We start from the raw sequence: 57,671 nt of genomic DNA, 5'->3' as shown, positions 1-57,671 counted from the left end.
TTTCTTTTCTGAATTAATTCACAAATGGATTATTGAGGAAATATTCAACGGTAAGTCAATAGTGCGCTGTTTAATTTCTTCTCGTTGCAATATACCGAAATAAAGATTCTTTTAATATCATTTTATGAGCGCATTCGCCTTGCAACTCTATGATAATAAACCTATGTTGCGGTCGTTCTGCGAAATAAAACTAAGATAAGAGAAATACTTCTCACAGTCCCCCTCTTTTATTCCTATATTTATTTACAGATTCAAAAATACCGGCAGGGATTTATTCATTGTCTGATGCCGGAGTAAAACTTATTACCATTCAATTTAAAGGAGTATAAAATGAATATCTACGTAGGCAATCTAGCACAAGATGTTAAAGATGAAGAATTAAAAGATCTTTTCGCTCAGCACGGAAGAGTTGATAGTGTAAAAATTATCCGTGATATGTTCACACAGACATCCAAAGGCTTTGGGTTTGTTGAAATGCCCGGAAAAGCAGAGGCTCAAAAAGCTTTGACCGAATTAAACACATTTGAATTTAAAGGGAAGAAAATTATTGTTAACGAAGCAAGGCCGCAGAGAGAAAGAGGCGGCGGCGGTAGAAGAAGATAATTACTAATTTTCTGTGAGGAATTTAAGCTGCGGTTCTACTGCGGCTTTTTATTTATTGTTTCAATACCCGCAATCGTAATTACCCTTAAACAAAACCAGGAGTTGATAATGAAAATATTTGTCGGAAATTTATCTCGCGATGTAAATGAACAGGAACTCACAACACTATTTGCAGAGCATGGAAGTGTTAGTAATGTCCGTATAGCTCGGGATATTTCTAACCAGATGTCCAGGGGATTTGCTTTTGTGGAAATGGTTCGAAAGGTTGAGGGTAAAAAGGCGTTAAAATCCCTGAATGATTTTGAACTCAGGGGAAAGAGAATAATTGTTAACGAAGCAAAACAGGGGCGCGATAGAAATAGTGCGGGCGGCGGAAAAAATTTTGGCAGAAGGTGATAATTTATTAATTCATTCTCAATTGTTTATCAATTTTCCTCGAACATGTATCCCGCACCACGGATACTTTTGAAATAAACCGGATTTGCAGGATCGACTTCAAAATACTTTCTCAGTCTTGCAATAAAAATATCTACTGTTCGGGTTTCAATATCGGCATTGAGATGCCATACATTCTCCAATAGTTCTTTCCTTGTAACAATTTGTCCTTTTCTCTCAATCAGATATTTTAAGAGCATCGCTTCCTGAGGTGTAAGTCGTATTTCCTCTTTTCCGTTATGGCAAATCAAAGATTCAAAATTGATTTTATTTGAACCGAAGTTATAAACAGATTGGTTTTCGTATGAGTGCTTGTACCAGGCTTTACGCTTTAACATTCCCTTCACCCGAAGTAAAAGTTCCTGCAAATGGAAAGGCTTTGTCATATAATCATCTGCGCCTTTCTCAAGTCCCTTCACTTTATCACCGGATTCAGTTTTTGCTGTAAGCATCAGAATTGGTATTTGCGGGTCGGATTTACGAATTGTTGCGGAAACTTCAAAACCATTAAGATACGGAAGCATTATATCGAGAATTATCAAATCGAATTTTTCTTTTTTAAATAGTTCAACCGCTTCTCTTCCGTTCTTTGCCCACTGAACAATGTATCCTTCTTCAGATAAATTATATTCTAATCCGACTGCAAGAGTTTCTTCATCTTCAACCAGTAAAATTCTGCTGCCTTTAAAATCATCTGTCATAGCATTCCATACTCTGCTTTATTTTTCAGTAACTAAAAATCTCTTTAATTGCCTTTTGCTGAGCGCATCGTACGCTGGTAATTCAATTTTAAACGTTGAACCTTTGTTTTCCCCCTCACTCGAAACTGAGATTTTCCCGCCATGTGCTTTAATAATTTCTCTGACTCTGTAAAGCCCGAGTCCGGTGCCTTTTACATTGGGGATCTCTTTGTTGTAAATTCTGTAAAACTTGTTGAATATTTTTTTCTGCTCTTTTGAAGTTATTCCTATGCCGTTATCAGTAAAATCAATTAAAACTTTTTTGCTGTTGCAGTTTATTGACACATCGATTTTTGTTGTCTTTGTCGAATACTTCACAGCATTGTCAACAAGATTATCGAACACAACTTTTAATGCCTCTCCCGATGCAGCTATCTGACAGTTTGTGTCTCCGGTAATGATGCAGGATTCTTTCTCAACACGAAATTTTTCACAGGCTTCTTCTATTAGTTCCTTCACAACTACAAATGCCTTAAACACCTGGAAATCCTGCGCAAGTTTTTTCTTTTCCTGTGCCGATATTTCAAGGATTGAATTAATGAGTCGCTGCAGGCGATCAGTATCCTTTATCATAAGATCAACAAACTGTTTGGCTTTTTCTGGCGAAACATTTCTGTGCTTCAATGTTTCAAGATATAATTGAATGGAAGAAAGAGGTGATTTAAGTTCGTGCGTGACGTTGCCGATAAAGTTGTCATAGAGTTCTGTTATTCTCAGTTGGACATTAAGATGCCGGAATATTAATGATGTTGTAAAAGATAAACCGATGAGAAGTACTAATCCGAGTATGAATGGAAGTGCATTTTGAACGTCGTATATCAGCTGCGGTGAAACCTGGTCGCCGACTTTTTCAAAGACAATATAGTTTGAAACATACCAGTAAATCCATATTCCTAATAAAGACAGCCAGACAAGCTGTGCGATTATAAAAATCAGGATGTGATAAAAAAGAGAGTGTTTCCCTCTCATAATAGCAATACCTTTGGTACTACATAATTAATTATACCTGAAGTAAATATCATTCATTTGTAATAGAAGTTCAAATCAGCGGACTCAACATTTACAATTCTTTTACAGTATCGCTTAAAAATTTTATGCATAATTCGTTTGTGGTTTAATAAAAATAAATCAGAGCGCCTTATGAAAATACTTTTAGTTTACCCTGAAACACCATCGTCATTCTGGAGCTTTAAAGATGCCCTAAAGTTTGTAGCAAAAAAAGTTGCTGAGCCACCTCTTGGTTTAATTACGGTTGCAGCATTGCTGCCGGAGGATTGGGAGAAAAAACTTATCGATATGAATATTTCAAAACTTGAAGATAAGCAAGTTCTCTGGGCAGATTATGTTTTTCTCAGCGGGATGAATATTCAGATAAAATCATTCAGAGAAGTTATACGACGTTGCAATTCTCTCGGAGTAAAAATTGTGGTCGGCGGCCCGCTTGCAACTACCCAGCATCAGGATTTTCAGGGAGTTGATCATTTTATTTTAAATGAAGCCGAAATTACTCTTCCTCTTTTTCTGGAAGATTTAAAGAACGGAAATCCGAAACACGTTTACTCCTCTCAAGAATTTCCTGATATAACTAAATCACCGGCGCCATTGTGGGAATTGCTCAACATAAAAAAATATGCTTCGCTATCATTGCAGTATTCAAGAGGGTGTCCGTACGATTGCGATTTCTGCAGTATAACAATGCTCAATGGCAGAAATCCGAGAACTAAAACAGAAGTGCAATTCATTGGTGAGCTTGAAAGAATTTACGAGCTTGGTTACCGCGGACCAATTTCTGTGGTTGACGATAACTTTATTGGCAACAAAAGAAAATTAAAGGATGATCTTCTTCCGCAACTAATTGAATGGTCAAAGAAGAAAAAGTATCCGTTCAGTTTTATTACAGAAGTAACAGTAAATCTCGCTGATGATGAAGTGTTAATGGATATGATGACTGAAGCAGGATTCAACAGCATCTTTGTTGGGATAGAAACACCAAGCAGTGAGAGCCTGATAGAATGCGGAAAGTCACACAATCTGAAACGAAATCTTGTTGAATCTGTTTTAAAACTTCAGGAAAAAGGATTTATTGTTTCCGGTGGTTTTATTGTCGGTTTCGACAGCGATACCCCGAATGTTTTCCAGGATCAGATTGACTTTATTCAAAAAAGTGGAATCGTTTCAGCGATGGTCGGATTGCTAAACGCTCCAAGCGGAACAAAACTTTTCAAAAAACTTCAGAATGAAAACAGGCTTCTCGATGTCTTCAGTGGAAACAATATGGATGGTCAAATGAATTTTATCCCGAAGATGAATTACCGGGAGCTTATGAATGGTTACTCTAAAATTATAAAGACAATTTATTCACAAAAAGAATATTATCTCCGCGTCAGACACTTTCTGAATAATTACAGGCTCCCGTCATGGAACAAGAATAAAATCAAGCTGAAAGAAGTGCGTGCATTTATGATGCTACTATGGCTTCTGGGAACTCTGGAAAAAGGGAAAAAGTATTTCTGGAAGTTGGTTGCTTTCAGTCTGTTCAGACATCCCAATAAATTCCCAATTGCGATGACGATGGCTGTATATGGATATCATTACAGAAGAATTGCTGCAAAAATTTAGTTTTACTTTGACAGCTTTGATGAATGATTCTAATTTAAATTCTCTGACCGACCAGGGAAATGAGTTCGACAAGACTCTATAAGCACTTCCCCCAAAAGCTAAAATTGTCTGCCCATCATTAAAAAAATCCGAATATAATATAATAATGGTATCGCGCCGTACTGATAATTAGTTTTCTCCCAGCAATTAGAAAGGAATTATAAAATGAAAAAGGCATTGATAATAGTACAGAACAAAGACAATACGACCAGAAAATTCGGACAGGAGATTGCAGATTTTCTGCTTAACAGAGGTCTAGCTGCCGAGCTTATTCCAATCAACAGCTTTGAGCCAAAAAAGCTTGAAGGGGCTGATTATCTGTTATTGAGCGGCTGGAGCAACGGAATTTTATTTTCACGAACAGATAATGAATGGGTGAACTTTGTAAAGCGTCTGCCAACCCTTAATGGGATTAAAACTGCACTTTTTGCAACCTATAAAATCTTCCCTGGCAGTATGCTCAGAATTATGAAAAGATATCTTCGCGAAAAAACAGATAATTTATCCTTCACATTAAAGTCGAGCGACGGAACTCTTTCTGTATCCGATAAGCTGGATCTGAATGATTTTATAAGATAAATTTTTACGCAATAATTACTCAGTCAGAGAATATGTTAGTTAGTAAAAATCCCCGTTAAGGCGGGGATTTTCTCTTTAAATTTTTCGGGCACTAAAATTTTCCTTTCTTTAATTTTTCCTTCCTCTCTTCACTAATAAATAGCAAAATGTATGAACACAAATTAAATTACTGTTGAAAAAAATAACCTCACATTAAAAGGAGCAAACAATGAAAACATTATTGACATTGTTATTTGCGCTTCTTGTTGTGAATATTCCAAAAGCACAAGTAACTGAGTTCCCCGCTGAGAAAAAATCTGTTATTGTTGATAATCTTACCGTCGGGATCAAATCAGAAAACACAGGTCTCCATACCAGTTCAGCATTGGTAATATTTGATCTGATTAACGAGTCATATCTTCAAAGCAGCGATGCAACGGGTGCAATGATTCCTCTTCTAAAATTATTAAAAGAAGGAAAAACAGACGAAGAAAGAATCGCAGCAGCTGTTGCACTTTACCAGCTTGGTAATCCAATCGGTATTTACAAATTGCGCGGCGTTGCTGTTTTTGATGACAACGAAAGAGTTGCGAACATCTGTAAAAATCTATACGTTACTTATCACAAACTACACGGGACTGAATATTTAGTAAGTCTCTGATTTGCAGGAAAAGATTTTTTTAAAGCTGATGCGGCCGGGATGTTTATCCGGCTGCTTTCTATTTGAAGGTGATTCTGACTTGTTGTTTTTAGATTATTAGTAACTTCATTTTGATTTATTCTTCTTCTCGATTTCTACAACTTTATTCCGGCTGTAATCCATTACCCCAATCATTAACCCGGCTGTAGTGATTGCGGCTCCAATAATTTGGTAAACCGTTACTTCTCTTCCGAATAATAGCATGATGAATGGAAGTATCGCCAGGTAGACGTTTGTATATGGAACCCAAAAATGAGCGGCGAATCTAGATAAATTAAAGAAGCCAAAACTGTATACATATCCTGTTAATCCAGCTGCTATTACAAATAAAATCGGCAGCCAGTTGCCGGGTAATATATTTCCTTCAAATAAAGAAAAGAACCTGTGGTACTCCGAAGATTTAATTATTGACTTAATTGTTTCTTCCTCTTCGGGAGAAATATTATTTTTGAGAACGTATTCATCTTTTTCAATTTTATAGAAATCGAGAAGTGTTTCTTTGCTGCCTGCATCTGTTTTTTCCAGAATTCTGCCCTCAAATTCTTTTGCTTCAATTCTTGCCGGCATATTTGCATCCATAACATTTGCAATCAAAGGCATTATAAATAGCGCAGAAGTAATAAAGATCATCTTCCAAATTTCTCTCCAGAAAACAAGTGCATTGGGTCCCACTCCGGGTAAAGCTGTCTGAACAGTTTTATTATTTAAAATGTGTTGAGATAGGAGACATCCATTAATAATCAATATCCAGATTATCGCAGTGTCATCAAAAATATTTTTTGAATTTCCACTCATTCCAAGAATAAATGGAAAGTAAGGAATTGAAAGTCCGGTTATCACAAGAAAAATTCCGAACCAATGTTCTTTTCTGATTGGTGCATTGAATAAAAGTTTTCCCCAAAACGGTAGTAAAGCAAGATAAAGGCTTACATATGGTGCGTAAACATGCGGAGGATAATATCTTGGTAAATAAAAGAATCCGATATTCTCAATTACACCGGTGAATGCACAGATTATAATTGTTACCAGCGACACCGAACCTGGCCACAGGAACTTAACCTTTTTCCCGCGAATTACTTCAATTATAATTGCAACGGTCGCCCAGGCAAGTTTTGAAATCTCCCTCCACCATGTCATTACGCCGGGAGAGATATCAATTTTTTTACCTCCGGTGAAATCCGGCTGGTTCCCCATCCAGTTAAGAAGATATTGCCCTCCAAGACCACCGTTAATAATTAGCAGCCATACAATTAGAACTATCCATTCCAAAGAAGGTAATTCCCCTTTTTATTTTTTACTAAAAATTGTTGGTATATCAGTTAAGTTCTTTCAACCAATTCTGTGCAAATGTTCTTCCGGCATTGGTTGTTTCTTTGCCTGCCCTGTAACATAATTTCCAGAGATTATTTTTTCTCTCGTATTCTTGTTTAACAAAAAGAGTTCTGTTCTTATCTATTGCTGTCTGAGCACTAAAATCTAGATCTTTTGTTTGGTCAAGAAACGATTCGAGCCAGTTTTTGATTAATGGCTTTGGATTGTTCGCTGGATATTTTGCTTCCCAGTCGGCGATATCTTTTTTATGCGCTTCCATCTGCTGATCGTAAGCCATTTTTGAATACTCATCCATTTGAGGACTGAACATCGGGTTATCCGGATTATCAATATCCTTCAGCTGTTGTTCAAGCATTTTGATTGTTTCATCAAACATTGCCTGTTGATCTGCCGGGGCCTGGGATTTGGAGACTTTCATTTCTTCTAAACTTTTTTGCATATCCGCTTTATATTCTTTTTTAAGCTCCGCAGCTGTTTTGGGCTTTTCGGGCGGAGTTGGTTTTCTTTGCTCACGATATTCATTATATCGTTTCTTGAATTCCTCGGTTTTGGTAAAATCCTTTACGTAATTGCCAACGACTTCAACCTTCGAAGCTCTGTCATTCAATGCTACACTTTTTAATTCTTTTATTCCTGGAAGATAGAACGATGCAGAAGATATATCAGAAAAGATGGTGTTCTTTGCATTGTCTTCAGAAAGTTTTATTGTTTGCAAGAGAGTTTTTGCTCTGTCGTCGATTAATTTACCTGCATAAAAGACTGAAGCAAGAATAAGCAATGAAAGGATAAAAAAGTACTTTTTCACACAACCTCCGTTTATTGATAATAAAAATTTTTCTTCCTGATGAAAAATTCATAAAAGTATTTTGATTTGCAAAATCCTGGTTGACAACAAAATGCAGATCAGTTTCTTTTACAAATTTTTAACATTGAAAACGGATACTCAAATCTAATATTATCCTTTTGTCCAAATTCAATTCCACCGAGGCATTTTGGGGATTATCTTTCCTTCGTAACAAAAATAAAAACAAAAGGAGTGCACCATGAAAAGGCATACTATACTTTTCGCGGTTTTCTTGTTCCTGCTTTTCTCTTTCCAGATTCTCCCACAGGAAACAGCAAATCCGAATTCTTCCGAAATGGAAGCTTGTTTTAAAACGCTTCAACAAGGACTGGCTTCTGACAATCTTGGAGTGCAGGCGGGTTGTGCATATATGGTTGGCGAACTATGCTGTCAGAGAAGTGTTGTTTGTTTATTGAAATTATTGCGCAGTTCCCCGTCTGAGGAATTAAGAATCCTCGCTGCATTATCTCTTTACAAGATCGGAGACTCCCGCGGAATATATGCAATCAAGCAGGCAATACGTTTTGATGAGAGCGAAAGAGTCAGTCGATTATGTGAAAAATTCTACCGGGCGTATTTACAAAATAATGTTGCGTCCGAAATGCTGGTGGCAGCAAAATAACATATTTTCTTTCAGATATTCTGGCTAAGTTTTGTTTGATTTTTTTAGCCGGAATTTTCTGAAGAATGATTAAAAAGATTTTATCGATAGTATTCAGTTATACTCTTTTGGGACTGTTGTGTTTTTCTTTTGCGCAGACACAGCCGTGGAAAAAGTTGCAGTCACCTGTAACCGGAACTCTGCGGTTTCTCTCATTTGCAGATAGCCTCAACGGATGGGCTGCCGGCGAAGCCGGAACTATTATTCGAACAGCGGATGGTGGAGATAGCTGGGAAATTCAAAACAGTACCCTCCAAACTTTTATAATGGATATTTTCTTCGCTGATAAAAATTACGGCTGGGCATTAACTATTCGTGATGTGTTCCCCTTTAATTCAGTTTTGCTGAAAACTACGGATGGTGGTAATGAGTGGGTAGCAAACAACCTTCCCGATTCGCTGGGAATAGTTAGAACAATTTTTTTCTTTGATTCGCTCAGTGGTTTCGCCGGCGGTTCTGATATTTTGTACACATCTGATGGTGGAGACACGTGGACAGAAGTAGAAATTGATTCGAATATGGTTTCAGATTTCCCAATTCACAAGTTTAAGTTTTTTAACCGTCAGTTTGGTTATGCCTGCGGTGGGCGAATTGATGTAGCCGGGGTTGTCTGGAAAACAACAAATTACGGATTGAACTGGGTTGCGAGGGGAATTAGTGTTGACGAAATCTTCGACATTTTCATACTTGATTCACTGAACGCAATAACACTTTCAGGAGATCCCGAAGGATTCTTCCCCATCGCAAATATTAAAACCACTGATGCCGGGGAAACCTGGAATTTTCAGGAACTTTCATTTTTCGGACTCTCATTTGCAATTGATTTCAGAACTTACAACGAAGGATGGTCAGCTTCCGGTTATAAATTTTTACGTACAACTGATCATGGCAATTCCTGGAATGAATTTGAAACTCCCGATAGCACCACTATCTATGATTTGCAATTTACTGATGCGAGAAACGGTTTTGCTGCCGGAGAGAACGGGACCATTATAAAATACACTTCTCCACCTGATACCTCAATCTATACTCCCAATGAAATTGTGCTCAATCAGAATTTTCCAAACCCGTTTCATTCCAAAACATTAATAAGTTATGAACTCCCTGAAAATGGAGAAATAATTTTGAAGATCTTTGATATTCTCGGGAAGGAAGTTGCCGTGCTCGTTAATGATTACAAGCCAGCTGGTAAATATGAAATTGAATTCGACGCCCACAGTCATTCCGGCGATGTCCGGAACCTGCCTGCCGGTAGGCAAGGTCTGGCATCCGGAATCTATTTTTATCAAATGAGAGTCGGAGAATTCGTGCAAACAAAAAAGATGGTGTATTTAAAATAAAAATTCCCGCCTCTTCAATTAAAGAAACGGGGATTGGACCTCCTTATAAATTTTCACTTAAGCAAAATCATTTTATTCGCTTTAGAAAATTCATTGGCGGATAATTTATAATAATAAATCCCGCTTGATAGTTTCTCGGCATTCCACTCATACGTATAATTTCCCGCATTCAGTTCCTCCGAAACAAGCGTTGATATTTTTTCTCCCAGTGTATTAAACACTTCAAGCTTTACAAATGATTGTTCAGGAATTGAGAACTGAATTGTTGTACTTGGGTTAAATGGATTGGGATAGTTTTGTTCAAGTCGACATTCTAAAGGAACTTGATTTTCGACTTCCTTAATATCCGTTGTAAAGTCTGTGTAAAGTGCTATCATATTCGAGTACTTATCACCAGCGTGAGTAAACTGTCCTCCCACAAATAATCCTTCAGGAGTGGCTTTGAGTGAATAGACCGTCGCAGTGGCTATAAAATTATTTGCCTGGTGAATTCCTTTTCCCAATGGCTGCCAATCAGAACCATCCCACTTTGCAATTGAAAATGCCGCGTCTCCTCCAGCAATTGTAAATTGTCCACCGGCATAAATATCATCACCATTAACCAGAATTGCTCTTACCTGTCCATTCAGTCCATCACCTAATGCAGACCACTGTGAACCATTCCATATTGCAATATTATTTGCAGGGATTGAGCCTGCCATTGTAAAATTTCCTCCGACAATTAATTCATTGTTTCTAACTGCCAGTGCATACACAGCAGAACTTCCAGAACTTACGCTGACACCACCTCCAACATCGAACCAATTACTTCCATCCCATCTTGCCAGACCATTAACCGAAACGGTTCCTCCGTTAATTAATGTAAATGAACCACCGGCATATAAATCATTTCCTATGTTTGCCATCGCATTGCACAAGACACCTCCATTTGCGAGCGGATGCCAGGATACACCATCCCATCTTGCAATAAAAGTAGCGGGAACTCCGCCGGCATTAAAAAAATTACCGCTGGCATAAATATCCGTTCCTATCGCATGAATTGTCTGCACAGTATTATCTGGACTCGTTCCAAGTGCTGACCATGAATTCCCGTCCCAGGCCGCAATATAATTTGCATTCGATCCGCCCATACTGGTAAAATATCCGCCGGCATAAAGCTTATTATCGTTAACCAACAAATCATTAACAAAAAAGAATGGAGTTTGAGATCCTCCTCCAACATCTGACCAGGTATCCCCATCGAATTGTGCCAATCCCTGTATTCTTTTATCCCCGGCCGTAGAAAAATTCCCTGCAACAAAAAGTTTCGAATCATACCATTCAAGGTTACTTACAAACATAGTTGTTGTCCAGTAGTGATCGCCCATTCCATTTCCTAGTCCCGACCATGATGTTCCATCCCATTCATAAATTCCATTACCGAGGAGGTAATTTGGATTTTGAAATTCAAACCTTGTAGTATAAAGAACATACGGGTCGTGCATGGCAATATCATAAGTATCCCCTGATTGATAAAATGGCTCGTCACCTAAAGCTTCCCAGGCAGAACCATTCCATTTGGCAATAAGGCTGGCGGCTGGTCCGGCGTCGGTTCTAAAATCTCCTATTGCAAAAACTTCAGCATTAGTAGTTGCAATAAGCTTCTGAACTGCCAGATCAGAACCGCTGCCCATAGCTTCCCAGCTACCAGCGCCATCCTTCTGAACAATATAATCTCCGGGCCAACCATTAACTGAGTGAAACCCACCTCCTATAAAAATTTTTTCACCCACCACATCGATTGTGCTTACATTCCCAATTGTCCAGATAATATCAAGATCCTGCCAATCATCTGGAGTTGCAGCGGTATTATAAAGAGCCGCAAAGTAAGCAATCGTTCCGCCGGCAATTGTAAAATCTCCACCGACATAAACTCCCGTATTTCCAATTGCAATTGATCGAACTCTGCCATTAACACCATTTCCTCCTCCTGATCCTAACAGTGCAGACCAGTTGTTTCCATCCCATTTAGCAATATGATACGCTGTAATGCCTCCGGCCATTGTTAAATCACCTCCGGCATATAAATTAAAATTTCCGTCGGTTTCCAAAGCATAGACAGCACCATTAACACCTGTGCCTACTGCACTCCATTGTGAACCGTCCCATCTGGCAAGATATTGAATATTAGCAGTGTTAAGTGTAGTAAAGTTGCCTCCAATATAAATATCAGTCCCGACCACACACATATCTAAAATGAATTCAGAATTAAAATCATTTATATGACCGGGACCTTCGAGACGCCAGCCAACACCGTCCCAAAATGCAAGCAGATAAGATTCAAATTCGCCTTGTTCATTTGGCAGCTCAAAATTTCCAGCAAATACCATGGTTGTGGAATTATAAGGAGCAACAACTCTTGCTCTGTTAAACAGGCCTGGATATCCAAACTGATAGCTCCAGTAAACATCATCAGGATGATACATAAAATTTTGTTGTGCATCCATGGTAATGCAATGTAGCATTGCCAGAATGATAATGATTGGCAGATAGATTTTTCTTTTACCGGCAGGTAGGTTGAAAAAATAATTATAAAAAAACTTTACCAAAGTTTTCATATTGTCTCCTTAATATTTTTATTTCTTTTTACTTTAATAGAATCATTTTCATCATTTCAAAAAATTTATTTGTGCTAAGTCTGTAGAAATATATTCCACTCGGCAGATCTTCTGCGCTCCATTCATAATTATATACCCCTGCGTTCAACTCCTCGGCAACAAGCGTTGAAACTTTTTCTCCAAGTGTGTTAAACACTTCAAGTTTTACAAATGATCGTTCCGGAAGTGAGAACTGAATTGTTGTGGTTGGATTGAATGGATTGGGATAGTTTTGTTCAAGTCTAAAAGTATTGGGGAAAGTTTTTTCTTCTTTTTCTACACCTGTTGAAACATCCCTTTTAAATATTCCCGAGCCTAAAGTACCAACGTAATTAGTTGCCGTAGTATCACCGAGGCCAAATCGCCTGCCCATTTCTAAGAAAAAAGCATCGTCAGGAAGATTCTCTTCTTCTTCAAAAATGCAGTTTGATTCATCATTTATTTTAAACATTTCCCGCTCAGTAATTACTGAGATTGAAATGCCGTCTGTATAATTTAATGCGGCTATGTCTTTTACTAATCCGCCTTGCTGAAATCCAATGTTAAATGGATTCCAGCTCCCATCTTGATTGTTTGAATAAAAGTTGCCATTTGCATCAGCAGCAAGCATCTCTTTAATGCAATCAAAAACACTTGGAAACCCGGTTCTATCTACGGTTTCTACAGAGGTAATGTCATTTGGTAATCCGACATTGTACGGAAAATAGGATATACCTAAGTCTGAAGATTTATATACTCCTTGGCCCTGAAGTCCATTTTCGTTAGCTGTTGCTACATATATATTATCTTCCAGGTCAACTGCAATATCAAGAGAATAAAAAACATTTGCGCCAATTTGTATTGATTGATAAGAAACACCGTCGTCTGTTGATTTGGAAATGAAGGAGCCGCCACCCAGGAAAATATTTCCAAGTGAATTAACTACCATTGTTTTTCCAAAAGCAGATGTCAAGTTCCAATCTGCTCCACCATTTATTGATCTGTAAACGCCATTTTGATGCAAAGCGAAAAATGTGTTAGTTATTGGATGCTGGTATAAGCCGTAAAACCAGCCGTTTGGAATAGATAAACTGAGATTGAACCAATTCAAGCCGCCATCGTTCGAACTGAAAACTCCACTATGCCGTGTAGATACGTTGATGACTCCAGCGGTTGTGCTAATATTAGTAATTGCTGTTGCCGGCATACCGGTAACTTCCAGGTTCCAATTAAAACCATTATCGGTTGAGACGTAATTCCCCGGACCCTGAGTTCCGATCATTAATGAATTTGGATCGATTTCTACAACTGAAGAAATTAATGCGCTGGTTGGTGAGTTATAAGTGTTCCAGCTATTACCTTGGTCAGTGGAGTTTAATATTTTATCGCCCACTACATAAATGTCACCATTATTCTTCAACAGCACATCAACATAAAGCCCGCTTGGCAGTGAAAGCTCAACCCAGCTTGCACCCGAATTTAAGGAGCGATACAATTCATTTTGTGTAAGTGCGTGAATTTCTGCCGCCCCAACATTTTCAGTTTCTTCCGCAGACGCAAAGTCCCAAACGATACCATCATTCAAATTAATTCCACTGTTCGCAGCTTCCCAGTTTGCACCGTCATCACTTGAACGAAATACACCTGCACCATTTGTCCCTGCAAAGATGTAATCTCCCGATAAACCAAGTGAATAAATTGATGTGTTCGTAATTCCGTTGTTTGCCGAGGTAAATGTGTTCCCATTATCCGTTGATCGATATACCCCATTGAAAGTTCCTATAAAAATATCTCCGTTGCTTTTAATTAGAATATCATTAATGGTGCGTGTGGAAACTGAATTTACGAGTCTCTCCCATGATAATCCATCATTTGTGGAAAGATAAAGTCCTCGTAAATCTGTTCCGGCAAAAATGTGATTGTTTGAGTTGACAGCTAATGACCTGACATCTTCATTTCTATAACCAGTAAATAACTGTTCCCAATTTTGCCCAGCATCAGAAGTTCTAAATATCCCCCCATATGCATTACCCGATATAATTCTGCCTTGGTTATCTTTTATTAAGCAGCGAATGTACCCGCCATATGGACCAATAGATTCCCATTGTGATAAAACAGGATTCGTAAATAAAATCATTAGTAAAATGAGGTAAATAATTTTCATAGTGTTTCCGCTTCATTAAGTGTTTATATTAAAACTATCGACTTACTATTAAGCCGGAAAGTTTATCCGGAGGGATTTTTATCAGATGAGAGGGAATTGATTTCTAGGGCGGCACCTGATAACTATATAAAATTTGACTAACCTTCTAGAAAGAAAATTACAAGAAGTATTTATTTAGTTAGGCTGGCTTTAAATTAGCAAGAAAAAGCTTAATTCAAAACATGGTTAATTTATACTGTAAATTTTTAATGGTTAACAAATGCTATTCATATATGTGCTCTTTATTTAAAAATTGGAGGGATCTTTTTCTAAGCAAATACAAAATATTTTATCCGGTTTCATTGTTTATATCAAAATATTATTTGCAGGTACTCATTAAAAATTGTAATTGTTATTGCTTGCCGCTTAAATTTAATAGTCATTTTAATTTTTACGTTGATTCTCACTAAGGAGCTATAATGAAAAAAGGGCCAAAGGATTTTCCTAAAAAAACTACTGCCTTCCTAAACAAACTTTCTAAGAACAATAACCGTGAATGGTTTGAAGCCAACCGTGATCTTTACAATTCTGATTTTCTTGAACCTTGCATTCAGTTTGTTGTTGAAATGGGTGATAAGCTTCAGGATATTGATCCTGATATTGTAGCAATCCCGAAAGTTGATAAATCTATTTTCCGTTTGCACAGAGATGTCCGGTTCAGCAAAGATAAAACACCGTATAAAACAAATGCGGGTTTGTATTTCTGGAACGGCAAAATGAAAAAGATGGATGCCAGTGGATTTTACTTTCATCTTGAGCCGAAACTTTTTGGGGTCGGACTTGGAATTTATATGTTTCCGCCTCACCTTCTTAAAAAATATCGTGATGTTGTTTCAAATTCCGTTTCGGCAAAGGAGCTTCACCAAATTGTAAGAACGCTGGAGAAGAAAGGATATACAATCGGCGGAAAAAAATTTAAGAAAACTCCGAAGGGCTACGGTGCAAATACACTTTATCCCGGCTATTTGTTGTATGAAGGAATTTATGCATGGTTTGAAAGTTCTAATTTGAAAATAATCGGCGGCGGGAAAGCGGTAGACATTATTTACAAAATATTCAAGGACATGCTTCCGTTGCATAAGTGGCTGGTGAAAAATTTATTTTAAAAATTGATTTCCTATTTTCAAAATTGAAAAGCCCCGGATATCCGGGGCTTTCTAATTGATAAGTTTACCTTCTTACTTCAGTAATGTCATCTTCTTTACTGAAGTATAATTATTCCCTGTTACATCTACTGCTTCCAGCTTATAAAGGTATACTCCACTCGTTAGCTGTGATGCGTTGTAATCTATTCTGTGATTTCCTGCTGTAAAATCTTCGTTAACGACTTCTGCTACTTTTTCTCCAACAAGATTATATACGCTTATCTTTACTTGTGCATCAACTGGCAGTGAGAATTCTATTTTTGTTGCCGGGTTGAATGGATTCGGGTAGTTCTGTTCAAGTGAGAATTCTGTTGGCAAGGCTACTTCTGCTTCAACAACTCCTGAATATGTAAAGCTTCCATCAAAGTCTATCTGCTTTAGTCTGTAATAATATGTTCCGCTGGTTACTGATTGATCTGTGTAGCTGTAGCTCTTCGGTTCTGTTGTTGTTCCGAAACCCGGAACATAACCTATTTGACTAAAGTTAAAACCATCTGCACTTCTTTCAATCTCAAATCCTTGATTGTTTGTTTCTGTTGCTGTTGCCCAATTTAACTCAACACCACTTCCATTGACATTGGCAGAAAAAGAGACTAACTCAACTGGAATTGTTGAGTAATCAACCAATGATATGTATTGCAAATTGGCTGAAGCATAGATTGTTCTTATCAGGCTGCCATTGGTTCCATCTATTTCGTGAAGTCCGGCTCCATTTGTTACCACAAAGTTTCCACTTGGAAGTTGATAGACTCCTCTCAATCCTGTTACTGCTGTAAAAAAGTTTAGTTGATTACCATTAGAGTCATATATTCCCAATCCGGATGGAGTTGAAAAAATTGCTAAGGCAAGATTACCATTTGGTAGTTCGATTATTTGCTGCGGGAACTGAACACCTGTTATAAGATTATTAATATAAGTTCCATTTAAATCGTACCTGTGTGCCGCATCGCTACTTGAACCGGTGACCAAAACATCACTCGTTCTGAATAAAACACAGAAAGGACTGTTCAGTCCGCCGGCACCGATTGCTATAAAATTGCCAAGATAATTGCCTGCAAGATCGAATTCAGGTACAGCATTTGTATTGGCCCCGCTGCCCACAGTTACAAGTAAATTTCCATTTGGTCTGTACGCATGACCACGTAAGTTATCCAATATATTATTATTCACTCCGCCAGCAGGAGCATAAATTCCAAGATAATTTCCGGAGGTGTCAAATTTTTGGACAAGATCTGTAATTTGATCTGAAACGCTAATAAAACCATTTACATTTAACAACGCGTGCTTGGGTGAAGCTAGATTTCCCGGATTTGGTGGAATATAGTTTGCATTTACCAGATTTCCGGTTATTGGATCAAAGGACAAAACATTATCATTGGTCCAATCGGGTATAAGTAAAAGTTGTGTTGCTACGTTCTCTGGCTGCTCATTATTAATCATTCCTCCCCAATTAATTTCTGCATCTGTAAGATCATATTTCTGCATGACCTGATTGTACGTTAGAATTTCGCCGTTTGAAAATGGATTTAACAGATTCTTAATAACACTATACAGTATCTCATCGTTTTCAACTTTAATAACGTCTATCAAAATGCCGCCAGGAATTTTTATGCTTACCGGCAATTCCTGATTTATCGCCGCCCTCTTTGCTTCAATATATATTTGAGGATTAGTCTCTTTCGCTATTATCAATTCCTCAAATGAATACTGTTGAGAAAAAGATGAATTTAGAGACGAGGTGATAATTAATAGAAGCGATAGTAAGATGTATTTATTCATAATTACTCCCTTGAAAAGTTGTGAAATGTGAATTAACATAGTTGTGCTTTGAAAAACTTACTCTGACTATGCTAAAATATAAAGTAAAATTAATTAAGTCCAACATTCATTTTAAATTAGTTGTGCTTTTGTTTGTTTAAAAATAGAAAAGCCCCGGATATGCGGGGCTTTTCTAATTGGTAAGTTTACCTTCTTACTTCAGTAATGTCATCTTCTTTACTGAAGTATAATTCTTTCCTGATATATCTACAGCATCCAGCTTATACAAGTATACACCGCTCGTTAGCTGTGATGCGTTGTAATCTATTCTGTGATTTCCTGCTGTAAAATCTTTGTCAATGACCTCTGCTACTTTTTCTCCTACCAGATTATATACACCTATTTTTACCTGTGCATCTACCGGTAGTGAGAACTCTATCGTTGTTGCCGGGTTAAATGGGTTCGGGTAATTCTGTTTCAGCAAGTATTCTGTTGGCACCAATACCTCCGCTTCAATAACTCCTGAATATGTGAAGCTCCCGTCAAAATCAATTTGCTTCAGCCTGTAATAATATTTCCCGCCGGTAACTGACTGATCCGTGTAACTGTAGCTTTTTGGTTCTGTTGTTGTTCCAAATCCCGGAACAAATCCTATCTTCTGCCATTCTTGAACGGGCGAAGTCAAAGACGAAGCCCTTTCAATCTCAAATCCTTGATTGTTTGTTTCTGTTGCTGTTGTCCAGTTTAATACTACCATGCCTTCTTGTGCATTTGCTGTGAAAGAAGTGAGTTCAACTGGAACGCCTCCGTCTGTTGTTTTTAGTATTACTCCGTTTTCTCCTGTTACAAATCCGGTGAAATCATTAATAAAAAAGACATCGTTGAGAGTTTGACTGGTCCCGCTGTTTTGGCTCGTCCAGCTAAGACCGCTGTTTGTTGTTTTGTAAATACCACCGCCCATCCCAACTACATAGCCGACTGTGCTTGTGGGAAAATGCATTCCGAAGAAGGCTTGCCCGAATATTGAAGTACTCCAGTTACTGCCTCCATCAGTAGTTCTTGAAACTGCGCCCGAGCCTTCCCAAACTGCAGCGGCTGTAATTCCATTATTTGCATCAAAGAAGTGGACAGCGTACAATTTCCCTTCGTTGCTGTTAAGATAGAAGGGGAAAAAATCCCATGTGGTTCCGCCGTTAGTTGTTTTACCAAGCATTGGCTGGAAGATGCTGTTCTCTCCTGCTACAAAACCTGTAGTTGCGTTAATCATATGAGTTCCCCAAAATCCGCCCCCGAAAAATCCATTCTGAATTATACTCCACGAAGCACCTGAATTTGTAGATTTAAGAATTGTTTGTGATGAACCGCCGCACAATCCTGTTGCCCCGCTGAATGACAGCGAAAATAAATTGTCCGAAACTCCGGTTGTTACTGTATTCCAGGTTGTTCCTCCATTTGTTGTCCTGAAAATAACCCCGCCGCTTGCTGCAATAACACCTTCGTTAACATTGAAAAAGTGAACAGCATTCAGATTTTCCGCAGGAGATGTCGTTGTTGAATTCCAGCTCATGCCTCCGTTGGTAGTTTTGAGAACAGTTCCGGATTCTCCTACAACGAACCCGTTGTTTTCATCAACAAAGTAAACTGAGTTTAAATTTACGGTTGCACCGGAATTCAAAGATACCCAGCCGGGTTGACTGAATATTATTGTCGAAATGAATAAAACCAGAAAGATTGGAAGAGAGAATTTTACTTTCATACTATCTACTCCTTTTTGATATTTATAAGTTACCTGAGATATTTATTTACTCCCCATCTGTACAGTTGTTCATGTTTCTATTTGATCAATTTTTTAGGGTGAAAATATAAACTTCCGGAAAAACAATAAATATAATTTTGTGTTGAGCGGAAATTATTCTGTATGAATTTCGGCGTGTCTAACGGATGAAAGTAACTAATAAAATTTCATTCCAAATTTTTAACTTCCCTATTTCTGAAACATTCAATAATGTGATCATTCACCATTCCTGTGGCCTGCATATGAGCATATACAATTGTCGAGCCTACGAATTTGAAGCCTCGCTTTCTCAAATCATCACTAATTTTATCTGACAGTTCTGTTCTCGCCGGAAGCTCTTTTAGTGATTTGAATTTGTTCTGAATTGGTTCCCCATCAACAAAGCCCCAGATGTATTTATCAAATGTTCCAAATTCTTTCCTTACCTGCAGGAAGGCTTTGGCGTTTATAATGGCCCCTTCAACCTTTAATCTGTTCCTGACGATTCCAGCATCCTTCAAAAGTGAATTGATTTTTTTTCTGTCGTACTTTGCCACTTTATTGAAATCAAAATTATCAAATGCTTTTCTGAAATTTTTTCTTTTATAAAGAATTGTTCGCCAGCTTAATCCTGCCTGAAATCCTTCAAGTATTAGAAATTCGAAAAGCTTCCTGTCGTTGTGCAGCGGGACGCCCCATTCTTTATCATGATACTTGATCATCAATTGATCATCAGAAGGCCAGGGACAGCGTTTAATGTTCTTCATTCTTTACCTTTAAATTTTTTAGTCTAAGTTGTTTTCCTATTATAAAAGCCGAGTATTATCCCCAATGCAAGCGACCAAAGCGCGGCTAATCCAATTTGAAATTCTTTTGGAAGTATAAATGTAATCGTGTGTGCGGGAATCCAGAACCATAACAGGGAATAAAATCCTTTGTCGAGATTTTTCCAGTTTGGATTTCCTGCAATCAGGTTATCTAAAAGTCTGTGCATTAGTACCAGGAACGGACCAAATTGTAAATTCATCAGCGTTGATACGGCAAATGATCTGCCGATTCCGCTGAGCGGTGGAAGATAATTTTGATCTATCAGTGAATCAACAAAACCCTGAAATCCGACGAATGCATATTTTATCATCACTGCAAGAGTTGACCATTCAATAATTTTCAGAATCAGTGTTTTAACATCATATGGAGAGAATATTTTCCTTTTAACAATCCAGTGAGAAACAGCATCTCCAAGTGTGCCGAGAATTGCAAACTGTAACACTGCTGTTAATATTGGGTGAGCAGTAACTAATTCAATATACCAGTTCATTCGAATGACAAATTTTTATTTGATAAATTTAAGCAAATAATTTTTATATATAATTATTGTACAGCCAATGAGCACAAAAGAAAAATTTATTGAAGAAATGAAAAACGCTTATTCGTTCAAAGATGATTACTTTACTCTCGGCGGGGCAATCTTTGAGGGCGAATGTGTAAACAACTTATTTATAAATATCCCTCTAAAAACACTGAATCGGCACGGATTGATTGCCGGTGCAACCGGCACAGGGAAGACCAAAACTCTGCAGGTAATTGCAGAACAGATGTCGTCCAAAAGTATCCCGGTTCTGGTGATGGATGTCAAAGGAGACTTCAGCGGAATCGCTAAACCCGGAGCCATAAATCCGAAAATTGAAGAGCGACACAATAAAATAGGTTTACAGTATGCTGCCAGCGGTTTCCCGGTAGAACTACTTTCGCTTTCAGAAGAGAACGGAGTTCGTTTACGTGCAACTGTTTCTGAATTTGGACCGGTGCTTCTTTCCAAAATTCTTGAGCTTAATGATACACAGTCGAGTTTCGTGTCTCTCATTTTTAAATTCTGTGATGATTCACATTTGCCTCTGCTGGATTTAAAAGATTTCAAGCGTGTTCTCCAATTCATTTCCAACGAAGGAAAACAGGAAGTTGAAAAACAGTATGGATCAATATCAACCACATCGGTTGGAACAATACTTCGCAAAGTGATTGAGCTTGAGCAGCAGGACGCGGAAAAATTCTTTGGTGAAAAATCTTTTGAAGTTGATGATCTTGTAAGGATCGACGAACAAGGCCGAGGAGTTATCTCAATTATTCGTCTTGTTGATTTGCAAGACAGGCCAAAACTTTTTTCCACGTTTATGCTTTCGCTTCTTGCTGAAATTTATTCTTCTTTCCCGGAAGAAGGAGATCTGCCGCAACCGAAACTGGTAATTTTTATTGATGAGGCTCACTTGATTTTCAAAGAAGCTTCAAAGGCATTGCTCGAACAGATTGAGACCATAATAAAATTAATTCGTTCGAAAGGGGTTGGAATATTCTTCTGCACACAAAATCCAACAGATGTGCCTGCAAGTGTTCTTTCTCAACTTGGATTGAAGGTTCAGCACGCATTGAGAGCATTCACTGCAAAAGACAGACAAATGATAAAACTTACCGCTGAGAATTATCCGTTATCAGAATATTATAAAACAGAAGAAATGTTAACTTCTCTCGGAATTGGTGAGGCAGCGATAACTGCTTTAAACGAAAAAGGTTCTCCAACTCCGCTTGCAGCAACTTTACTCAGAGCTCCCCAATCGAGAATGGATATTATTTCCAATGAGGAAATAGATGAATTAGTTATAAATTCACGACTAGTTCCAAAATATAATGAGGCGATCGACAGAGAAAGTGCTTATGAACTGTTAAATCGAAAGCTGGAAGTTTCGGCAAGGGAAAAAGAGTTTACATTACCGAAGTATGAAATTCCAAAACAACCTCGCGGACGACCAAAAGAAGAAAAAAGTACTTTTGAAAAAGTTCTTACGAGCTCAACAACAAGACAGATTGGCAACACTGTGGTTAGAGAACTTGCGAGAGGAATTTTGGGCGTACTTGGATTGGGCGGCTCAACCAGAAGGCGAAAATAAAAACTAATTTCCACCGGGTTCAGCTGGTGGAGGATTGATTGGTTCGGTATTGTCGGTACTTTTTAATCTAACTGAATTTTTAAGTGCCTGGGTAAGTAAGTATTCAATTTGCGCATTGATACTTCGTAAATCATCTGCCGCCCATTTTTCTAGGGCGGCATGAACATTTTCATCAATTCTTAACAGAAATTTTTTCTTTTCAGCCATCGTTTTCCTTCTTTCTAATCATTAGCTCCCCGCTGCTGAGTTTCTTTTCATCAACTGGGCTAGATAAAATCCAAGCATAATAATCCATGGATTTTCATCAATTATGTCTGATCGTTTTTCGATGATTATCTGACTTCTTTCTTTCAGGGAAAAGCGACTGAACATTGAAACGAGTAATTCGTTTTCACCAAGATATATCTCCGCTTGCTTTTTGAAAAAACCAAATTTCATTGTTAGCCTGGCTCCGCGTGGAAGTTCCAGCACGCCTTTCCTTCCCCAGAAATTATTTTTAAAGTGAGCAAAAGGATTCTGATATCCTTTTTTTCTTATATCAACATCTCGCTTGAAAAATTTGGGTCTGTAGAATTCTAACTCTTCGTCACCCGTTTTTAATTCGGCCAGATCGCTAAAAAATTTTGGATAAGATAATTTTGCAATTAGTTCATCACCGGATAAAAGGTCAAATTCTCTTTTCCAGATACTGGATTGAAATATCTTTAGCTCTTCACCTAGATAATCAGATAATTTTTTCATTGTGCTATTGTTATTGATACAATGTGCCTGTATTGATTACCGGCTGCGCTTCTGTTTCAGAAACAAGTGCAACCATCAGGTTGTTTACCATTGTCGCTTTTTTATCTTCATCAAGCGTAACGATTTTCTGTTCGCTCAAAGCATTCAACGCCATTTGAACCATTCCAACTGCACCTTCAACTATTTTAGTTCTTGCTGCAATGATTGCCTGTGCCTGCTGTCTGCGCAGCATTGCCTGAGCAATTTCCTGTGCGTATGCAAGATGTGATATTCTTGCTTCGATTATATCAACACCCGCAACCTCTAATCTTGATTGCACTGTGTTCTTCAGACTCTCTGCTATCTCCTGCGGACTTCCACGCAGAGATGATTTATCTTCCTCTTCAACATCGTACGGATACTCTGATGCGAGGGTTCGTATTGCTGTTTCGCTTTGTATGTCGACAAACTGTTCATAGTTCTCAACATCAAATACTGCTTTTGCCGAATCAATAACTTTCCACACAATGACCGCGCCGATCTCTATCGGATTTCCGTGAAGATCATTTACTTTAATTTTCTGGCTGTTGAAATTTCTGATTCTCAACGAAACCTTTTTCCTTACTGTGAATGGATTTACCCAGTAGAAACCTGATTGCCGAACTGTTCCTGTATATTTCCCAAATAATATTATAACACGTGAATCGTTTGGTTGAACTACGATAAAACCCGACAGCATTAAAAACGAAATTATCATCAGGGGAATGACAACCCACAGAATTTGAGGTTCTTCGGTGTTAATACCTATTATTAATAAATATATGCTTAACGCCATGATGGCAATTGTTAAGAACAACATTAGAAAACCATTCAGTTTATTTGCTGGTTTTTCTGCTATTTTTTCCATTTTTGTACTCCTTTTTGAAAATGCTATTGTAATGATATCATATTGATAGCAAAAAATCAAGTGCTATTTTAATAATGGTATCCTGATATTAAAAAAATTGAGATTTTCCCTGTTTTTGAATTATTTACAATAGATTGCTGTTATTAAAGGTAATTATTGAGGATTTATGAAGATACTACTAACCGGCGCTACCGGCTACATTGGCAAAAGGTTGCTTTCTTCCCTGTTGAAAGATGGACACGAAGTGGTGTGCTGTGTAAGAGACAAAAAGAGGTTTCATTCGGATTTTGATCCTGAGACGAGCAAGATAACTTTATTTGAAATTGATTTTCTGAAAGATCCTCCCGATAACTTTCCGATTAAAGATATCGATGCTGCTTATTATCTAATTCACTCGATGAGCTCAAACATTTCAGAATTCGCTAAACTTGAAGAAGCATCGGCGAAAAATTTTATTAAACTTGTAACCGGAACGAATATCAAGCAGATAATTTATCTCGGTGGAATTACGAACAAGCAAAAGCTTTCAAAACATCTTTCTTCAAGAAAAAATGTTGAAGAAATCCTTTTCGGTTCTGGGATACCTGTTACTGTGCTAAGAGCAGGAATAATCGTCGGCTCGGGAAGTGCATCCTTCGAAATTATCCGCGACCTTGTTGAAAAGCTTCCTGTAATGATCACACCGAAATGGCTGAATACAAAACACCATCCGATTGCAATAAGAACTGTTATCCAATATCTGACAGGAGTTTTGCTTCGTGAAGAGATTTACAACAAATCATTTGATATCGGCGGACCAGACATTCTTACTTACAAAGAAATGCTTCTGCAGTTTGCAGAAGTACGAAAACTAAAACGTTTTATTTTTACCATTCCAGTTATGACACCACGATTATCATCTTACTGGCTTTACTTTGTGACTGCAACATCATACAAATTAGCAGTTAATCTTGTGGACAGCATGAAAATCGAGATTATTGGCAAACCGAATGATCTTGAAAAAATGCTGAAGATAAAATCAATCTCATACAAGGAAGCAGTTAGTCTTGCTTTTACAAGAATTGAACAGAACGAGGTGGTTTCGAGCTGGAAAGATTCTTTGGTTTCAAGTTCAAATAATGATGATCTGCTTGAACACATCAATGTTCCAACCTTCGGATGCTTTACCGACAAACGTGAAAAGGAAATTACAACGAGTATTGAACAAGTGATAAAAAACATCTGGTCAATAGGGGGTGAGCGCGGATGGTATTATGCTGACTGGCTGTGGCACATTCGTGGTTTTTTGGATAAACTTATTGGCGGCGTTGGCTTAAGACGCGGAAGAACAAACAAACTAGAAATTTATTCGGGAGACACTTTAGATTTCTGGCGTGTGCTCGTTGCAGACAAATCAAATAAAAGACTGCTTCTTTACGCTGAGATGAAATTGCCCGGAGAAGCCTGGCTTGAGTTCAAAATCATAAATAAAGCAGGCAAAAACTTTCTTCAGCAAACCGCAACCTTCCGTCCCAAGGGTTTGTTAGGAAGATTGTACTGGTATTCTGTTTTACCGTTTCATTACTTTGTGTTTGATGGGATGGCGGAGAATATTGTTAAGCACAAATGATTTTAATATTTTGAAACTTCCCACAACTACTTAACTTCATCAGAGCCCATACACTTAAACTCCTTTATGGGTAGCTTCACCTCATTAAAATTACTAATTTTGGTTTGGTTGTTTATTATTGCAGTAAATAACTGGTTGAGATCAATTTTAGATGAAACAATATACGACAGAAAAATATCGCATTGACATTTATGCAGACCAAGCTTTTACAGAAAGTTCGGCTGATAATGTAAACAAATACGATTTTGTTTACTTCGACAAATCTGAATATTATTTTCCAACAATTTGGGGAGTAAAAACCTTTCTGAATGATACGCTAATAAAAAGTGCCGTTATTGGTTCTATTGGTGGTGGAACAGGTATTCACGAAACTTCGACCATAATTGAAAATGACAGACTTTTAGTTTGCTGCTCAAATACTATTTTTTGCTTATCGATTCCCGACTTGACATTATTATGGCGAACACGGGCTGACCAAGCAACTTGCTTTCAAATTTTCAAACTGCAAAGTGACTATTTAGTTCACGGAGAGCTTCAAATAAGCCGACTCGACAAGGACGGAAAAATTATATGGCAATTTAGTGGTGCAGATATTTTTACAACATCAGACGGCAAAGAGAATTTTATAATAACTGACAATTGTATTTTGGCGACCGACTGGGAAAACCGGAAGTATAAAATTGACTTTAATGGGCAATTAATTATATAAACAAAATAAGCTAGCTATTACACGAGTTTTGTGTTCTGGCGGGTTGACGCAAAGATTGGAACTTTGTGCTCTGAAATCCGCCTGAACAAAAAGCTGCAAAACGTCATCTAAATCTTTTAACTACATCCCATCAATTATCTTGTTAAACGTTGTGCTCGGACGCATAACATCAGTTGCTTTTTTCTCATCGGGCAAATAGTAGCCGCCAATATCAACCGGTTTGCCCTGAACAGAAATTAAATCCTTGATAATGTTTTCTTCATTGGAAGAAAGCTCTTTATAAATTTTTTCAAAACGAGATTTGATTTCAGCATTCTTATTTTGCTGTGATAATGCTTCTGCCCAATACAAAGAAAGATAGAATGAACTTCCCCGGTTATCAATCTCTCCTGCTTTTCGTGATGGCATTCTTCCGTTCTCAAGATACTTAAGTATTGCTTTGTCAAGAGTTTCGGCAAACAGTTTTGCTTTTTCATTTCCGGATTTCTCCGCTATCATTTCAAAAGATGGAACAAGTGCACAATATTCACCGAGCGAATCCCATCTGATATGATTTTCTTTCAGTAATTGCTCAACGTGTTTCGGCGCTGAACCGCCGGCACCTGTTTCAAACAATCCGCCGCCTTTAAGTAGCGGGACTATTGAAAGCATTCTCGCACTAGTGCCTAACTCGAGAATTGGGAAGAGGTCTGTTAAGTAATCACGAAGAACATTCCCTGTTACTGAAATTGTATCTAGCCCTTTCCTCGTTCTTTCAAGAGTGTATTTCATAGCTTCAACAGGTTTCAGGATTTTAATTTCAAGTCCTGTTGTGTCGTGTTCTGGTAAATACTTTTTTACCTTCGCGATTATTTCTCTGTCATGTGCTCTGTTTTCATCCAGCCAGAAAATCGCCGGCGAAGAAGAAGCTCTTGCTCTGTTGACAGCAAGTTTTACCCAGTCTTTTATCGCTTCGTCTTTAGCCTGGCACATTCTGAAAATATCGCCGGTTTCAACCTGCTGTTCTAATAAAATTTTGCCTTCACCATTAACTATGCGGATGACACCGTTAGACTTCGCTTCAAATGTTTTGTCGTGTGAGCCGTACTCTTCTGCTTTCTTTGCCATCAATCCAACGTTGGAAACGGCACCCATCGTTGAGGGATCAAATTGACCATTCTCTTTTGCGTCTTCAATAATTGTTTTATACATGGTTGCATAACTGCGGTCGGGAATCATTGCGATACAATCCTGCAGTTCATCTTTTCTGTTCCACATTTTTCCTCCGTCACGCACGACATTAGGCATTGATGCATCAACAATCACATCATTCGGAACGTGAAGATTTGTCTTTCCTATTCTCGAATCAACCATCGCAAGTTCGGGCTGATACTCATATACTTTGTTGATGGCCGCTTCTATTTCTTTTCTTTTTTCATCGGGAAGTTTTTTCAGCTTTTCGAGTATATCCATCATACCATAGTTTACATTCGCACCAATTTCCTTGAGAGTTTGTGTATGTTTCCCTAATGGCTCTTTGAAATAAACAGAAACAGCGTGACCAAACATTATCGGATCGGAAACCTTCATCATAGTTGCTTTAAGATGAAGCGAAAGAAGAATATTATCTTTTTTTGCCTCTTCAATTTGCTCAGCATAAAACTTTCTTAGCTCCTTAACGTTCATAACCGCCGCATCAATTACTTCATCTTTTAGAAGCTTAAGATTTTCTTTTAGCACGGTTAAATTTCCATTTGCATCGACGAATTCAATTTTTACGACATCGTCCTTTTGCAATGTCATAGATTTTTCAGAACCGAAAAAATCCTTTTGACTCATATGAGCAACGCGACATTTTGAACCTGATTCGGGCCATGATTTCATCATTTTGTGCGGATGCTTCTGCGCAAACTTTTTAACAGAAGCCGCTGCACGACGATCAGAATTACCTTCTCTTAGTACTGGATTTACGGCAGAGCCAAGCACTTTTGCAAATCTTTCTTTTAATTTTTTTTCATCTTCTGTCTTTGGTTCCTCGGGATAATCGGGAATCTTATACCCCTTTTCCTGCAACTCCTTTATTGCTGCTTTTAACTGGGGAATTGTTGCGCTGATATTTGGCAGCTTAATAATATTAGCTTCCGATTTTTGGGTAAGTTCACCAAGTTCTGCTAGGTAATCCGGGATTTTTTGTTCTTGGGAAAGATTATCAGGAAAGTTTGCGATTATTCTCCCGGCCAGAGAAATGTCTTTTTCAACAATTTCTATTCCGGAGCCTTTTGTAAAAGATTTAAGTATAGGAAGTAGGGAATAACTTGCTAAAAGAGGTGCTTCATCTATTTTAGTCCAGTTTATTTTAAAACTCATTTTTATGTCCACTTTTTATTTAGAAAAATAAATTAACTCAGTAACTAAAAATACTTAAACACACTTAATAATTGAAGAATTTGCTTGAGAGATTACATAAATCCTGATTGTCTGGATATTATAAATCATATAATTTTGACACCGCTATTAACAATTTAATTTTATGAAGAGAGAAAAAGTTAAACAATTTGTAGAGAAAAGTTCAGTACAGAATTTTATAATAATATTAATAATTTTTAATTCGATTACAATTGGCATGGAAACTTCCGGTGCCATTATGAATGCGTTTGGAAGAACGCTTCTGTTCATTGATAAAATTATACTTGCAATTTTTGTTATTGAAATATTATTAAAGCTTTATGCTTATAGACTAAATTTCTTTAAAAACGGCTGGAATATTTTTGATTTCACAATTGTGGCAATTGCCCTGCTTCCGGCTTCGGGAGCGCTTGCAGTTCTTCGATCGCTGAGAATATTCAGGTCGCTGAGACTAATTAAAAACCTTCCGAGATTACGGTTTATAGTTGAATCTTTACTTCTTTCTCTTCCGAGTATCGGGTGGATTTTTGTTTTGCTTACTCTTGTGTTCTATGTTTTTTCAGTTATCGGCACAAAATTGTTCGGCGCCTCCTATCCAGAGTGGTTTGGAACCATCTGGGCGTCGATGTTTTCGCTGTTTCAGATAATGACGCTTGAAGGCTGGGCAGACATTGCCAGAACAATAAGCGCGAGATATCCTTTTTCAAATGCTTTTTTCATTTCTTTTATACTAATTGCTTCATACACAACACTAAACATTTTTATTGCCATCGTTGTTAATACAATGTCTGAAATCCAGCAGAAGATCAGCATTCAGGAAGCAAGCAAAATAGAAGATATAATTCAGGATGAAAACGAAGAGCTCAGAAACGATATCAGAAATCTGAAAGAACAAATCATAAAAATGGAAGAAAAGCTTTCTAAAAAAATCAGCTCTCTGTAATATTTTAGATCTCTGTTAATCATTCCTAAACGAGTCATTTGATTTTTAAAATTTTAGTGTTAAAATTTAGCTGCGTTTTATGTTTCACTAATCAGAAGGAGGAATAAAATGGACATACTAAACACAATTCAATCAGCGCTTGGCGGTGGGAATAAAAAAGATGATCTGATGTCTACTGTTATGGGTCTGCTTGGCGGGCAAGGTGGTTTAAATAATCTAATAAGTCAATTTACATCAAAGGGTTTGGGAGATGTTGTCGGTTCTTGGGTTAGCACAGGAAAAAATCTTCCCGTCTCCGGAGATCAGCTCCAAAATGTTCTCGGCAAGGATACCATTAGTAACCTTGCATCAAAACTTGGAATGGACAATGGTGCTCTGACTTCTCAGCTTACTAATCTCCTTCCGGATGTAGTTGATAAACTTACTCCTGAAGGCAAAGTTCCCGAGGGTGATATTATGAGCAAAGGAATGGACATACTTGGCGGACTGCTGGGCAAAAAGTAATTGAATCAGAATCTCTGATTGTTGAGCCGCGGTAAAAACACTGCGGCTTTTTTATTGATTTTGCTTTCCAAATTCATCCTTTATAAAGGAACAAAATTACCTCTTTTTTTGTTCTAAATTCTAACAAACACTTAAGAAAACGAGGATAAAATTGAAAGAAAAAGTAGTAATAATAACAGGTGCCAATAAAGGCATCGGTAAAGAAGCAACTAAAGAAATCGCTAAGCTTGGAGCTAAGATTTATATGGCGTGCAGATCACTTGATTCTGCTGAGCATGCGAAGGATGAAATTATAAAAGAATCCGGCAATCCAAATGTTTTTGTAAAGCATCTTGATCTTGCTAGTGTTGATTCAATTAAAAAATTTGCGAAATCATTCAAACAAAATGAAAGCAGGCTTGATGTGTTTATTAACAACGCAGGACTATGGACAAAAACTAAAAAGTTAACTGATATAAATGTTGAGCAGACATTTGCTGTAAATGTTCTCGGTCATCAGCTTTTAACTCAACTTCTTATTAATGAATTGAAGAATGCCGCTCCATCAAGAATCATAAATGTGGCTTCACATTTTGCGGGAGGACTCGATATTGATGACATCAACTTCGATAAAAGAAATTACAACGAGACTCTTGCTTACAAACAAACCAAGCAAGCAAACAGAATGCTCACGCGCGAGTGGGCAAGAAGATTAGAGAAGGATAATATTTCGTTTTATTCAATGACTCCCGGATTTATTCCGGACACAGAATTATTCAGAGAACAAAACTCAGCCGGAAAACTTCTTCTGAAAATGTTCGCTTTAATTGAAGGAAGAACTATCCCGGAAGGTGCCGACACAATTGTTTGGTTAGCTTCATCTGAAAATATAAACGGAAGTAACGGCGGCTTTTATAATCAAAGAAAAGAAGAAAAATGTAAATTCAATAATCCTGCAGATGAAAAGAAACTTTGGGAAAAATGTGAGGAGTTTCTCAATAAAATAAAAGTGAACGATTCTGTTTTTCAATCAGCATAAAGCGGGAAGAAAATATGAGACTTAATTTAGATGAAATTCATTATCGAATAAGAACTGATAATCAGTTTAAAAAGAAACTTAGAAAACTTGTGCTTATTGGCGGGGTTGGGTTAGTTTTAATAGCTGTTCTAGGTGTAGTCGGAATAGTATTTTTCTCTTCCGCTATAATTTCCTTCTTATATACCAACACGCCCGCAGTTTATGAATTAGGTTTTAATTATGTGCGTGATTTTGCAAGTTCATTTATGCTTGAAGATATAACTGCTATTCTGAATCCACTTGCCGGCGGAGCTAATGTAAGTGAGATGAAAAATCTTGTTACACAATATTTTAATCAGCTTGGCAGCAACCCGGCAATAGATTTTCAAAACTTCCAGAATTTTATCACAACCGTAAAAAATTCATTGCTTGATAATCAAATAACAAATACAGAGCTGGATTTAGTAAGACAATTAATATTGAATTAAAAATATTATATTGGCGGAATAATTGGAAGCTTAGACCATTCTATATCAGGCCTCTCCGCTTCTGGGTTTATCGGGTGAAGAATGATCGATAAGAATTCCTGTCCCATTATGCCCCAAAATAATTTACTGCAAACTGTCTATATAATTAAATCAAAACGGCTTCTTATAATTAGCTAACTTTTTATATCTTAATTCAAACATCTTTAAGATTTTATCATTTTACACAAAGCACAGAGCAAAAAAATTCATTATGGATTTTCAAATACTTATCTCAAATATTACTAATCCAACTCTTTTATTTTTTCTTCTTGGAATTGTCGCTGTTACCATAAAAAGTGAATTTACAAATCCCCGAATCCTCAAGCAAGTTTATTTCTCTTTACCTCTTATTCGCAATAGGATTTAAGGGCGGGCAGGAATTGGCAAACAGTCAATACAGCTCTGAAATAACTTACACTCTTATATTTGGTGTTGTAATGGCATCGGTTATTCCTGTCTATACATTTTTTATACTTAAGAGAAAGCTCAGCCCAAGTGATTCGGGAGCGATTGCTGCTGCCTACGGTTCGGTAAGTGCAGTTACTTTTGTTGCCGCTGTTTCATTTCTTGAAATGCAGCAAATTGCTTACGGTGGTCATATGGTCGCTGTAATGGCCTTAATGGAATCTCCTGCCATTATTATTGGGGTAATCATGATGATGCAATTTGGCAGAGGTTCGGAAAAAACTGTTAATTGGAAATCAATCTTTCAACATTCTTTTAGCAACGGAAGTGTTGTAATGATTATGGGAAGCCTGATAATTGGGATTATTGCAGATACAAAACAGGCTGAAGGGATTAAGCCCTTTACCAACGATATTTTCAAAGGATTTCTTGCAATCTTTCTTTTGGAAATGGGAATGGTTGCCGCGAAAAGATTTTCTGCGTTTACAAAATATGGTTTATATGTTTCATTATTTGCCATATTTATTCCACTTGTAAATGGTTGTATAGTTGCATACTTAAGTCAATTCGTAACCGCAGATGTTGGTAATAGATTTATTCTTGCAATTCTTTCTGCAAGTGCATCATATATCGCTGTGCCTGCCGCTATGCGAATTGCGGCACCAGAGGCGGACCCGGGCCTTTATATTCCGATGGCGCTGGGTATAACCTTCCCCGTAAATATTACTGTCGGAATTCCAGTTTATTTTGCCGCAGTAAACTTTTTTGCCTGATGGAAAAACTTGTAACGTCAGAAATTAAGCTTGGCATTATTGCCGGCGGACAACTGGGAAAAATGCTTGTTCTCGCAGCAAGCAACTGGAACGTGAATACGTACATAATGGACAAAGATGAACATTGTCCTGCTTCAGCATCATGCTCATTTTTTTTCAATGGGGATCCGCTAAACTTTGATGATGTTTATGAATTCGGACATCTTGTAGATGTTGTTACTCTTGAGCTGGAAAATGTAAACGTCGAAGCTCTCAAAAAATTAAAATCTGAGGGAAAGAAGATTATACCTGATCCCGATAAACTTGAGATCATACAAGACAAGGGATTGCAAAAGCAGTTTTATGATAAGATAAATGTTTCTTCCTCTTCGTTCACATTGTTCGACAAAAAACAGGATATTATTAATTCTATCAACAGTGAAAAACTTTCTTATCCTTTTATTCAAAAACTACGCAAGGGTGGTTACGATGGACGAGGAGTTTCAATTATTCATTCAAAAGATGATTTGGATATTCTGCTCGATGGTGCTTCTGAAGTTGAAAAGTACATTGAAATAGACAAAGAAATTTCAGCAATAGTTGCACGCAACCAAAGCGGAGAAGTTAAATGTCATCCAACAGTAGAAATGGAATTTAATCCAACGGCAAATCTGGTTGAAAGGCTTATTTGCCCATCCACATTACCCGCAGAAATCGAAAACCAAGCTGAAGATATTGCTATAAAAATTATTACCGAGCTAAATCTGTGCGGTTTGCTCGCTGTTGAAATGTTTGTTGATAAGAATAAAAAAATCTGGGTAAATGAAATCGCCCCGCGACCCCATAACAGCGGTCATCACACAATTGAAAGCGCTATAACTTCGCAATTTGAACAACAGCTTAGAGCAATCTTTAATTTGCCTCTTGGTAGTACAAAACTGAAACTACCGGCCGTTATGATAAACCTTTTAGGAGAACCGGGATACGAAGGTAAGGTTAGATATGAAGGATTAACAGAGTGTATGGCAATTGAAGGAGTTAAAATTCATCTTTATGGAAAAAAGATAACAAAGCCGTTTAGAAAAATGGGACACGTAACTGTTTTGGCTCCAACAATAGAAGAAGCCAAAACAAAAGCAGATTTTGTAAAACAAAAAATGAAGGTTGTGTCATGGTAAAACCACTAGTCAGCATCATAATGGGCTCAGATTCAGATTTAAACGTAATGCAGGAAGCAGGAAAAGTTTTAAAGGAATTTAAAGTTCCATTTGAGATAACAGTTGTCTCAGCGCACCGCACACCCAAAAGATTGTTTGAGTTTTCAGAAAAAGCACATGAGCGCGGCATTCAGGTTATTATCGCTGGTGCCGGAGGTGCAGCACATTTACCGGGGATGGCAGCTGCTATTTCTCCACTGCCTGTAATCGGAGTCCCTGTAAAATCTTCAAACTCTCTTGATGGATGGGATTCGGTACTTTCAATACTGCAGATGCCGGGTGGTGTTCCGGTTGCAACTGTAGCACTTAATAATGCAAAGAATGCGGGATTACTCGCGGTTCAAATTCTTTCTGTGAATGATAAAAAGCTTAGAGATAAAATGATTTTATACAAAGAGAAACTTAAGACTGATGTTCTCAATAAAATTGAAAGAGTAGAAAAGAGCTTTAAGTAAAATTTTTATGTCTCTTTAGGTTCGATTCCCGGTTTTGCGTACGATAATCGTGATAGCTTTTTTGTTTCATGGTAACTATCTAATCCGCTGATTGCAATTGTCCCGGTTTTTTCAATATCAACAAATCCATCCGTCAAAACAATATCATCGGGAATAATTACTTCAAGAATTTCTCCAACTATAAAAATTGTTCCATTAGATTTAATTTCCTGCTCTTCTAAAAACTTTAAGCCGATTTTTATTTTTGATTCTTTAACGAACGGAGCTTTAAAAGTCTCTGTGTATTCCTGAGTAAGTCCGCAAGCATCGAACTCGGAAATATCTTTCTCGTATCGTGCAGATGTTTGGTGAGCTTGTTTGAATATTTCTTTGTTAATATGATTTATAGTAAAGTAATTTGTCTCTTTGATATTGGTGTAGGTATGTCTTTCAACAGAAACCGGACGCATTAAAAATCCCATCAACGGAGGATTTGCTCCAACGTGAATTACGGAATTGAAAATTGCCAGATTTGTTTTTCCTTCTTTGGAAATTGTTCCGATAAGATTGGCACTCTTAAATCCCGAAAGTGAATTAACGAAAGCTGCACGATAGAGTTTTTCAAAAACTAAAATATCTTCTTTAAGTAATTTCATATCGATATCGTTTTAATTAACAGATAATGGTAAGCCTATTAACTTTTTGAATTTAATTGCCGTAATATTAAAAAACCAGCGGCAAACTTTTTGTTTTATTTTCTTGCAGAGTAAAACTTTTTCACACTCGATAAACTAGTCATTACTAAAATAACAATGCCAAGTATTCCATAAATCAATTGCAGCGGAGGATTAGGCTGACACCCTATAATTATAATTTCAACTATTATCCAAATTAAAAGAGCTGCACCCAACAGTAAGCTTCCTAACCAGCCCCAATATTTTCTTTTCCACAATCCCGCTGTAACGATAAGTGGATAAACGCCCAGCACTGTAAATAAAATTATTCCCGGAATAAGATAATCGGAAAAAGGAGAGTTTTTTAAAAAGCTCAAGGGTAATTTTAATGTTTCCCCGGTTGAATCAGTAATAAGAAAAACACCACCTCCCAATCCGCTTAATGCTTGAAAGAAAACAGAAACAATTAGAACTATAACTAATTTTGGTTTTTTAGATTTCATTGCTCTCTTCGTTAAACCAAAAATTCTATTTTATCTGTTTGACAGTTTCGATAATTCCCTCTTCATAACTAATTGGCTTATAATTAAATGCTTTTTCAAATTTTGTACTGTCAAAAAGATAATCGAATTCATTTTGGTAAAGCATTTCGTTGTTTTCTTTTATTACCTTGTTAAACAATCCGAGCATTGAAAGCATCCACTTTTTAACGACCATATATTCAGGCTTAACTTTCATCGCTTTTGCAGCAAGTTCAACAAACTCTTTTCCGTTTAGTACGTTTTTGTTTGTTGGTAAATGCCAGATTTGATTGTAGGCAGAATCTGTATTACCAAGAATTGCTGTTCCCCTTCCCGCATCCGGAGTATAAGTAAATGAATGCTTTTTGTTAACATCAAGCATCCACTGTGCTTTCTTTCCTTTTTTATAATTCTCGAAAACCATAATGTTTACAAAACTTAGCGGTGTATTAGGTCCATAAAAGTCTGCGGCTTTTGCTATTATCGCTTTAAGGTTTCCCTGCTTTACTTCGTTCATTATCATTTCATTTAGCTTTGCTCTTACTTTTCCTTTTTCACTGTCGGGTTTTACCGAAGTTTCTTCCGTCATCCATCCATCAACTTTTCCATAAGAATAAACATTATCAAAGAAAATAAATTTGCTTTTGTTTTTCTTACACGCTTCAATAACGTTCTTCATTATTATGGGCCAGTCTTTCCTCCATACTTTTATATCGTACTGTATTCCGGCAGTTAAATAGACTACTTCAGATCCCTCAACGGCTTTAATGATTTCTTCAGAATTTAGCAGATTTGCACTAACCAGCACGTCGCTATTATTAACTTTTTGGGGGTTGCGGCTCACCAACCTGATTTCATTTGTGTATTCGGGCAATGCTTTAGCAAGCTCTTTGCCAATAACTCCTGTCGAGCCTAAAATTGTCTGCATAATATTCCCTTGAGATTGTTATTTTTTTCAATCATAACCATTATTTGATTAAAATTCAACTTTGAGTATAAAATTGATCGCTTAAATTATCTGTGCAGAATGTTAATTTAGCATTGAAAAATTACTGCTGATTATTAATTTATAATCGGATGAGCTTTATTCCATCTTACAAAAATATTTCTGAAGAAGATTTTGCCCGACGTTTAGCTCGCGCAGATGAAATTATTAAAAGCTGCACCAGTTGTCCGCGAAATTGTCTCGCCGACAGAAGCAAAGGCGAACTTGGAACCTGTCAGAGCAGAGATTTACCGATTGTTTCTTCTTACACTTCTCACTTTGGAGAAGAACCGGTTCTTTCAGGAACTAACGGCGCAGGAAATATTTTCTTCGGCAACTGTAATCTTCACTGTGACTATTGCCAGAATTTTGTAATCAGCCAAAATTCCAAAGCGGAGATTAAAAATGAAGTTTCAATTGAGAGACTCTCTGAAATTATGATTGAGCTACAAAATAGAAATTGCCACAATATTGGATTGGTTTCTCCAACTCATTTTGCGGTACCAATTCTCAAATCAATAAAGATCGCTTCTGACAAAGGTTTAAATCTTCCGATCATTTATAACACAAACGGTTATGATTCGGTTGAAGTTTTAAAACTTTACAAAGATGTGATTGATATCTACCTTCCGGATTTCAAATACGGCAATAATGATTATGGACGACGTTACTCAAAAGTGCCCGACTATTTTGACAAAGTAAAACTTGCAATCACTGAAATGTATGAACAGGTTGGCAGTGAATTAATTTATAATAACGAAGTTGTCGCTAGAGGGCTGATCATTCGCCATCTTGTGCTGCCAAACGGTCTGGCTGATTCAGAAGAAGTCTTCAAGTTTATTTCTGAGCTCGATCCGAAAATTCATATTTCATTAATGGCTCAGTATTATCCAACTAATCGCGCTGAAAGAAATATACTTTTAAACAGATCCGTACGATACTCAGAGTTCGAACGCGTAACACAATTGCTTGATAAATATGGTTTGGAAAACGGCTGGATTCAGGAAATGGAAAGTCATGATTTTTACCGACCTTATTTCCAGGAAGACAGAGAAGATCCGTTTGGCAATAAAAAGCTGATAAACATCTAAAAGAAAATTCCCGATATAATTGTTTGGCCCAAAAGAAAAATTTAGTTAATAGTCAGCCGACACCAAGATAAAGATCGAATTAATATCCAGAACAAGCAACCGAAATACTATTAACCCGATTTTTCCTCTGCTTTAAAGTACCTTCGAGAACTACGCGATTAATATTTCTTTGGCGCAAGAAATTTATTATATAAAATCAGTCCGATAATAGTAACAACGCCGATCATTGAAAAGATAATCCACAATGTGCTTGGTTGGTTTAGATTATCAACAAAGTGCACATAAAGATTTGCGCCAAGAATTCCGCCGATAAAACTTCCGAGCACACCATAAAGAAATGCGTAACCGAGATAAAGAGCTTTTTTATCTTCGGGAGCGATGAGTCCAACGTAGCTGATAAATTTGGGATGTGCTGTCATTTCACCTATCGAGAATATTACTATCCCAAGCATGAAAACCCAGATGTTCGTGTTGATTGCAAGTATTGCCATTCCAATAGTTCCCATTCCAATTCCTGCAATCATTGTTGGAAGCGCCTTGGTATGTTTAACAATGTTTGAAACAACTATTTGCAGCAAAATAATTGTTCCTGCATTAATTACGGTAACATGTTCAATGTCAAACTTCCAGTTTAAATCAATCCCAACACCACTGAAGAGCCCATTCACAAAATTGTTCACCGATGTAGCATCGACATATTTCTGAACATACCATAACACAGAATCAAACATCTGGAAATAAAGAATCCAGAATCCGGAGTAAATAACTATCAGCCCGATAAAGCGGACATCAGTTAAAACCATCACGGCGCCTTTTAAAACCTCGCCTATGGTTTTTGTGTTCTCCGGTTTTTTGGGTTCTTTGTAAACAAGAAGTGTGGGAATCAACATTGATGCTGTTCCTATTGCGGAGGCTAACATTACGTATTGCCAGCCGAATGTACTTATAATATAAGGAACCAGAATAAGCGGAAATAAAAACGCACCCAAATTTATTGACCAATAAAAAATTCCAAATCCCAGCGTGCTGTTGGTTTCGTTGGTTTCTCTTGCAATTGTTCCAGAGATCATAGGTTTAAATGCGCCGGCACCGACTGCCATAACAATTAAGCTTGCAAAAACCATTGCATATTCAGTTGTCTGACTTGTCAGAAAATATCCAAGCCCTAAAAAGATAAAAGCAAAAATCAATGTCTTCCTGTAACCAAACCTCTCACCGATTGCACCGGATAAAATCGGCAGAATATAAAGCAGCGGCTGAATTGTGCTTTTAATAACTCCAACACTTTCTTTAGAAAATTCAAGCTGATCTGTCATATAAACAGAGAGAATACTCATCATTCCATAATAGGATCCTCTTTCAAAAAATTCCATTAATATTACTATCCAGTAATTTTTTGAGAAGGATGATATGCCAGGCTTTTTAGCGGGGATGTTCTCTGTCATTTGGTTTCTCCGGATTTAAAATTGAAGAGTTTTTGGAGCGAAAGTTAGATGCGAAAAGCGATTTTGCCAAAAGAAATCTTCGGTTCCGACATTTAATAATTCAATATTGGACTCAGCCATCTTTCAATTTCTTCAACGCTCATTCCTTTGCGGCGATGATAATCGAGAACCTGGTCTTTTCCAATCTTACCAACTGTAAAATATTTTGCTTCCGGATGAGAGAAGTAAAGACCACACACACTTGCGGCAGGATACATTGCAAGGCTTTCTGTTAGTTTTATTCCCGTGTTCTTTTCAATATCAAGCAAAGAAAAGATAATTGGCTTTTCTGTATGATCGGGTTGAGCCGGATAGCCGGGTGCCGGACGAATACCGGCATACTTTTCTTTTATCAGATCTTCGTTTGAAAAATTTTCATCTTCTGCATATCCCCAGTACTCTTTTCTAACGACTTCGTGAAGATGTTCGGCAAATGCTTCGGCTAGTCTGTCAGCAATTGCCTTAATCATTATGCTATTATAATCGTCGTGTTCTTTTTCAAATTTTTCAACAAGCCTCTCAATTCCGATTCCGGCTGTAACGGCAAACATTCCAATATAATCTTTAACTTGAGTTTCTTTTGGAGCAACAAAATCAGAAAGGGCAATATTTGGTTCGCCGGAAGATTTTTGCATCTGCTGTCTTATTGTATGAAGAACTCTTTTTACTCCGCTTCTTGATTCATCGGTATAAACTTCTATATCATCAACTCCGACAGAGTTTGCGGGAAATAACCCAACAACTCCGTTTGCAGCAAGAAGCTTTTCGTTTATTACTTTGTCTAAAAGATTATTCGCATCTTCAAAAAGTTTTTTTGCTTCTGTTCCAACCGACTTATCTTCAAAAATTGAAGGATACTTTCCTTTCAATTCCCAGGTCATAAAAAAAGGCGTCCAGTCAATATAGTTTCTTAGTGTCGAGAGAGTATAATCTTTCAGGGTTGTTACGCCGAGCTTATTTGGTTTTTTGATCTTTGTTTTTCCCCAATCAACTTTTAGTCTGTTGTTTCTAGCTTCCTCAAGCGAAATGAAATTTTTATCTGACTGTTTTTTAGCATAATCTTCTCTCAGCTTTGAGTATTCTTCTTTGAATGATAGAATAAATTTCTTTCTCTCTTCTTCGTTTTCGCTCAGCAGATTAGAGACAACCGGAACGCTTCGCGAAGCATCCAGCACATGAATAACCGTGCCGCTATAATTCGGTGCGATCTTTACTGCAGTATGAACTCGCGATGTTGTTGCGCCTCCTATCAGCAATGGAAGATTCATTTCCCTTCTATCCATTTCCTTTGCAACATGCACCATTTCATCAAGTGAAGGAGTTATTAATCCGCTGAGTCCGATAATGTCTACTTTTTCATCAAGTGCTGTCTGTAATATTTTATCCGAATGAACCATCACTCCCATATCAATAACTTCATAGTTGTTGCAACCAAGCACAACGCCGACAATGTTTTTGCCTATATCGTGGACGTCGCCTTTAACGGTGGCTAATAAAATCCTACCGGCCTCTCCCCGTCCCTCTCCGAAGGAGAGGGTGGAACTCATTTTTAATTCTAAATCGTTTGAATTAAAAGCATTCTGAATTTTTTCTAATACTTTATCAATCTCATTTATCACTTCTTCATTTTTAAACCTGATTACTTTAAATCCTTGACCATTTAGCCAATTAGTTCTTATCTCATCTGATTCCCGATTCTCTGGTAATTGATGAATTAACCCATCCAATTCAATTATCAGTTTTTTCGAAAGGCAGACAAAATCTGCTATGTATTGTCCAATAATATGCTGTCTTCGGAATTTATAATTATTAAGAGTTTTTGATTTAAGCTGTTCCCATAGAATTAATTCAGAAGTTGTTGGTTTTTCTCGATGAGATTCGGCAAACTTCTTCAGCATAGAATATAAAATTGGATCAGCCGTTTGATACCCATACTCATTATACGTTGCGGGTTTCTTCATTTCTGCCTCTTCCCTTCGGGAAGGGGACGGGGGATGGGCATTGATGTAGGGTTCAAGTATCGCTACCGCTTTTTTCATCACTCTTGCACTCTTAACAACCTGCGGCAAAAACATTTTGCCAGCACCAAACAAATCACCGACGACATTCATTCCCGCCATCAGCGGTCCCTCAATAATTTCAAGAGGCTGAGAATATTTTAGTCTGGCTTCTTCCACGTCTCCATCAATGTGATAAACAATTCCTTTGATCAGCGCATGTTTCAGCCTTTCTTCAACAGGAAGAGTGCGCCATTCGTCTTTTTTCTCTTCTGCCTTATCTTTCTTCTTAATTGTTTCGGCAAACTCTATTAATCTTTCGGTCGCATCTGGTCTTCTATTCAAAATTACATCTTCAACTTTTTCAAGAAGATCTTTTGGAATTTCTTCATAAACTTCGAGCTGACCGGCATTAACAATTCCCATATCCATTCCAGCTTTGATAGCATGGAATAGAAATGCCGAATGCATTGCTTCACGAACGACATCGTTACCGCGGAATGAAAATGAAAGATTGCTTACTCCTCCGCTCACTTTTGCAAGTGGAAGATTTTGCTTTATCCATCTTGTTGCATCTATATAATCAACAGCATAATTATTGTGTTCTTCGATTCCTGTTGCGATTGCAAGAATATTGGGATCGAAAATTACATCCTGTGGAGGAAAACCAATTTCTTTTGTTAGAATATCATAAGCACGTTTGCATATTTGTATTCGTCTTTGAAAAGTATCTGCCTGACCTTTTTCATCGAATGCCATCACAATTACTGCCGCACCGTAGCTTAATACTTTTCTGGCATGTTCTTTAAAAACCTCTTCGCCTTCTTTCAAAGAAATTGAGTTTACAATTCCTTTGCCTTGAAGACATTTTAATCCCGCTTCTATTACTGTCCACTTTGATGAATCAATCATTATAGGAAGCTTCGCAATATCCGGCTCTGCTTCAAGAAGATTCAAAAACTTAGTCATCGCAGCTTCTGAGTCAAGCATTCCCTCGTCCATATTGATATCAAGAACCTGCGCCCCGCCCTCTACCTGATCGCGCGCAACAGAAAGTGCTTCATCATATTTGTTTTCTCTGATGAGACGAGCAAACTTTTTTGAACCAGTAACGTTCGTTCTTTCTCCTATATTCATAAAATTAGAGTCGGGTCGAAGAATAACAGGCTCAAGTCCGCTCAATCTTAAATAAGGCTCCTGCTTTTTCGGAATTCTTGGTTTGTAATTTTTTACCAAGCCGGCTATTTCATTAACGTGATCTGGTGTTGTTCCGCAGCATCCGCCGACAATATTTACAAATCCGCTTTTCAAAAAGTCATCGAGCACGCTTGCCATTATTTGGGGTGTTTCATCATAACCACCCATTTCGTTTGGAAGCCCCGCATTAGGATAAACCGATAAAAATTTATCTGACACATTCGAAAGGTCTTCAACAAAGGGTCGCATTTGTTTTGCACCGAGTGCACAATTCAAACCGACACTAACAAGGTTTTTTACGTGAGAAACAGAAATATAAAAAGCTTCAACTGTTTGTCCTGATAATGTTCTTCCGCTTTGGTCAACTATCGTCCCGGAGATCATTAAAGGAATTTCAAGATTTTTTTCATTCAAATAATTTTGAACTGCTAAAATTGCAGCCTTTGAATTAAGGGTATCGAAAATCGTTTCAATTAGGATTATATCAACACCGCCATCAATAAGACCTCTTGCTTGTTCATAATATGCAAACACTGTCTGGTCAAAAGTTACTGCGCGGTATCCAGGATCGTTAACGTTGGGAGAAAGTGAAAGAGATTTATTTGTTGGTCCTAATGCTCCTGCAACTAAATGATTTTTATTTGGATATTTTCTGTTGAACTCTTTTGTAACTTCTTTTGCTATTTTTGATGCTTCAAAATTTATTTCGTAGACAAATTCTTCTGTGTGATAATCAGCTTGAGAAAATCCGTTTGCGTTAAAAGTATTCGTTTCAATGATATCCGCGCCGGCTTCAAAATATGCACGATGAATTCCTTTTATAATTTCCGGCTGGGTAATTGAAAGCAGATCATTATTGCCCTTAAGATCATGCGGATGATCCTTGAATCGCTCACCACGAAAATCTTCTTCCGTCAAATTGTGGCGCTGGATCATCGTGCCCATTGCGCCATCGATAACAAGAATTCTCTCTTCTAATAATTTTCTAAAATTTTCAACTGTTAGTTTCATAAACTTTCTATTATTTGTCATTGTGAATTCCGCTTTAGCGGGATGAAGCAATCTATAAAGATTACTTCGTCGCTCTCGCTCCTCGTAATGACAGCATTAGTTATTTAAAATGAAAAACCTCTTCAGATGATATGAAGAGGCGTAAAACATATCTTCATCTCATCTTTCCCTCCACAATTGTGAAAGGCAGGATTTAGCACCCGACATCCGGAAAAATCCGAACCGGCTGCTACGGCATCAACGGGCCTGTTCCCTACGCCGTTCTTGATAAGAATTGTATTTATAAAGAACTAATAAAACCCGCTTCAAATATATGAATTATACTTTCTTTGTCAATAAAATAATTGATCAATCTATTAATTTTAAACTGTCAACTACCTTTAAAACACATTCAAATATGGCTAAATTGCCCAAGTTAAAAACAAAGGACTTTCAAACATGATCATAGTAACCGGCGGCGCAGGATTTATCGGAAGCGCAATTGTCTGGCGGCTAAATCAGCTCGGCGAAAATAAAATTATAATAGTTGACGAACTAGGCACAGACGAAAAATGGAAAAATCTTGTCTCATTGAAATTTGATGATTTTGTCCACAAAGATGACTTCATTTCGATGGTGGTTGATAGAGACATTCCATTTGAGATCGAGGCAATCATTCATATGGGCGCAAATTCTTCAACAACAGAAAAAGACGCAGATCATCTATTCTCAAATAATTATCTGTATACAAAAGAACTTGCTAAATACTGTCTCGAAAAGAATCTCCGTTTTATCTATGCATCATCTGCGGCAACCTATGGTAACGGTTCACTTGGTTTTGATGATGATGAAAACAAACTCGAAACGCTTCGCCCCTTGAATATGTACGGTTACTCAAAACAATTATTCGATCTTTGGGCAAAACAAAACCGTGCTTTCGACAAAATTGTTGGACTCAAATATTTCAACGTTTACGGTCCGAACGAATATCACAAAGGAGATATGCGTTCAGTTGTTCACAAAGCCTTTGAACAAATTCGGGATACAGGAAAAGTGAAATTGTTCAAATCGCTAAATCCAAAGTATAAAGATGGTGAGCAGCTTCGTGATTTCATTTATATTAAAGATGCCGTTGAGATGACTTTGTACTTCTTAGATAAGCCGGCTGTGAATGGATTATTTAATCTCGGGACGGGAAAATCAAGAACCTGGAATGATCTTGTAAAATCAATTTTCATAGCAACGAACAAACCAGCAAACATCGAGTACATCGATTTGCCTTCACATCTGCGGGAAAAATATCAATACTTTACCGAAGCGAATATGAACAAAATAAAAAAAGTCGGCTACAACTCATCTATCACTGCTTTGGAAGATGGTGTTGCCGACTATGTTAAAAATTATTTGCTCGGGAAACAGTATCTGGGAGCTTAAATACTATCGGTAAGAATCCTCGTCATCTTCTTCTTCAAACAGATCATCTTCATCATCCGGAAAGTCATCTTCTATTAAATCGTCTTCGGAAGGCTCGGCATCGAAAGGGTTATCCTCTTCCTCCTCTTCTTCATAATAGTCGTCTTCTTCATCAAAGTCATCATCTTCGTCTTCGTCTTTTTTCTTTTTCTTGGCAGCATTAAGCGTGTATTGATCTTCCTCAAAACTAAGCTGTCTGCTGATTTCATTAAAGTCAACAGCGTTCTCGGTTAAATCGCTTTCGTTTATTTCCATCGAACTATTTTCCCACATTTTATGTGTGTTCCTTCAGATTTTTTTCAAAAATACGTTTTAATATTTACAATAATAATTTTATTTACAAATGATTTTTTTGCTACGGCTTAAAATATAATTTCCTAAATAATCTACAAATACTTATTTCGGTCAAAGCATTATTTTGGGACAATCAAAATATTATTTTAGGAAAATATGAAACTTGCAACACTTTGTTATGTAATTGATAAAAAGGACAATTCAACCTTAATGATTTATCGGAATAAAAAACAAAACGATTATCACGAAGGAAAATGGAATGGTCTCGGAGGAAAATTTGAGCCGGGCGAATCTCCCGAAGAATGCGCAATCAGAGAAATTGAAGAAGAGAGCGGATTAAAAGTTAACTCGGTTAAAATGAAAGGATTTATAACCTTTCCTTTGTTTGATGGAAAAGACGATTGGTATGTCTTTCTTTTCACTTCTGAAGAGTTTGCGGGTGATTTGATCGACTCTCCCGAGGGGAGGCTTGAATGGATTCCAAATGAAAAGTTAACTGAAATCGGATTGTGGGATGGAGATAAGATTTTTATTCCCTGGTTATTCGAAGATAAGTTTTTTAGTGCGAAGTTTAATTATGAAAACGGAAAGTTTGTCGATTATTCTGTGATCTTCCATTAAATAAAAATGAGTTTTTCCTCCAAAGCAAAAAAATACTTCGCCAGCTTAAAATCATATGGATTAAACGTGCGCGGTGTCGCCCTTATAAATCCCTACGAAAATCATGAGGTAAGAAAGGTCGTCGAGAATTTCTATACAAAATTTTACACTGACCAATCTGAACGTCTCTTCATTATTGGTATAAACCCCGGAAGATTCGGTGGGGGCTTAACGGGTATTTCTTTCACCGATCCGGTTGCTTTACGTGAACAATGCGGTATTGAAAATAATCTCGGAAATAGAAAAGAACTCTCCAGCAAATTTGTTTACTCGGTAGCAGAAAAATATGGGGGAACAAATAAATTTTTCTCAAATGTTTTCCTTACGGCTTTGTACCCGTTTGCTGTAATCAAGAACGGAAAGAACTATAATTATTATGATGAAAAATCACTGGCTGAAAGGCTGAGATTGGAGATAATTCAGAATATCAAAGCACAAATCGATTTCGGTGCCAGAAGAGATGTTGCTGTCCTTCTTGGAAAGAAGAATGCAGAATATTTTTCGGCACTCAACGACGAGCAAAAATTTTTCAGAAAAATTGTGGTATTGGAACATCCAAGATACATAATGCAGTATCGCTTAAAGCTGGTTGATAAATACATAGACAAATATATTTCAGCAATCACCCGATAAAACAGTATGAACAATTATCTTACAACAAATTATGATTTAAATAGTGTTGACTTGGTTTCTGTAATTGATGAGCTTCCTCTCTGGTCGGCACCATTCGGTCTGCGTCTTCTTGAAAAAATCAATTATAGAAAAAACCTTGTCGCGCTTGATATCGGTTCCGGAACTGGTTTTCCTTTACTTGAAGTTGCAATGCGTCTTGGAAATTCCTGCAAGGTTTACGGATTAGATCCCTGGGAAGCCGCATTGGAACGAGCTAAAAATAAAATTAAAATTTATGGCATTCACAATTGTGAGTTGTTTTGCGGCGTTGCGGAAAAAATTCCTCTGCCTGATATGTCGGTTGATCTGATATTTAGCAACAATGGGTTAAACAATGTCAATGATATCGAAACAGTTATGATGGAATGTAAAAGAATTTGTAGGCCCGGCGCCCAGCTCGTATTCTCTTATAATACGGATAAAACGATGTTTGAGTTTTATTCGGTGTTGGAAGAAGTTCTTCTTAAAAAAAATATGCAAGCTGAATTGGACATGATGAAAAAGCACATCTATCAAAAGAGAAAACCCGTAGACGAATATGTCTGTCTTCTGAAGAAATACGGTTATGGTGTTGACGACACATCTGAACATAAATTTGATTACAGGTTTGTCGACGGAACAACGATGCTGAATCATTTCCTTATAAAGCTGGCTTTTATTGAAAGCTGGAAAAATATAATTCCTGAATCTTTACGCGTGGAAATATTTTCGGAGATCGAAAAACGACATAATGAACATTCAAATAACGCTCGTTTTCTAACGCTTACGATTCCTTTTGTAATTATAAACGCAACAAAAAATTAATTTCCGCCTTTATAATGTTGCCCTAGTGTTATTTCTTGAGACCATCATCAGGAAATTGAATTTTTCGGGATATATTTTAGAGAGGAAGTTTAATATATTTCTTTCGTAAACATTCCTTACATCAATTAACTATAGTATCGGAAAAAACATGACACGGAATAACCTGCTGCATAAAATTTTACATTATCTAAACCTTGAGGGCGAGGTTGATGATTATGAGAAAATTCATGAAACCATCCAGCGCGATGTTGTTTTCAAAGGCACAAATCTCTGGATATTAATGTTTGCAATTATAGTCGCCTCGGTTGGTTTAAATATGAATTCAACCGCGGTAATTATCGGCGCCATGTTAATTTCTCCGTTGATGGGCCCGATAAACGGAATGGGATACAGCATCGCAACATACAATTTGCGTTTGTTCAGATTTTCAGTGAAGAATTTCACGTTCGCGGTATTTGCCAGCCTTGCTGCTTCAACACTTTATTTTGCTGTTACTCCAATATCAACGGAACACTCTGAGCTGCTCGCAAGAACAAGTCCAACTATTTACGATGTGCTTATTGCTTTGTTTGGTGGGCTTGCAGGAATCGTAGCAATAACAAGCAAGCAAAAGGGAAATGTAATTCCTGGTGTTGCTATTGCAACCGCGCTGATGCCTCCATTGTGTACCGCCGGATATGGACTTGCAACCGGCAAAATGAATTTCTTTTTTGGTGCTATTTACTTGTTTACAATAAATACTGTTTTTATAGCTCTTTCATCCGTTTTAATCTCGCAACTATTGAAGTTTCCCATAAGGACTATCGTGGATGAAGATCAAAGAAAAAAAGTTAACGGGTGGATAACGGTTGTTATAATTATTGTGTTAATACCCAGTATATTTTTTGGTTACAAGCTTATCCAGAACGAAAAGTTTAAAGAAATGGCATCTATGTTTATCGAAAGCGTAAGCTTCTTTGGGGGAAACTATCTTTTAAAGTCAGAGGTTTCTCCCGAAAAGAGAGATATAAAATTAATCTATGGTGGATCTGCCCTCACCGAAGACCAGAAAAATCAGATAAAGCAGAGAGCCAACGACTTCTTAATAGATGAATCATCAATTGAAATTCAACAGGGTTTTACCCTAGAAGCATTGAGAACAAAAACGAGTGAGGCTGAAAAACTTCAGCTCGAAATTAATACTTTGAAGATGGCGTTGATAAATAAAGAAAAACAGGTTGACAGTTTGATGAATAAAGGAATGATCGGCAAGCAAGTTTTAGAAGAGATCCGGGCTGTTTTTCCTCAAATCACCGGATGTTCAATCTCTGACTCCTTTGTTTTCCAGGATACGGCCTCGGTTCCCAAAAAAATAAAACTGGTTGTATTCGAAACAAACAGAAAGGGCTTGCTTAATAAAGACAAAGAAAAAGTAAATGAGTGGGTAAAGAAACGGCTTGATTCAGAAGACATGAGAATTTTATACAATAATTGATTTAAGCGAAATAATTTATAAGATATCCCCAGATAATTGAAACTAAAAGAGCAATTATCAGAGCGCGGAACGCGGTTTTCATATTTCCATCTTTAAATAATACGATCGGGCCAAAGCCTGCCCCCGTGCTGAGTCCAGCAATAGTGGCCCCAATCGATAATCCTGTATGCAAAAAAGCTTCTGCAATTGCTATTGATGCAGCACAATTTGGAATTAACCCAAATAGTGCGGCTGCAAAAATCTGAATGTTCGGATGAGCTTGAATTGATTTAACAAGCTGCTCAGAATCAAATAAAGATAAAATTAATAATATTCCTATCGTTATCAGCAGCACCCAGAAATAAATTCTAAGTGTTCTTTTAATTGCATGCAGGGTAATTTCCTTATAAATGGTTTTTTCCAACTCGTGTTTTATTTCTACTGCATGCGATGACTTGACTTCGGGCAAAGGACCATCATAAAGTTTATTACCCAATGCAAAATCAATAGCATAACCCGAAACAACGCCTATTAATAACTTCAATCCGATTATATAAAATATCATTTCTGATTGCTCAAGATGAGCAATCAGAACCGGTAAAGCTTCGTCAGATGTAGCAAGATATGTTGCTATAAGAGTTCCTAGAGTTACGCGACGTGAAAGAAAAAGTGTTGTTACAAATACTGACATCCCGCATTGGGGAATTATTCCAAGTAGTGTTCCAGCAAGCGGGCCAAGTGGTCCTGAAATTTTTAATTTAGAAATTAGATCTAGTTGTTTAGTGTGAGAGAAATATTCAAGAAGAAAATACAAAAGAAATAGAACCGGTATCATCAGATAGGTATCTGCTAACGAACCAAGTATTATCTCAAAAATTCCTGAGTGCTGATGATTGTGCATATTTGTAATCGATGTTAAAGATTGTTCTTTGTTAGAAAATCTTTAATCGCTTTATTAACAGCATTAGGATTTTCGATGGGCGTCATATGTCCGGCCTTTTCAACTAAAACAAATTTCGCGTTGGGAATTTTGTCTGCCATTGACATCATTACGTCCGGTGGTGTAAGATTGTCTTCGCTTCCGCCAATCATGAGAGTAGGAATTTTTATATTTGGAAGAGTTGCGGTAGTGTCCGTTCTGCCAAGCATTGCTAGCAAACAGCCTTTAACTCCAATCTGATTATTCTTTTTAGATCGATCAACAACTTTTTTATATTCTGTATTATTGTCTTTTACAAACATTTCGCCAAAGCAGTTCAGGACGAAAGCTTCGATAAATTCATCAAACCCGCCTGAGTTTATCTGCTTTATAGCCGTAACTCTTTTTAATTTTCCCTCGTTATTATCTGCTTCAGATTTGGTATCGCATAAAATCAACGCGCTAAATTTACTTTGAAATCTCTCCATGGCCCTTAATGAAATATAGCCACCCATTGATAGTCCGCAGAGAATGGGTTTTTCTAAATTTAATTCGTCAACTATTTTTTCCAGGTCATCAACAAACGCCTCCATAGTAAATTGTCCGTCGCCTGCGGGAGAATTGCCTAGTCCACGGATATCATAAGAAACGCAGAGATAGTATTTGCCGAAATACTCAATTTGGTCTTTCCACATTAGGTGGTCATAAGGGAACCCATGAATAAACACTATTGGTTTTAAGTTGTTGCTGCCCGATAGGAAAACCTTTAGATCATTAATGTTTTTTTCCATCATTATCCGTTAAAAATTTTGATAAACCCGAATGAAATTTAATCCATTATGTCTTATTATTCACATTAAAATTAATATTTTTATTGTTTCAAATTTTCGCTGATAATAGAAAGTGCCTTCATGAAAATTGCCTTTGTTTCAACCGAATGTGTTCCTTACGCAAAAACCGGCGGACTAGCCGACGTTGCCGGTTCGCTCCCTGCTGAACTTGCAAAACTTGGATGTGATGTCAAAATATTTGTTCCCAAATACTCCCTGATTGATGAAAACAGACATGGATTAAAGTACAATTGGAATATTGGAGAAATGCCAATAAGAATTAATGGCATAATCCGTTCAGTTCATGTTCACCAGAGTAAATTGCCAGGAACCGAAGTTGATGTTTATTTTGTTGATTGTCCACATTACTTCTATCGTCACATTATTTATACAAACGATCATGATGAAGATGAAAGATTTATCCTCTTCTCCAAGGCAGTAATTGAAACGCTGCAGCGACTTCAGTGGGCGCCGGACGTTATTCATTGCAATGATTGGCAAACAGGCTTACTTCCGTTGTTCATCAAAGATAATTATAGCTGGGATAGATTTTTCGATAAGACCGCAACATTGCTTACAATTCACAATATTGGCTACCAGGGATTGTTTTCAAAATCAGTTTTGTTCGGCGCAGAGATACGCGGCGATTTATTTTATTCAGGAAGCCCAATCGAGCAAACAGGCGGTGTGTCGTTTTTAAAAGCCGGCGTGTCTTTTTCTGATATCATTAATACAGTAAGCAACACTTACTCTCACGAGATACTAACCGCAGAATACGGTGCCGGGCTTGAATCAACACTGCGGCAGCGAAAGGAAGATTTGTATGGAATACTGAACGGTGTTGATTATAATATCTGGAACCCCGAAACAGACAAGCATATTCCATATAAATATTCGATAAACGATATGGGCGGAAAATATCTAAATAAAAAATATTTGCTTAATCATTTTGGTATCAAGCCAGATGTAAATATTCCGCTGATTGGAATCGTATCCAGAATGGTGACGCAAAAAGGATTTGATATCTTTGCTGATTCAATAAATGAACTTATGAATCTTGAAGCTCAATGGATTATTCTTGGAAGCGGAGAAGATAAATTCGAAGATCTGTTCAGATGGCTTTCAACTGAGTTTCCGGGAAAAGTTGGCGCATACATTGGTTATAACAACGAGCTTTCTCATTTGATCGAGGCTGGCGCCGATATGTTTTTAATGCCTTCAAGATATGAGCCTTGCGGACTTAATCAAATTTACAGTCTTAAATATGGAACGGTTCCGATTGTAAGAAAAACCGGAGGTCTCGCAGACACAGTAAAAGACTGGGATGAACAAAGTCATTTTGGATTTAAAGACGGGAACGGTTTTTCGTTTTATGACTATTCCGGTTATGCATTATACAAATCTGTTGAGCGAGCTGTCAATACTTTCAAGCAACCGAAAATCTGGAAAAAAATTCAAGCAAACGGAATGGCGTTAGACTTTAGCTGGACCCGGTCCGCTGAAAAGTACGTCGAACTTTATAAACTCGCTGTCGATAAAAGGACAGGTAAATAGTTTTCCTTTTGCGGTCACATTTTTAAACTTCTATGGCTCACATCAATATAGAAATAAAGGCAAGAACATCCCGTATTGAAGAAATAAGAGAAACATTAAAAAAGTGCGGTGCCGATTTTAGGGGAACAGATAATCAGGTAGATACATATTTCAAAGTTAACCAAGGCAGATTAAAATTAAGAGAAGGAAATATTGAGAACCACCTCATCTATTATGAAAGAGAAGATATTGCCGAGCCCAAAAAATCCGTAGTTATCCTCTACAAAAACCTTCCCGGTTCAAATTTAAAAGAAATATTAACAGGATCTTTGGGAATTAGGGTTGTTGTCGATAAGAATCGGGAAATATATTTTATAGAAAACGTAAAGTTTCACCTTGATGTTGTTCGCGGGCTGGGCAGCTTTGTTGAAATCGAGGCAATTGACCTGGATGGCAGCATAGGAGAAAAGAAACTGTATAAGCAATGTAGTTATTATCTTGATTTGTTTGGATTAACTAAAGAAGATCTGATAACTACTTCGTACAGTGATTTGCTCTTAGCTAAAAATTGATTGCGTGCCCAATGGAAAAATAAAACAATACGTCACCCCACACAAAGGAATCTTCCGTCAATCCCTGACTAATTATAAGGCTTCTGCCAATTGAAAAGTCCGCCGGGCCGACCGGTGTATCAAATGAAATCGCTCCGCCTATGCCATGCCGTAAATCCTTAAATCTTATTTGTTCTTGTTGTTCCCACGTAGAACCAACATCATACCTGAACCATGTATAAGTATCAAAAAATATTTTAAACGGAAGCTTGTATTGATACATAACAGAGGTTAAAAATATCTGCCTTCCTCTGAACTCGTTCTGGTGTGCGCCGAAGAAGGAATATAATCCACCAAGCATAAACTGTTCGCTAAGCGGAAGGGTTTTATCTCCAAAACCAATCTGAATCCTTGGTGAAAGAACCTGGCGTGGAGACAATTTAAAATAATATCTCAGATCCGCGCTGAACAAAAGATAGCTTTCATCGCCGCCGAGAAAACTTTGAGCAGTTTCATAAATACCATTAAACAAAAGACCGTCATCGGGATATGGATATCTGTTTTGATTATCAACAATTGCGTCGATCTTTAAGCTTACGATTTTAGTTTCATAAGGAGCTACTGTGGTGCCTTCTTTATTTTTAATCTCGTCATGCTGGTATTTTCCTGTGAAGATCAACTTCCCAAACTTTTCGAGCTGCGAACCAATCGAAAAAGATCCACCATAAAAAATTTGCCGGTATTTTCCTCTGTAATCACTCGAGAATGTGTTGCCGGATTCCGAGGTGTTTTGAGTGTAAACATCTATATCGCTGAATTTATAATATGCGCTCAATTTATAAGTAAAATATGTGTTAAGAATCCTGTATGAGATGTGCTCAAGAATATATGCTCTGTTGCTGGCACCACCGAAAAGAAAAAGTCCAAGTTCGGTGCCTGAATGAAGAAGATTAACATCTCTTATATCAACACCAAGCTGTGCGTTATAAGCGTTATCTACTAAAAATCCTATTTTTAACAGGCTTGAGATTTTTTCATTGACATCCAGATTTAGAAACGTGCCGGAATCATTTTGTTCTACCGTTAAATTAATATCATCAAAAAGCCCGCTGGCTCTGAGTCTCATCAAACCATTTTCAAGATCAGAATAAACAAGATACTCCCCCCGCCTTAATATTTAACTCCCGGTTGATAACCGTTTTGCTTGTTTCACTATTAATGTTCACCTTAGAGATTAAGCCGCCATCAAATTCAAGAACGAGCTTGCCAGTATTTTCATCGAAGTTATGACTTTTTAGTTTGAATAATATGAAGCCTTTTCTTTTATAATCAACAATCTGTTTTCTTACGACATCATAAATAAATTTGCCTGAATATGGTTTTCCGCTGAGCGAATTAATCAGAGATATTGCGCCGGATGAATCCATGATTCCATTTGAGATGATCTCAACTTCGTTAATTTTGGGATTAAGTGAATATTGAAAAATTATTTGGTTTGTGTCCTTTTTCTCTTCAACCATTACTGATAACGAGTCGAAATATCCTTTGTTGTAAAGTTCTGCTGCATCTTTAAATATCTCGTAGCTCGAAACAGAATCCATCTGTGCGTATTTCTCCAAATATTCTTTTTCAAATTCACCCGGGTTTTTGGGCGTCCCCGGATTTTTCACCCAGAATATTTCTATCCCCGAGTTAAAAATCATAATGGAGTCTATCTGTCGTTCGATCTCTCGTGTAAGTTTTTTTGTATACGTGTAACCTGTTAAAATCAACGAGTCAATATTTGTAAAATCGGTCGATGTCCATTCGTCAATATCGGGCTTTATAAGAAAATCAGCATTTGATAGTTCTGCCTGCTCAAGTTTCTTCATGGGAATGCTAACTGTTTGATCAGCAATGTTCCATGGAACTTCCAGATCGTCTTTTTCCCTAAGGTTGCTGGTTGTGTTAATTGCTATTACGTAATCTGCGCCCATATCCATTACTGTGTTTATGGGAATGTTTGAAACAAGTCCGCCGTCAACAAGGGTAAGGGTATCAACCACAACCGGTGCAAGCAAAAAAGATACGCTTGAGCTGGCTCTCATTGCTCGCGACAAAGAACCGTCTGAAAGTATAACCAGCTGTCCATCAATCAGGTTAGTACACACAGCTCTGTATCTTACTAATAAATCATCAAAATTATTTTCCGGAACGACGGGCGCAGATAAGCAAAGAAGCGCCAGATAATTAGAAAGTCGCAGCCCTTCATTAAAAGATGTTGGAAGTACCGGACTAAATCCATCGAGTCTTAATGTGAAAAGCGAACGGTCTTCACCTATTTTTTGATCAATAAAAAGCTCTCTTCTCTCCGATGGATTGTTTATTGAGAGAAGCCGGTCCCAGTCAGTACTTTTAACTATTGAGTCTAATTCTTCAATAGAGTATCCCGAAGCGAATGCGCCGCCAATAATGCTTCCAATGCTAGTTCCTGCAATCATTGATATGTCTATGCCTTCTTCCTGAAAGGCTTTAAGAACGCCAATTTGAGCCAAACCCCGGGCACCACCGCCGCTCATTGCTATTCCTACTTCTGGGTAAGCCGATAGAATTTTATGGTGAAGTCCGTAAGGAAGGTGTTTTGTCTTTGTTTGAATAGAAATAACCCTTGCTTCCTGCGCATTCAAATTAGTAAGAAGCATTAAGAAAATGATTAAAAATATTTTCTTAAAAAAGTTCACGATTCAAAGTTATGAAAAGGATTTTAAAGTCGGCGTGACTTTGGGAGTCTCTTCTGGTTCTTTTTTACTTTTTATTTTTCTGTTGTTGTTTTGCCTGTTGTTCTGCTGCATCCATAAGTCTTTGCATGAATCCCTTTTTTCTTTTTGATGGATCGACAGGAACCAGTTCAACATCGTCCTTCTTTTGATTTATATAATATTGCTGTGCAATTGAAAAAACGTTGAACATAAAATAATAGAGGTTCAGCCCGGAAGGGAATGTCATAAATAAAATCGTCAGCATAATCGGCATCATATATACAAGAGCCTGTTGTTTTGGGTCTTTAATAGACATCTTTTGTTGAAAGAAAGTCGTAACGCCCATCAATAATGCAAGCCCGCTAATTTCCTGAATGCCAAAAAGAGGAAGCTTAAAACCGAGATCAAAAATCACATCCGGTACGGAAAGATCATTTATCCAAAAAATAAACGGCTGCTGTCGCAGCTCAATCGCCGCCTGGAATAGTCCCCACAATGCAATAAATATTGGCATCTGCAAAAGTATCGGCAAACATCCACCTGCAGGATTTACGCCGTATGTTTGATAGAGCTTCATGGTTTCTTTATTCATCTTCTGCGGATCGTCTTTAAACTTTTCTTTAAGTTCTGTGATCTTCGGTTGAAGCAACTGCATTTTTTTCATCGACTGGAAGCTCTTCCGCGTGAGAGGATATACCACAATCTTTATTATCAACGAAAATACAATTATTACAAATCCATAGTTTGGAATAAAATTATTCAAAAATTTAAACAACGGAAGCAAGAGGTATTCTGCAATGGGTCTGACAATAAATTTTAATCCGAAAAATGTTCCAAAGTCCACCAGCGCAGTAAGATTGTTGTTTATTTCTTTCAGCTGATCATAGTCAACCGGGCCGATGTATATATCTACCGATCGCTTTTCGGGGTTCGAACCTTTAAATGGAACAACAAGCCGGACATTATAAATTTCTTTAAGTCCAAGATTTTTGGTTGGAAATGTTTGCCCCTCAACATAAGCTCCCTCTATTTGGCTGGGGTCAGAAGGAATCATTATCGCGGCAAAGTATTTGTTTCTCACTGCCAGCCAATCAACCCTGCCATTAAAGTCCCGAGTAATCTTTTCGCCGTCTCCGGGTGCATCAACTACAACCTTTTCGTCACCGTAAAAAACATCCGCGCTTGAAAAGGTCGCTTCGTTTACAATGTTTTTTTCCACAGGTCTAATACCAGATTCCCAGGAAATGTCGTAAGTATTATCGGTTATAATTCCATTGAAGTCATAAAAAGAAATATCGCTGCTTATTAAGTAGCTCCCGGCACGAAATAAATATTTTTTTTCAATTGCTTTTGTCGGACCAAGTTCCATTCTGAAGATTAGGGTCAAAGAGTCGGTCCCTGTTAACGTTTGTTTGCTTCCAGTAGAGGAGCTGAAGTTCAGGTCAGCTGTGTTTATTGCTTTTCCTTCTGAACTTATAAACGAAATGTTATATGTGTTGCTTACAGAATAATTAATTAACTGTACGGAGTTGCTATAATAATTTCCATCATTATCATCGGCAGAATACCAGTTGTTAAATTTCTTTAAATAAACCTTGTGAAAATTTGCGCCCTTTGTTGACAGCTCATAAATAGCAAGATCTGTTTCTATTGTTATTATACGTCCCGAGTCCACCGCGACACTTGAAAATAATCCAAGAGATGTTTCTTCTTGAACCGATTCGGTCTGGAGCGCTTTGTTTTCTTCTATCTGCTGTTCTTCTTTTAGCTCCCCGGGCTTGTTTTCAACAACTGATGTTGTGTCCTTTGCTGGTGGCTGTAGCTTTTCTTGGTCAGGGGTATTAATAAAAAGCCAGATTATTAATATGGCACCAATAAGTACAAATGCTATTGTTGTATTCTTATCCAAGATGTTCCATTTATTTTATATACTATTATGAAAACCACTGTATAATCAGTTGTGGTTGTTTTCCGATGAAATACTTTTTAGAATGTCAGTTACGCCCGAATGGACTTCATAAAGAAATAATTTTTTTTTGTTTCTTTGGTTTGTCCTGTTTGGAGAGAAAACTATCAGCAGGCACAAGTCTTTTTTAGAAATAATCTCAGTTAATTTTTTTAATTCGCGTCTTACAGATTCCCTTATCAGTCTTTTAAATCTATTTCGCCAGACACTGTTTCCAGATTTTGAAGGTATTGCGATTGCCGTTTTAACTTTCCAATTCTCTCCGTTATCAACAAACAAATATGCAGCTTTAACATAGCCTGCTTCAGATTTTATGGTTTTTCCCTTCTTAAAAACAAGATTGAAATCAAGTTCTTTTTTCAGCGTTTCAAAATTGTTTGTTTGCCTTTCCACTTCTTTAAACTAAAGACTATTCATCGCTA

At 37.4% G+C, this 57,671-nt stretch carries 52 protein-coding genes, 1 pseudogene and 1 riboswitch (1 of these 54 only partly in view); of the genes and pseudogenes, 26 read left to right on the top strand and 27 right to left on the bottom strand.

Going from position 1 to position 57,671, the window contains the following annotated elements; all coding sequences use genetic code 11:
- Positions 1 to 330: 330 nt before the first annotated feature.
- Positions 331 to 603: an RNA-binding protein gene (locus IPM14_01590; protein MBK9096815.1), complete on the top strand. Its 273-nt coding sequence runs from the start codon at positions 331 to 333 to the stop codon at positions 601 to 603.
- Between the two features lie 108 nt (positions 604 to 711).
- On the top strand, positions 712 to 999 hold the full coding sequence (locus IPM14_01585; GenBank protein ID MBK9096814.1) for an RNA-binding protein: 288 nt from the start codon (positions 712 to 714) through the stop codon (positions 997 to 999).
- Positions 1,000 to 1,028: 29 nt separating this feature from the next.
- On the opposite strand, the gene IPM14_01580 is transcribed toward IPM14_01585, so the two are convergent.
- The gene (locus IPM14_01580) at positions 1,029 to 1,739 is read right to left on the bottom strand and encodes a response regulator transcription factor (protein ID MBK9096813.1); all 711 of its coding nucleotides are present in this window, start codon (positions 1,737 to 1,739) and stop codon (positions 1,029 to 1,031) included.
- An 18-nt stretch (positions 1,740 to 1,757) separates the two neighbouring features.
- The gene (locus IPM14_01575) at positions 1,758 to 2,747 is read right to left on the bottom strand and encodes a HAMP domain-containing histidine kinase (protein ID MBK9096812.1); all 990 of its coding nucleotides are present in this window, start codon (positions 2,745 to 2,747) and stop codon (positions 1,758 to 1,760) included.
- A gap of 171 nt (positions 2,748 to 2,918) precedes the next feature.
- Here IPM14_01575 and IPM14_01570 point away from each other — a divergent pair, with 171 nt between their 5' ends.
- From IPM14_01570 to IPM14_01560, 3 genes are all read left to right on the top strand, one after another.
- Positions 2,919 to 4,397, top strand: coding sequence for a DUF4070 domain-containing protein (locus IPM14_01570; protein ID MBK9096811.1), 1,479 nt, complete (start codon positions 2,919 to 2,921; stop codon positions 4,395 to 4,397).
- Positions 4,398 to 4,601: 204 nt separating this feature from the next.
- Positions 4,602 to 5,015: a flavodoxin family protein gene (locus tag IPM14_01565; protein ID MBK9096810.1), complete on the top strand. Its 414-nt coding sequence runs from the start codon at positions 4,602 to 4,604 to the stop codon at positions 5,013 to 5,015.
- A gap of 208 nt (positions 5,016 to 5,223) precedes the next feature.
- Positions 5,224 to 5,655 carry a hypothetical protein gene (locus IPM14_01560; protein ID MBK9096809.1) on the top strand — a complete coding sequence of 144 codons (432 nt, stop codon included), beginning with the start codon at positions 5,224 to 5,226 and terminating at the stop codon, positions 5,653 to 5,655.
- A 105-nt stretch (positions 5,656 to 5,760) separates the two neighbouring features.
- On the opposite strand, the gene IPM14_01555 is transcribed toward IPM14_01560, so the two are convergent.
- Together IPM14_01555 and IPM14_01550 are read right to left on the bottom strand one after the other, a co-directional pair.
- A complete protein-coding gene (locus IPM14_01555; GenBank protein MBK9096808.1) occupies positions 5,761 to 6,963 on the bottom strand; it encodes a hypothetical protein in 1,203 nt (400 codons plus the stop codon).
- Positions 6,964 to 7,009: 46 nt separating this feature from the next.
- Positions 7,010 to 7,831, bottom strand: coding sequence for a hypothetical protein (locus IPM14_01550; protein MBK9096807.1), 822 nt, complete (start codon positions 7,829 to 7,831; stop codon positions 7,010 to 7,012).
- 238 nt (positions 7,832 to 8,069) lie between these two features.
- Here IPM14_01550 and IPM14_01545 point away from each other — a divergent pair, with 238 nt between their 5' ends.
- Positions 8,070 to 8,492 (top strand): HEAT repeat domain-containing protein, encoded by a 423-nt coding sequence (locus IPM14_01545; protein ID MBK9096806.1) that lies wholly within the window; start codon positions 8,070 to 8,072, stop codon positions 8,490 to 8,492.
- 65 nt (positions 8,493 to 8,557) lie between these two features.
- Entirely contained in the window at positions 8,558 to 9,871 is a 1,314-nt protein-coding gene (locus tag IPM14_01540) for a T9SS type A sorting domain-containing protein (GenBank protein ID MBK9096805.1), read from the top strand.
- Between the two features lie 53 nt (positions 9,872 to 9,924).
- Here the strand turns inward: IPM14_01540 and IPM14_01535 are convergent, their stop codons facing one another.
- Positions 9,925 to 12,468: a T9SS type A sorting domain-containing protein gene (locus IPM14_01535; GenBank protein MBK9096804.1), complete on the bottom strand. Its 2,544-nt coding sequence runs from the start codon at positions 12,466 to 12,468 to the stop codon at positions 9,925 to 9,927.
- Between the two features lie 28 nt (positions 12,469 to 12,496).
- Positions 12,497 to 14,650: a T9SS type A sorting domain-containing protein gene (locus IPM14_01530; protein MBK9096803.1), complete on the bottom strand. Its 2,154-nt coding sequence runs from the start codon at positions 14,648 to 14,650 to the stop codon at positions 12,497 to 12,499.
- A gap of 458 nt (positions 14,651 to 15,108) precedes the next feature.
- Between IPM14_01530 and IPM14_01525 the strand changes: the two genes are divergently transcribed.
- Positions 15,109 to 15,795: a DUF2461 domain-containing protein gene (locus tag IPM14_01525; protein ID MBK9096802.1), complete on the top strand. Its 687-nt coding sequence runs from the start codon at positions 15,109 to 15,111 to the stop codon at positions 15,793 to 15,795.
- A gap of 72 nt (positions 15,796 to 15,867) precedes the next feature.
- On the opposite strand, the gene IPM14_01520 is transcribed toward IPM14_01525, so the two are convergent.
- The 4 genes from IPM14_01520 to IPM14_01505 all read right to left on the bottom strand — a co-directional run bounded on the left by IPM14_01520 (position 15,868) and on the right by IPM14_01505 (position 20,684).
- On the bottom strand, positions 15,868 to 17,613 hold the full coding sequence (locus IPM14_01520) for a T9SS type A sorting domain-containing protein (GenBank protein ID MBK9096801.1): 1,746 nt from the start codon (positions 17,611 to 17,613) through the stop codon (positions 15,868 to 15,870).
- A 193-nt stretch (positions 17,614 to 17,806) separates the two neighbouring features.
- Entirely contained in the window at positions 17,807 to 19,348 is a 1,542-nt protein-coding gene (locus IPM14_01515; GenBank protein MBK9096800.1) for a T9SS type A sorting domain-containing protein, read from the bottom strand.
- Between the two features lie 206 nt (positions 19,349 to 19,554).
- Positions 19,555 to 20,133 (bottom strand): DNA-3-methyladenine glycosylase I, encoded by a 579-nt coding sequence (locus IPM14_01510; protein ID MBK9096799.1) that lies wholly within the window; start codon positions 20,131 to 20,133, stop codon positions 19,555 to 19,557.
- Positions 20,134 to 20,156: 23 nt separating this feature from the next.
- Positions 20,157 to 20,684 (bottom strand): hypothetical protein, encoded by a 528-nt coding sequence (locus IPM14_01505; protein ID MBK9096798.1) that lies wholly within the window; start codon positions 20,682 to 20,684, stop codon positions 20,157 to 20,159.
- A gap of 67 nt (positions 20,685 to 20,751) precedes the next feature.
- Between IPM14_01505 and IPM14_01500 the strand changes: the two genes are divergently transcribed.
- Positions 20,752 to 22,308: a DUF853 family protein gene (locus IPM14_01500; protein ID MBK9096797.1), complete on the top strand. Its 1,557-nt coding sequence runs from the start codon at positions 20,752 to 20,754 to the stop codon at positions 22,306 to 22,308.
- Between the two features lie 3 nt (positions 22,309 to 22,311).
- On the opposite strand, the gene IPM14_01495 is transcribed toward IPM14_01500, so the two are convergent.
- The 3 genes from IPM14_01495 to IPM14_01485 are packed head-to-tail and all read right to left on the bottom strand — an operon-like array spanning position 22,312 to position 23,935.
- A complete protein-coding gene (locus tag IPM14_01495) occupies positions 22,312 to 22,515 on the bottom strand; it encodes a toxin-antitoxin system HicB family antitoxin (protein MBK9096796.1) in 204 nt (67 codons plus the stop codon).
- Positions 22,516 to 22,536: 21 nt separating this feature from the next.
- Positions 22,537 to 23,049 (bottom strand): hypothetical protein, encoded by a 513-nt coding sequence (locus IPM14_01490; protein ID MBK9096795.1) that lies wholly within the window; start codon positions 23,047 to 23,049, stop codon positions 22,537 to 22,539.
- A gap of 10 nt (positions 23,050 to 23,059) precedes the next feature.
- The gene (locus IPM14_01485; protein MBK9096794.1) at positions 23,060 to 23,935 is read right to left on the bottom strand and encodes an SPFH domain-containing protein; all 876 of its coding nucleotides are present in this window, start codon (positions 23,933 to 23,935) and stop codon (positions 23,060 to 23,062) included.
- 166 nt (positions 23,936 to 24,101) lie between these two features.
- On the opposite strand from IPM14_01485, the gene IPM14_01480 reads away from it, so the two are divergent.
- Together IPM14_01480 and IPM14_01475 are read left to right on the top strand one after the other, a co-directional pair.
- The gene (locus IPM14_01480) at positions 24,102 to 25,544 is read left to right on the top strand and encodes an SDR family oxidoreductase (GenBank protein ID MBK9096793.1); all 1,443 of its coding nucleotides are present in this window, start codon (positions 24,102 to 24,104) and stop codon (positions 25,542 to 25,544) included.
- A gap of 151 nt (positions 25,545 to 25,695) precedes the next feature.
- Positions 25,696 to 26,253, top strand: coding sequence for a hypothetical protein (locus tag IPM14_01475; GenBank protein MBK9096792.1), 558 nt, complete (start codon positions 25,696 to 25,698; stop codon positions 26,251 to 26,253).
- 120 nt (positions 26,254 to 26,373) lie between these two features.
- Here IPM14_01475 and IPM14_01470 read toward each other — a convergent pair whose 3' ends face one another.
- Positions 26,374 to 28,599: an NADP-dependent isocitrate dehydrogenase gene (locus IPM14_01470; GenBank protein ID MBK9096791.1), complete on the bottom strand. Its 2,226-nt coding sequence runs from the start codon at positions 28,597 to 28,599 to the stop codon at positions 26,374 to 26,376.
- Between the two features lie 163 nt (positions 28,600 to 28,762).
- Between IPM14_01470 and IPM14_01465 the strand changes: the two genes are divergently transcribed.
- The 7 genes and pseudogenes from IPM14_01465 to purE all read left to right on the top strand — a co-directional run bounded on the left by IPM14_01465 (position 28,763) and on the right by purE (position 34,438).
- Positions 28,763 to 29,581 carry an ion transporter gene (locus IPM14_01465; GenBank protein ID MBK9096790.1) on the top strand — a complete coding sequence of 273 codons (819 nt, stop codon included), beginning with the start codon at positions 28,763 to 28,765 and terminating at the stop codon, positions 29,579 to 29,581.
- 108 nt (positions 29,582 to 29,689) lie between these two features.
- Entirely contained in the window at positions 29,690 to 30,085 is a 396-nt protein-coding gene (locus IPM14_01460) for a DUF937 domain-containing protein (protein MBK9096789.1), read from the top strand.
- Between the two features lie 151 nt (positions 30,086 to 30,236).
- Positions 30,237 to 31,103 (top strand): SDR family oxidoreductase, encoded by an 867-nt coding sequence (locus IPM14_01455; protein MBK9096788.1) that lies wholly within the window; start codon positions 30,237 to 30,239, stop codon positions 31,101 to 31,103.
- 14 nt (positions 31,104 to 31,117) lie between these two features.
- Complete coding sequence (locus tag IPM14_01450) at positions 31,118 to 31,570, top strand: hypothetical protein (GenBank protein MBK9096787.1); 453 nt, start codon at positions 31,118 to 31,120, stop codon at positions 31,568 to 31,570.
- Between the two features lie 250 nt (positions 31,571 to 31,820).
- Positions 31,821 to 32,787 (top strand): annotated as a pseudogene (locus tag IPM14_01445) (sodium-dependent bicarbonate transport family permease).
- Positions 32,787 to 33,944: a 5-(carboxyamino)imidazole ribonucleotide synthase gene (locus IPM14_01440; GenBank protein ID MBK9096786.1), complete on the top strand. Its 1,158-nt coding sequence runs from the start codon at positions 32,787 to 32,789 to the stop codon at positions 33,942 to 33,944. The pseudogene IPM14_01445 and the gene IPM14_01440 overlap by 1 nt, the downstream one beginning before the upstream one ends.
- A complete protein-coding gene (purE, locus tag IPM14_01435; GenBank protein MBK9096785.1) occupies positions 33,938 to 34,438 on the top strand; it encodes a 5-(carboxyamino)imidazole ribonucleotide mutase in 501 nt (166 codons plus the stop codon). The genes IPM14_01440 and purE overlap by 7 nt, the downstream gene beginning before the upstream one ends.
- 5 nt (positions 34,439 to 34,443) lie before the next feature.
- Here the strand turns inward: purE and IPM14_01430 are convergent, their stop codons facing one another.
- The 3 genes from IPM14_01430 to IPM14_01420 form a co-directional block, all read right to left on the bottom strand.
- Positions 34,444 to 35,073, bottom strand: a complete 630-nt coding sequence (locus IPM14_01430) for a flavin reductase (protein MBK9096784.1) — start codon at positions 35,071 to 35,073, stop codon at positions 34,444 to 34,446.
- Between the two features lie 95 nt (positions 35,074 to 35,168).
- A complete protein-coding gene (locus tag IPM14_01425) occupies positions 35,169 to 35,594 on the bottom strand; it encodes a hypothetical protein (protein MBK9096783.1) in 426 nt (141 codons plus the stop codon).
- Positions 35,595 to 35,619: 25 nt separating this feature from the next.
- Complete coding sequence (locus tag IPM14_01420) at positions 35,620 to 36,540, bottom strand: NAD-dependent epimerase/dehydratase family protein (protein MBK9096782.1); 921 nt, start codon at positions 36,538 to 36,540, stop codon at positions 35,620 to 35,622.
- Between the two features lie 149 nt (positions 36,541 to 36,689).
- Between IPM14_01420 and IPM14_01415 the strand changes: the two genes are divergently transcribed.
- Positions 36,690 to 37,688, top strand: coding sequence for a radical SAM protein (locus IPM14_01415; protein MBK9096781.1), 999 nt, complete (start codon positions 36,690 to 36,692; stop codon positions 37,686 to 37,688).
- A 158-nt stretch (positions 37,689 to 37,846) separates the two neighbouring features.
- On the opposite strand, the gene IPM14_01410 is transcribed toward IPM14_01415, so the two are convergent.
- Both IPM14_01410 and metH read right to left on the bottom strand, forming a co-directional pair.
- Positions 37,847 to 39,133 (bottom strand): MFS transporter, encoded by a 1,287-nt coding sequence (locus IPM14_01410; GenBank protein MBK9096780.1) that lies wholly within the window; start codon positions 39,131 to 39,133, stop codon positions 37,847 to 37,849.
- Positions 39,134 to 39,225: 92 nt separating this feature from the next.
- Positions 39,226 to 43,377 (bottom strand): methionine synthase, encoded by a 4,152-nt coding sequence (metH, locus tag IPM14_01405; GenBank protein MBK9096779.1) that lies wholly within the window; start codon positions 43,375 to 43,377, stop codon positions 39,226 to 39,228.
- Between the two features lie 156 nt (positions 43,378 to 43,533).
- Positions 43,534 to 43,651: riboswitch (SAM riboswitch) on the bottom strand.
- A 164-nt stretch (positions 43,652 to 43,815) separates the two neighbouring features.
- On the opposite strand from metH, the gene rfaD reads away from it, so the two are divergent.
- Entirely contained in the window at positions 43,816 to 44,790 is a 975-nt protein-coding gene (gene rfaD, locus IPM14_01400; GenBank protein ID MBK9096778.1) for an ADP-glyceromanno-heptose 6-epimerase, read from the top strand.
- A 3-nt stretch (positions 44,791 to 44,793) separates the two neighbouring features.
- On the opposite strand, the gene IPM14_01395 is transcribed toward rfaD, so the two are convergent.
- Positions 44,794 to 45,102 (bottom strand): hypothetical protein, encoded by a 309-nt coding sequence (locus IPM14_01395; protein MBK9096777.1) that lies wholly within the window; start codon positions 45,100 to 45,102, stop codon positions 44,794 to 44,796.
- Positions 45,103 to 45,279: 177 nt separating this feature from the next.
- Between IPM14_01395 and IPM14_01390 the strand changes: the two genes are divergently transcribed.
- The 4 genes from IPM14_01390 (at position 45,280) to IPM14_01375 (ending at position 48,733) form a co-directional block, all read left to right on the top strand.
- Positions 45,280 to 45,744 (top strand): 8-oxo-dGTP diphosphatase, encoded by a 465-nt coding sequence (locus IPM14_01390; GenBank protein ID MBK9096776.1) that lies wholly within the window; start codon positions 45,280 to 45,282, stop codon positions 45,742 to 45,744.
- 6 nt (positions 45,745 to 45,750) lie between these two features.
- Positions 45,751 to 46,416, top strand: coding sequence for a DUF4918 family protein (locus tag IPM14_01385; protein MBK9096775.1), 666 nt, complete (start codon positions 45,751 to 45,753; stop codon positions 46,414 to 46,416).
- A 6-nt stretch (positions 46,417 to 46,422) separates the two neighbouring features.
- Positions 46,423 to 47,259, top strand: coding sequence for a class I SAM-dependent methyltransferase (locus IPM14_01380; protein MBK9096774.1), 837 nt, complete (start codon positions 46,423 to 46,425; stop codon positions 47,257 to 47,259).
- Positions 47,260 to 47,407: 148 nt separating this feature from the next.
- Positions 47,408 to 48,733: a DUF389 domain-containing protein gene (locus IPM14_01375; GenBank protein ID MBK9096773.1), complete on the top strand. Its 1,326-nt coding sequence runs from the start codon at positions 47,408 to 47,410 to the stop codon at positions 48,731 to 48,733.
- Between the two features lies 1 nt (position 48,734).
- Here IPM14_01375 and IPM14_01370 read toward each other — a convergent pair whose 3' ends face one another.
- Complete coding sequence (locus tag IPM14_01370) at positions 48,735 to 49,613, bottom strand: arsenic efflux protein (protein MBK9096772.1); 879 nt, start codon at positions 49,611 to 49,613, stop codon at positions 48,735 to 48,737.
- A 14-nt stretch (positions 49,614 to 49,627) separates the two neighbouring features.
- Positions 49,628 to 50,422 carry an alpha/beta fold hydrolase gene (locus IPM14_01365; protein ID MBK9096771.1) on the bottom strand — a complete coding sequence of 265 codons (795 nt, stop codon included), beginning with the start codon at positions 50,420 to 50,422 and terminating at the stop codon, positions 49,628 to 49,630.
- A gap of 120 nt (positions 50,423 to 50,542) precedes the next feature.
- Between IPM14_01365 and glgA the strand changes: the two genes are divergently transcribed.
- Together glgA and IPM14_01355 are read left to right on the top strand one after the other, a co-directional pair.
- A complete protein-coding gene (gene glgA / locus IPM14_01360; protein MBK9096770.1) occupies positions 50,543 to 52,015 on the top strand; it encodes a glycogen synthase GlgA in 1,473 nt (490 codons plus the stop codon).
- A gap of 32 nt (positions 52,016 to 52,047) precedes the next feature.
- Positions 52,048 to 52,566, top strand: a complete 519-nt coding sequence (locus IPM14_01355) for a class IV adenylate cyclase (GenBank protein MBK9096769.1) — start codon at positions 52,048 to 52,050, stop codon at positions 52,564 to 52,566.
- Here IPM14_01355 and IPM14_01350 read toward each other — a convergent pair.
- The 5 genes from IPM14_01350 to rpmH all read right to left on the bottom strand — a co-directional run.
- Positions 52,556 to 53,674 carry a BamA/TamA family outer membrane protein gene (locus IPM14_01350; GenBank protein MBK9096768.1) on the bottom strand — a complete coding sequence of 373 codons (1,119 nt, stop codon included), beginning with the start codon at positions 53,672 to 53,674 and terminating at the stop codon, positions 52,556 to 52,558. The genes IPM14_01355 and IPM14_01350 overlap by 11 nt on opposite strands.
- Before the next feature lie 13 nt (positions 53,675 to 53,687).
- Positions 53,688 to 55,226, bottom strand: coding sequence for a patatin-like phospholipase family protein (locus tag IPM14_01345; protein MBK9096767.1), 1,539 nt, complete (start codon positions 55,224 to 55,226; stop codon positions 53,688 to 53,690).
- Positions 55,227 to 55,329: 103 nt separating this feature from the next.
- Positions 55,330 to 57,192 (bottom strand): membrane protein insertase YidC, encoded by a 1,863-nt coding sequence (gene yidC, locus IPM14_01340; protein MBK9096766.1) that lies wholly within the window; start codon positions 57,190 to 57,192, stop codon positions 55,330 to 55,332.
- A 45-nt stretch (positions 57,193 to 57,237) separates the two neighbouring features.
- A complete protein-coding gene (locus tag IPM14_01335; GenBank protein MBK9096765.1) occupies positions 57,238 to 57,642 on the bottom strand; it encodes a ribonuclease P protein component in 405 nt (134 codons plus the stop codon).
- A gap of 16 nt (positions 57,643 to 57,658) precedes the next feature.
- A protein-coding gene (rpmH, locus tag IPM14_01330) for a 50S ribosomal protein L34 (protein MBK9096764.1) crosses the window boundary here: on the bottom strand, positions 57,659 to 57,671 show its end. 131 nt of this gene lie beyond the right edge of the window; only the last 13 of its 144 coding nucleotides appear in the window; its start codon lies off the right edge, out of view; it ends in the stop codon at positions 57,659 to 57,661.

It is taken from the genome of bacterium, assembly GCA_016716565.1.
Lineage (GTDB): Bacteria > Bacteroidota > Ignavibacteria > Ignavibacteriales > Ignavibacteriaceae > IGN2.
The sequence above is the reverse complement of the archived record's forward strand: the minus strand, read 5'-3'. Positions and strand labels throughout refer to the sequence as shown.

Coding starts and splice junctions, on each gene's coding strand:
- IPM14_01590 (MBK9096815.1), top strand. CDS start 331: ATGAATATCTACGTAGGCAATCTAGCACAAGATGTTAAAGATGAAGAA.
- IPM14_01585 (MBK9096814.1), top strand. CDS start 712: ATGAAAATATTTGTCGGAAATTTATCTCGCGATGTAAATGAACAGGAA.
- IPM14_01580 (MBK9096813.1), bottom strand. CDS start 1,739: ATGACAGATGATTTTAAAGGCAGCAGAATTTTACTGGTTGAAGATGAA.
- IPM14_01575 (MBK9096812.1), bottom strand. CDS start 2,747: ATGAGAGGGAAACACTCTCTTTTTTATCACATCCTGATTTTTATAATC.
- IPM14_01570 (MBK9096811.1), top strand. CDS start 2,919: ATGAAAATACTTTTAGTTTACCCTGAAACACCATCGTCATTCTGGAGC.
- IPM14_01565 (MBK9096810.1), top strand. CDS start 4,602: ATGAAAAAGGCATTGATAATAGTACAGAACAAAGACAATACGACCAGA.
- IPM14_01560 (MBK9096809.1), top strand. CDS start 5,224: ATGAAAACATTATTGACATTGTTATTTGCGCTTCTTGTTGTGAATATT.
- IPM14_01545 (MBK9096806.1), top strand. CDS start 8,070: ATGAAAAGGCATACTATACTTTTCGCGGTTTTCTTGTTCCTGCTTTTC.
- IPM14_01540 (MBK9096805.1), top strand. CDS start 8,558: ATGATTAAAAAGATTTTATCGATAGTATTCAGTTATACTCTTTTGGGA.
- IPM14_01535 (MBK9096804.1), bottom strand. CDS start 12,468: ATGAAAACTTTGGTAAAGTTTTTTTATAATTATTTTTTCAACCTACCT.
- IPM14_01530 (MBK9096803.1), bottom strand. CDS start 14,650: ATGAAAATTATTTACCTCATTTTACTAATGATTTTATTTACGAATCCT.
- IPM14_01525 (MBK9096802.1), top strand. CDS start 15,109: ATGAAAAAAGGGCCAAAGGATTTTCCTAAAAAAACTACTGCCTTCCTA.
- IPM14_01520 (MBK9096801.1), bottom strand. CDS start 17,613: ATGAATAAATACATCTTACTATCGCTTCTATTAATTATCACCTCGTCT.
- IPM14_01515 (MBK9096800.1), bottom strand. CDS start 19,348: ATGAAAGTAAAATTCTCTCTTCCAATCTTTCTGGTTTTATTCATTTCG.
- IPM14_01510 (MBK9096799.1), bottom strand. CDS start 20,133: ATGAAGAACATTAAACGCTGTCCCTGGCCTTCTGATGATCAATTGATG.
- IPM14_01505 (MBK9096798.1), bottom strand. CDS start 20,684: ATGAACTGGTATATTGAATTAGTTACTGCTCACCCAATATTAACAGCA.
- IPM14_01500 (MBK9096797.1), top strand. CDS start 20,752: ATGAGCACAAAAGAAAAATTTATTGAAGAAATGAAAAACGCTTATTCG.
- IPM14_01495 (MBK9096796.1), bottom strand. CDS start 22,515: ATGGCTGAAAAGAAAAAATTTCTGTTAAGAATTGATGAAAATGTTCAT.
- IPM14_01490 (MBK9096795.1), bottom strand. CDS start 23,049: ATGAAAAAATTATCTGATTATCTAGGTGAAGAGCTAAAGATATTTCAA.
- IPM14_01485 (MBK9096794.1), bottom strand. CDS start 23,935: ATGGAAAAAATAGCAGAAAAACCAGCAAATAAACTGAATGGTTTTCTA.
- IPM14_01480 (MBK9096793.1), top strand. CDS start 24,102: ATGAAGATACTACTAACCGGCGCTACCGGCTACATTGGCAAAAGGTTG.
- IPM14_01475 (MBK9096792.1), top strand. CDS start 25,696: ATGAAACAATATACGACAGAAAAATATCGCATTGACATTTATGCAGAC.
- IPM14_01470 (MBK9096791.1), bottom strand. CDS start 28,599: ATGAGTTTTAAAATAAACTGGACTAAAATAGATGAAGCACCTCTTTTA.
- IPM14_01465 (MBK9096790.1), top strand. CDS start 28,763: ATGAAGAGAGAAAAAGTTAAACAATTTGTAGAGAAAAGTTCAGTACAG.
- IPM14_01460 (MBK9096789.1), top strand. CDS start 29,690: ATGGACATACTAAACACAATTCAATCAGCGCTTGGCGGTGGGAATAAA.
- IPM14_01450 (MBK9096787.1), top strand. CDS start 31,118: ATGAGACTTAATTTAGATGAAATTCATTATCGAATAAGAACTGATAAT.
- IPM14_01440 (MBK9096786.1), top strand. CDS start 32,787: ATGGAAAAACTTGTAACGTCAGAAATTAAGCTTGGCATTATTGCCGGC.
- purE (MBK9096785.1), top strand. CDS start 33,938: ATGGTAAAACCACTAGTCAGCATCATAATGGGCTCAGATTCAGATTTA.
- IPM14_01430 (MBK9096784.1), bottom strand. CDS start 35,073: ATGAAATTACTTAAAGAAGATATTTTAGTTTTTGAAAAACTCTATCGT.
- IPM14_01425 (MBK9096783.1), bottom strand. CDS start 35,594: ATGAAATCTAAAAAACCAAAATTAGTTATAGTTCTAATTGTTTCTGTT.
- IPM14_01420 (MBK9096782.1), bottom strand. CDS start 36,540: ATGCAGACAATTTTAGGCTCGACAGGAGTTATTGGCAAAGAGCTTGCT.
- IPM14_01415 (MBK9096781.1), top strand. CDS start 36,690: ATGAGCTTTATTCCATCTTACAAAAATATTTCTGAAGAAGATTTTGCC.
- IPM14_01410 (MBK9096780.1), bottom strand. CDS start 39,133: ATGACAGAGAACATCCCCGCTAAAAAGCCTGGCATATCATCCTTCTCA.
- metH (MBK9096779.1), bottom strand. CDS start 43,377: ATGAAACTAACAGTTGAAAATTTTAGAAAATTATTAGAAGAGAGAATT.
- rfaD (MBK9096778.1), top strand. CDS start 43,816: ATGATCATAGTAACCGGCGGCGCAGGATTTATCGGAAGCGCAATTGTC.
- IPM14_01395 (MBK9096777.1), bottom strand. CDS start 45,102: ATGTGGGAAAATAGTTCGATGGAAATAAACGAAAGCGATTTAACCGAG.
- IPM14_01390 (MBK9096776.1), top strand. CDS start 45,280: ATGAAACTTGCAACACTTTGTTATGTAATTGATAAAAAGGACAATTCA.
- IPM14_01385 (MBK9096775.1), top strand. CDS start 45,751: ATGAGTTTTTCCTCCAAAGCAAAAAAATACTTCGCCAGCTTAAAATCA.
- IPM14_01380 (MBK9096774.1), top strand. CDS start 46,423: ATGAACAATTATCTTACAACAAATTATGATTTAAATAGTGTTGACTTG.
- IPM14_01375 (MBK9096773.1), top strand. CDS start 47,408: ATGACACGGAATAACCTGCTGCATAAAATTTTACATTATCTAAACCTT.
- IPM14_01370 (MBK9096772.1), bottom strand. CDS start 49,613: ATGCACAATCATCAGCACTCAGGAATTTTTGAGATAATACTTGGTTCG.
- IPM14_01365 (MBK9096771.1), bottom strand. CDS start 50,422: ATGGAAAAAAACATTAATGATCTAAAGGTTTTCCTATCGGGCAGCAAC.
- glgA (MBK9096770.1), top strand. CDS start 50,543: ATGAAAATTGCCTTTGTTTCAACCGAATGTGTTCCTTACGCAAAAACC.
- IPM14_01355 (MBK9096769.1), top strand. CDS start 52,048: ATGGCTCACATCAATATAGAAATAAAGGCAAGAACATCCCGTATTGAA.
- IPM14_01345 (MBK9096767.1), bottom strand. CDS start 55,226: ATGCTTCTTACTAATTTGAATGCGCAGGAAGCAAGGGTTATTTCTATT.